At 63.9% G+C, this 57671-nt stretch carries 50 protein-coding genes (2 of these 50 cut by a window edge); 17 read left to right on the top strand and 33 right to left on the bottom strand.

Annotated elements, in window-relative coordinates:
• From PCJ21_RS18620 to PCJ21_RS18585, 8 genes are all read right to left on the bottom strand, one after another.
• Positions 1-1389, bottom strand: the 5' portion of a protein-coding gene (locus PCJ21_RS18620) for an ABC transporter substrate-binding protein (protein WP_269932923.1). Its footprint begins 225 nt before the window's first position; only the first 1389 of its 1614 coding nucleotides appear in the window; the start codon lies at positions 1387-1389; the stop codon falls past the left edge of the window.
• A gap of 68 nt (positions 1390-1457) precedes the next feature.
• A complete protein-coding gene (locus PCJ21_RS18615) occupies positions 1458-2336 on the bottom strand; it encodes an ABC transporter permease (RefSeq protein ID WP_269932922.1) in 879 nt (292 codons plus the stop codon).
• A complete protein-coding gene (locus tag PCJ21_RS18610) occupies positions 2333-3286 on the bottom strand; it encodes an ABC transporter permease (RefSeq protein WP_269932921.1) in 954 nt (317 codons plus the stop codon). Before PCJ21_RS18610 ends, PCJ21_RS18615 begins: the two co-directional genes overlap by 4 nt.
• 3 nt (positions 3287-3289) lie before the next feature.
• Entirely contained in the window at positions 3290-3709 is a 420-nt protein-coding gene (locus PCJ21_RS18605) for a rhodanese-like domain-containing protein (RefSeq protein WP_269932920.1), read from the bottom strand.
• 20 nt (positions 3710-3729) lie between these two features.
• A complete protein-coding gene (locus PCJ21_RS18600) occupies positions 3730-4437 on the bottom strand; it encodes a GntR family transcriptional regulator (RefSeq protein WP_269932919.1) in 708 nt (235 codons plus the stop codon).
• A 539-nt stretch (positions 4438-4976) separates the two neighbouring features.
• Positions 4977-5936: an isoaspartyl peptidase/L-asparaginase family protein gene (locus PCJ21_RS18595; protein WP_269932918.1), complete on the bottom strand. Its 960-nt coding sequence runs from the start codon at positions 5934-5936 to the stop codon at positions 4977-4979.
• Between the two features lie 76 nt (positions 5937-6012).
• Positions 6013-7590 carry an ABC transporter substrate-binding protein gene (locus PCJ21_RS18590; protein WP_269932917.1) on the bottom strand — a complete coding sequence of 526 codons (1578 nt, stop codon included), beginning with the start codon at positions 7588-7590 and terminating at the stop codon, positions 6013-6015.
• 35 nt (positions 7591-7625) lie between these two features.
• Complete coding sequence (locus PCJ21_RS18585; protein ID WP_269932916.1) at positions 7626-8195, bottom strand: MarR family winged helix-turn-helix transcriptional regulator; 570 nt, start codon at positions 8193-8195, stop codon at positions 7626-7628.
• A gap of 172 nt (positions 8196-8367) precedes the next feature.
• Here PCJ21_RS18585 and PCJ21_RS18580 point away from each other — a divergent pair, with 172 nt between their 5' ends.
• From PCJ21_RS18580 to PCJ21_RS18565, 4 genes are all read left to right on the top strand, one after another.
• Entirely contained in the window at positions 8368-9069 is a 702-nt protein-coding gene (locus tag PCJ21_RS18580) for a creatininase family protein (protein ID WP_269932915.1), read from the top strand.
• A gap of 69 nt (positions 9070-9138) precedes the next feature.
• Positions 9139-10113 carry an ABC transporter permease gene (locus tag PCJ21_RS18575; protein ID WP_269932914.1) on the top strand — a complete coding sequence of 325 codons (975 nt, stop codon included), beginning with the start codon at positions 9139-9141 and terminating at the stop codon, positions 10111-10113.
• Positions 10110-11000: an ABC transporter permease gene (locus PCJ21_RS18570; protein WP_269932913.1), complete on the top strand. Its 891-nt coding sequence runs from the start codon at positions 10110-10112 to the stop codon at positions 10998-11000. The genes PCJ21_RS18575 and PCJ21_RS18570 overlap by 4 nt, the downstream gene beginning before the upstream one ends.
• A complete protein-coding gene (locus tag PCJ21_RS18565; protein ID WP_269932912.1) occupies positions 10997-12679 on the top strand; it encodes a dipeptide ABC transporter ATP-binding protein in 1683 nt (560 codons plus the stop codon). Before PCJ21_RS18570 ends, PCJ21_RS18565 begins: the two co-directional genes overlap by 4 nt.
• Positions 12680-12789: 110 nt before the next feature.
• Here PCJ21_RS18565 and PCJ21_RS18560 read toward each other — a convergent pair whose 3' ends face one another.
• The 5 genes from PCJ21_RS18560 to PCJ21_RS18540 form a co-directional block, all read right to left on the bottom strand.
• Positions 12790-14421 carry an FGGY-family carbohydrate kinase gene (locus tag PCJ21_RS18560; RefSeq protein ID WP_269932911.1) on the bottom strand — a complete coding sequence of 544 codons (1632 nt, stop codon included), beginning with the start codon at positions 14419-14421 and terminating at the stop codon, positions 12790-12792.
• A 57-nt stretch (positions 14422-14478) separates the two neighbouring features.
• Complete coding sequence (locus tag PCJ21_RS18555; protein ID WP_269932910.1) at positions 14479-15207, bottom strand: SDR family oxidoreductase; 729 nt, start codon at positions 15205-15207, stop codon at positions 14479-14481.
• Positions 15208-15234: 27 nt separating this feature from the next.
• Positions 15235-16497, bottom strand: a complete 1263-nt coding sequence (locus tag PCJ21_RS18550) for a sugar ABC transporter permease (RefSeq protein WP_269932909.1) — start codon at positions 16495-16497, stop codon at positions 15235-15237.
• Complete coding sequence (locus PCJ21_RS18545) at positions 16494-17315, bottom strand: ATP-binding cassette domain-containing protein (RefSeq protein WP_269932908.1); 822 nt, start codon at positions 17313-17315, stop codon at positions 16494-16496. The genes PCJ21_RS18550 and PCJ21_RS18545 overlap by 4 nt, the downstream gene beginning before the upstream one ends.
• 64 nt (positions 17316-17379) lie before the next feature.
• Entirely contained in the window at positions 17380-18426 is a 1047-nt protein-coding gene (locus PCJ21_RS18540) for an ABC transporter substrate-binding protein (protein ID WP_269932907.1), read from the bottom strand.
• A 278-nt stretch (positions 18427-18704) separates the two neighbouring features.
• On the opposite strand from PCJ21_RS18540, the gene PCJ21_RS18535 reads away from it, so the two are divergent.
• On the top strand, positions 18705-19724 hold the full coding sequence (locus PCJ21_RS18535; protein WP_269932906.1) for a LacI family DNA-binding transcriptional regulator: 1020 nt from the start codon (positions 18705-18707) through the stop codon (positions 19722-19724).
• 45 nt (positions 19725-19769) lie between these two features.
• On the opposite strand, the gene PCJ21_RS18530 is transcribed toward PCJ21_RS18535, so the two are convergent.
• The 3 genes from PCJ21_RS18530 to PCJ21_RS18520 form a co-directional block, all read right to left on the bottom strand.
• Positions 19770-21476 (bottom strand): ABC transporter permease, encoded by a 1707-nt coding sequence (locus PCJ21_RS18530; RefSeq protein WP_269932905.1) that lies wholly within the window; start codon positions 21474-21476, stop codon positions 19770-19772.
• A gap of 23 nt (positions 21477-21499) precedes the next feature.
• Entirely contained in the window at positions 21500-22621 is a 1122-nt protein-coding gene (locus PCJ21_RS18525; protein ID WP_269932904.1) for an ABC transporter ATP-binding protein, read from the bottom strand.
• 75 nt (positions 22622-22696) lie between these two features.
• The gene (locus PCJ21_RS18520; RefSeq protein WP_269932903.1) at positions 22697-23782 is read right to left on the bottom strand and encodes an ABC transporter substrate-binding protein; all 1086 of its coding nucleotides are present in this window, start codon (positions 23780-23782) and stop codon (positions 22697-22699) included.
• Between the two features lie 326 nt (positions 23783-24108).
• Between PCJ21_RS18520 and PCJ21_RS18515 the strand changes: the two genes are divergently transcribed.
• Positions 24109-24429, top strand: a complete 321-nt coding sequence (locus PCJ21_RS18515) for a DUF1330 domain-containing protein (RefSeq protein WP_269932902.1) — start codon at positions 24109-24111, stop codon at positions 24427-24429.
• A gap of 25 nt (positions 24430-24454) precedes the next feature.
• Positions 24455-25870, top strand: a complete 1416-nt coding sequence (locus PCJ21_RS18510; protein WP_269932901.1) for a phenylacetate--CoA ligase family protein — start codon at positions 24455-24457, stop codon at positions 25868-25870.
• A gap of 193 nt (positions 25871-26063) precedes the next feature.
• On the opposite strand, the gene PCJ21_RS18505 is transcribed toward PCJ21_RS18510, so the two are convergent.
• The 11 genes from PCJ21_RS18505 to PCJ21_RS18455 form a co-directional block, all read right to left on the bottom strand.
• Positions 26064-26924 (bottom strand): aspartate dehydrogenase, encoded by an 861-nt coding sequence (locus tag PCJ21_RS18505; RefSeq protein WP_269932900.1) that lies wholly within the window; start codon positions 26922-26924, stop codon positions 26064-26066.
• Between the two features lie 10 nt (positions 26925-26934).
• Complete coding sequence (locus PCJ21_RS18500) at positions 26935-27636, bottom strand: ABC transporter ATP-binding protein (protein WP_269932899.1); 702 nt, start codon at positions 27634-27636, stop codon at positions 26935-26937.
• Positions 27630-28388 carry an ABC transporter ATP-binding protein gene (locus tag PCJ21_RS18495; RefSeq protein WP_269932898.1) on the bottom strand — a complete coding sequence of 253 codons (759 nt, stop codon included), beginning with the start codon at positions 28386-28388 and terminating at the stop codon, positions 27630-27632. Before PCJ21_RS18495 ends, PCJ21_RS18500 begins: the two co-directional genes overlap by 7 nt.
• Positions 28385-29368: a branched-chain amino acid ABC transporter permease gene (locus PCJ21_RS18490; protein ID WP_269932897.1), complete on the bottom strand. Its 984-nt coding sequence runs from the start codon at positions 29366-29368 to the stop codon at positions 28385-28387. Before PCJ21_RS18490 ends, PCJ21_RS18495 begins: the two co-directional genes overlap by 4 nt.
• Positions 29369-29387: 19 nt before the next feature.
• The gene (locus PCJ21_RS18485) at positions 29388-30302 is read right to left on the bottom strand and encodes a branched-chain amino acid ABC transporter permease (RefSeq protein ID WP_269932896.1); all 915 of its coding nucleotides are present in this window, start codon (positions 30300-30302) and stop codon (positions 29388-29390) included.
• Between the two features lie 78 nt (positions 30303-30380).
• A complete protein-coding gene (locus PCJ21_RS18480) occupies positions 30381-31544 on the bottom strand; it encodes an ABC transporter substrate-binding protein (protein WP_269932895.1) in 1164 nt (387 codons plus the stop codon).
• 26 nt (positions 31545-31570) lie between these two features.
• Positions 31571-32545 (bottom strand): MBL fold metallo-hydrolase, encoded by a 975-nt coding sequence (locus tag PCJ21_RS18475; protein WP_269932894.1) that lies wholly within the window; start codon positions 32543-32545, stop codon positions 31571-31573.
• A gap of 10 nt (positions 32546-32555) precedes the next feature.
• Complete coding sequence (locus tag PCJ21_RS18470; protein ID WP_269932893.1) at positions 32556-33725, bottom strand: ABC transporter substrate-binding protein; 1170 nt, start codon at positions 33723-33725, stop codon at positions 32556-32558.
• Between the two features lie 65 nt (positions 33726-33790).
• Complete coding sequence (locus tag PCJ21_RS18465; RefSeq protein WP_269932892.1) at positions 33791-34336, bottom strand: 3-hydroxyanthranilate 3,4-dioxygenase; 546 nt, start codon at positions 34334-34336, stop codon at positions 33791-33793.
• 83 nt (positions 34337-34419) lie between these two features.
• Positions 34420-35379, bottom strand: a complete 960-nt coding sequence (locus PCJ21_RS18460) for a dihydrodipicolinate synthase family protein (RefSeq protein WP_269932891.1) — start codon at positions 35377-35379, stop codon at positions 34420-34422.
• Between the two features lie 32 nt (positions 35380-35411).
• Positions 35412-36845 carry an NAD-dependent succinate-semialdehyde dehydrogenase gene (locus PCJ21_RS18455; RefSeq protein ID WP_269932890.1) on the bottom strand — a complete coding sequence of 478 codons (1434 nt, stop codon included), beginning with the start codon at positions 36843-36845 and terminating at the stop codon, positions 35412-35414.
• Between the two features lie 190 nt (positions 36846-37035).
• Between PCJ21_RS18455 and PCJ21_RS18450 the strand changes: the two genes are divergently transcribed.
• Entirely contained in the window at positions 37036-37947 is a 912-nt protein-coding gene (locus PCJ21_RS18450) for a LysR family transcriptional regulator (RefSeq protein WP_269932889.1), read from the top strand.
• Between the two features lie 3 nt (positions 37948-37950).
• On the opposite strand, the gene PCJ21_RS18445 is transcribed toward PCJ21_RS18450, so the two are convergent.
• The 3 genes from PCJ21_RS18445 to PCJ21_RS18435 are packed head-to-tail and all read right to left on the bottom strand — an operon-like array spanning position 37951 to position 40826.
• Positions 37951-38820 (bottom strand): alpha/beta hydrolase, encoded by an 870-nt coding sequence (locus PCJ21_RS18445; RefSeq protein ID WP_269932888.1) that lies wholly within the window; start codon positions 38818-38820, stop codon positions 37951-37953.
• Between the two features lie 12 nt (positions 38821-38832).
• Positions 38833-39621, bottom strand: coding sequence for an alpha/beta fold hydrolase (locus PCJ21_RS18440; RefSeq protein WP_269932887.1), 789 nt, complete (start codon positions 39619-39621; stop codon positions 38833-38835).
• Positions 39622-39668: 47 nt separating this feature from the next.
• Complete coding sequence (locus PCJ21_RS18435) at positions 39669-40826, bottom strand: FAD-dependent oxidoreductase (protein WP_269932886.1); 1158 nt, start codon at positions 40824-40826, stop codon at positions 39669-39671.
• Positions 40827-41053: 227 nt separating this feature from the next.
• Here PCJ21_RS18435 and PCJ21_RS18430 point away from each other — a divergent pair, with 227 nt between their 5' ends.
• Together PCJ21_RS18430 and PCJ21_RS18425 are read left to right on the top strand one after the other, a co-directional pair.
• Positions 41054-41989 (top strand): LysR family transcriptional regulator, encoded by a 936-nt coding sequence (locus PCJ21_RS18430; protein ID WP_269932885.1) that lies wholly within the window; start codon positions 41054-41056, stop codon positions 41987-41989.
• 302 nt (positions 41990-42291) lie between these two features.
• The gene (locus PCJ21_RS18425; protein ID WP_269932884.1) at positions 42292-43464 is read left to right on the top strand and encodes an ABC transporter substrate-binding protein; all 1173 of its coding nucleotides are present in this window, start codon (positions 42292-42294) and stop codon (positions 43462-43464) included.
• Between the two features lie 236 nt (positions 43465-43700).
• On the opposite strand, the gene PCJ21_RS18420 is transcribed toward PCJ21_RS18425, so the two are convergent.
• Complete coding sequence (locus tag PCJ21_RS18420) at positions 43701-44612, bottom strand: LysR substrate-binding domain-containing protein (protein ID WP_269932883.1); 912 nt, start codon at positions 44610-44612, stop codon at positions 43701-43703.
• A gap of 161 nt (positions 44613-44773) precedes the next feature.
• On the opposite strand from PCJ21_RS18420, the gene PCJ21_RS18415 reads away from it, so the two are divergent.
• From PCJ21_RS18415 to PCJ21_RS18400, 4 genes are all read left to right on the top strand, one after another.
• A complete protein-coding gene (locus PCJ21_RS18415) occupies positions 44774-46381 on the top strand; it encodes an ABC transporter substrate-binding protein (protein ID WP_269932882.1) in 1608 nt (535 codons plus the stop codon).
• Positions 46382-46455: 74 nt separating this feature from the next.
• Entirely contained in the window at positions 46456-47559 is a 1104-nt protein-coding gene (locus PCJ21_RS18410; RefSeq protein ID WP_269932881.1) for an NAD(P)/FAD-dependent oxidoreductase, read from the top strand.
• A gap of 101 nt (positions 47560-47660) precedes the next feature.
• Positions 47661-48011, top strand: a complete 351-nt coding sequence (locus tag PCJ21_RS18405; RefSeq protein ID WP_269932880.1) for a RidA family protein — start codon at positions 47661-47663, stop codon at positions 48009-48011.
• Between the two features lie 70 nt (positions 48012-48081).
• Positions 48082-49167 carry an alpha-hydroxy acid oxidase gene (locus PCJ21_RS18400; RefSeq protein ID WP_269932879.1) on the top strand — a complete coding sequence of 362 codons (1086 nt, stop codon included), beginning with the start codon at positions 48082-48084 and terminating at the stop codon, positions 49165-49167.
• 43 nt (positions 49168-49210) lie between these two features.
• Here PCJ21_RS18400 and PCJ21_RS18395 read toward each other — a convergent pair whose 3' ends face one another.
• A complete protein-coding gene (locus tag PCJ21_RS18395; protein ID WP_269932878.1) occupies positions 49211-51220 on the bottom strand; it encodes a serine/threonine-protein kinase in 2010 nt (669 codons plus the stop codon).
• 280 nt (positions 51221-51500) lie between these two features.
• Between PCJ21_RS18395 and PCJ21_RS18390 the strand changes: the two genes are divergently transcribed.
• Positions 51501-54212, top strand: a complete 2712-nt coding sequence (locus tag PCJ21_RS18390; RefSeq protein WP_269932877.1) for a caspase family protein — start codon at positions 51501-51503, stop codon at positions 54210-54212.
• A gap of 12 nt (positions 54213-54224) precedes the next feature.
• Positions 54225-54491, top strand: coding sequence for a hypothetical protein (locus PCJ21_RS18385; protein ID WP_269932876.1), 267 nt, complete (start codon positions 54225-54227; stop codon positions 54489-54491).
• Between the two features lie 14 nt (positions 54492-54505).
• Here PCJ21_RS18385 and PCJ21_RS18380 read toward each other — a convergent pair whose 3' ends face one another.
• Positions 54506-57385, bottom strand: a complete 2880-nt coding sequence (locus PCJ21_RS18380) for a type VI secretion system ATPase TssH (protein ID WP_269932975.1) — start codon at positions 57383-57385, stop codon at positions 54506-54508.
• Between the two features lie 253 nt (positions 57386-57638).
• Here PCJ21_RS18380 and tssA point away from each other — a divergent pair, with 253 nt between their 5' ends.
• Positions 57639-57671, top strand: partial view of a type VI secretion system protein TssA gene (gene tssA / locus PCJ21_RS18375; RefSeq protein WP_269932875.1) — the start only. 1119 nt of this gene lie beyond the right edge of the window; 33 of the gene's 1152 nt are visible here — the first part of the coding sequence; it begins with the start codon at positions 57639-57641; its stop codon lies beyond the right edge, outside the window.

Below are 57671 nucleotides of genomic sequence, written 5' to 3'. Positions count from 1 at the left end.
ATCGTCGATCCCGGTGTAGTTGCGGTTGCCTTCTTTCAGGAAGTGGGTGGTGAAATACTCATTTGCCTCTGCAAACGGGCTCATCATCAGGAACATGCCCTGGAAGTTGCCTTCCTTGCCCAGCGCCTGTCCGGCCACCATGTCGACCATCTTGATCTCGGCCTTGACGCCGATTTCGGCGAGGTCCTGCTGAATCCATTCGGCTTCTCGAACAAACTCCTCGCCGTAGTTCAGCACCGTAAGCTCGAAGGTCAGGCCGTCGGCGAAGCCGGCTTCGGCGAGCAACGCCTTGGCCTTTTCGTGGTCTGGCGTGCCGTAGAGCGCGATGCGTTCTTCTTGCGGCAGTGTTTGGGCGACCAGGGCCGCGCCAACGACGCCGCCAATGCCACCACCACCGCGGACGACCTCGCCAAGGCCCTGGCGGTCGATGGCAAGGTTGATTGCCTGGCGCACGCGCAGATCCGAGAACGGCTTGAAGGTCGGGTTGAGATACAGCTCGCTCTGGGTGTTCGCTACCGTCTGGATATCCTTCATATCCGGAACCGCCTGCTTCAGCCCTTCCATCTGGGTCAGGTTGAGCGGACCGAACCAGATATCGATCTGGCCGGAGCGGAAGGCCATGATGCGGGCGTTCAGGTCCTTGATCGGCAGGATCTCGACTTCATCGAGATAGGGAAGCTGCTCGCCCGCATCGCTCTTGCCGAAATACTTCGGGTTACGAACATAGCGCGTCGCCACGCCGGCCTCGTTCTGGGTCAGGATCCACGGTCCGGTGCCGATGACCACGGTGTTGCGATCATAACCACCGTCAAAGGCTTCTCGCGGAAGGATCCACATGTTCTGGTGGGCAAGGGCCTGCAGCAAGACGACATTGGGCCGCTTCATGGTCATCACGACCGTGTGGTCATCAGGTGCGGTGATGGTGTCCACAGCGGCCAGCTGCCCCTTCTGAACGCCGCCCTTGCGGATCGCTTCGTAGGTAGCCACCACATCCGCCGCAACGAAAGGCCGGCCCGCGACGGGCGCAATGTCCTGCCAAACCACGTCCGGGCGCAGGTGGAACGTGTATTTGAGACCGTCCTCCGAAACTTCCCAGCTCTCGGCCAGGGCGGGCTTGGGAACGAATTGGCCGTAGGCGATGTCCGGCCCGGTCTTCCACTCGATGAGCCGGTTCAATGCCAGGCCCAGCCGTGAATGCACGCCGAATTCCGTACTCGCCAGCGGGTCGAAATTCGGTGCTTCGCCGTGGACATTGATCGTCACCTTGCCGCCATGGCGCGGCGCCTCCTGGGCAACTGCCATCCCCGGCAAGGCTAACGAAGCAGACAGCGCGAGCGCAGGGGTGATGCGTCCCAGTACATTTCCGTAGTGCAGCATTCGTTCGAGCATGGTGTTCCCTCTTGTTTTGATTGTTGACTGGTTTCCGGGTTTGGAAGTCCGCGCCTATCCCGGAACATTCATTGCTGGTGACGGGGGTCGAGCACGTCCCGCAACGCGTCACCAATGAGGTTCAATGCCAGCACGCTGATGGTCAGCATCAGCCCGGGAAAGACAATCAACCAGGGTGCGGTGCCAATGAACCGGGTTCCATGGGACAACATCGTTCCCAAGGACGGATGCGGGGGCGGCGTCCCGACACCAAGGAAACTGAGAGCTGCCTCGGTCATGATCGCCACGCCGAAGGCCAGTGACCCCAGCACCAGCATCGTCGGCATGAGATTGGGTGCGCCGTGCGTTAGCATGATCCTGAGCGGCGACGCGCCGATGACCTGCGCCGCGGCAATGAAATCCTGACCGCGAACCTTGAGCATTTCGGAGCGAACGACACGAACGAAGCGCGGTATCTGGGCAAGTGTCACGGCAATGACGACGTTGCGGACGCTTGGACCCAGCATCGCCGCGATGAACAGCGACAGGACCAGCGACGGCAAGGTGTCAAGCGCCTCGACCACACGCTGGATGATCGTATCGACCCAGCCACCGAAATAGCCCGAGATCATCCCAATCAGGCCGCCGACGATCATGGTGAAGGTCACCACCATCAACCCGACGAACAGCGAGATGCGCGTACCATGCAACACACGTGAAAAGACGTCGCGACCGATGTCGTCAGTGCCAAACCAGTGCAACAGGGACGGCGCTTTCAGTACGGCGCGCCTGTCCTGGTGCAGCGGGTCGAATTGCGCGATCCATGGCGCAAGAACCGCGAGCAACAGCACGAAGGTCAGGATGATTAGAGCGCTGCAGCCCACGGGGTCACGCAACAGGGCGCGCAGTATAGCGAGCGCACGGCTGCTGCGCCGAGGCATCTCGGCGGCTTCGACAGCAAGAGTCATGAGCGCGCCTCCCGGACACGCGGATCGACCATGCCATAGGACAGATCAACCAGCAGATTGACGATGATGGTGATGAGGCCATAGGTCAGCACTGCAGCCTGCAGGACCGGGTAGTCCCGGGTTGCGACGGCTTCAAACAGCAGGCTCCCAAGGCCTGGAATGTTGAAGATACGCTCGATGATGACAGTGCCGGAAAGCAGATGCCCGAATTGCGTCCCCAACAGCGTGATGACCGGGATCAGCGCATTCTTGAGGCCATGTCCGACATAGATGCCGTAGGACGAAACCCCGCGCGCTCTGGCTGCCCGAATGAAGTCGGCCCCGATCACCTCCAGCATGGCGGAGCGGGTCAGTCGCGACAGCGCTGCCGCAACCCCGAGCGACAGGGTGACCGCCGGAAAGATGACCTGCTGCAAGTTGACGAGCGGTGCGTTGGAGAAACTGCGATAGGGCAGCGGGATGAAGTAGCCGATGGCGGCGAGGCCAGTCAGCGTCAAAAGCCCCAGCCATAGTTGCGGAATGGCGAGAAACACGGTCGAGGTGACCCGCAGCACCATGTCTCCGGGTGTGCCTCGCCACAAAGCGGCGCCAACCCCTGCCCCGATACCCAGGACCGCCCCCAGCACGATGGCCAGGATTGACAGCTGCATGGTCGGCACGAGCGCGGCCCCGATCTGCGCGGCCACCGGTCGGCCGGTCCAAAGCGAGTTGCCCAGATCCCCAACCAGCACGCCCTTCGCCCAGTGCCCGAACTGCGTGGCAATCGGCTGATCCAGCCCGAGCTGCGCCCGCTTCTGCTCCAGCAGCTCCGGCGTCACCGCGCCGGCTTCGGACAATTGCTGGTTTACAATGTCGCCAGGCACGAAACGAATTGCCACGAAAACAAGCAGTGCCACGGTGGCAAGAACCAGCAGGCCAAGAACAGCACGACGCAAGGCGAAAGTAAGCATGGCTCAGGACTTCCGCTGCCAGCGCGACGTCGCTGCCACATCATCGACGGGAAGGCCCGCTTCCTGCCAGCCTCCGAATCCGCGATCCAGATGCCAGACCTTGCCGTAGCCCATCTCGATGAGCGCGAGCGCTGCCAGGACCGAGCGCCCACCTCCGGCGCAGTAGACGACATATTCCGCGTCCTCCGTGAAGAAGCGTCGATGGTAGCCCATGGCCGGATCAGCCCAGAACTCCAGCATCCCTCGCGGAACATGGTGGGAGCCGGGAATTGCTCCGCTGTCGATCAATTCCTGAAGTTCTCGGATATCGATCAGCGTTAGCGCATCGCCACGCGCCTTCCGTTCTGCCAACGCGGCCGGTGAAAGCGTGGGCACCTGCGACCGCAAGCTGTCCACCCAGGCCATGGTGTTTCGTATCGCCATTTGTCCTCCCTCCCCCACGGTCAGCCTCGGACCCGGTCCGAATGCAGGCTGCCTTGGGCGGTCAAAGCCCTGCGCAACCCTTCGAGAGGGTCGCTTTCACGCGCCAGGTGCACCTTCGTCTCCCACGTCCCAAGATGCTCGCACATGCGCTGCTCAGCGGCGGAGACATCGTTGCTCGCCAAGGCGTCAACCACCGAAACATGCTCGCTGTAGGACATGCGCGCGTCGCTCGGCGTCTGGTGGCGCATCGTGAAAAGCGTGGTCAGGACAGTCAGGTCACGAAGCTTGGCTGCGAGGATGCTGTTGCCCAGGCACTCGGCAAGGCAAACGTGGAAATCACCCAGGAGGTAGCTGCGGCGGCCTACGTCGCTGCCCTCGACCGCCTCCTTCTGGAGCCGGAGATGCTCACGCAGCCGCTCCAGCGGAGCCGCCTCGAGAGTCCGATTGCGACGGGCCAGACTGCGTAGCAGCCCGGTCTCGATGATCTCGCGCGCCTCATAGAGTTCGCGCGCCTTGTTGACGTCGACTTCGGTAAAGAACCAGCCCCTACGCGGGCTGACGACAACAATGCCTCGCGCCGCCAGATCGACCATCGCCTCGCGAACGATCGTGCGGCTGCATTCGAACAAGGACGCGATTTCCTTCTCGCCCAACCGCGCACCCGGCTCAAACTTCTGGCTGAGGGCCGCGTCAATTATTCGATCGCTGATATTCGCCGCCAGGCTCAAGATGTCCTCCAATCTTGTATGCAAGATATGAATGCAAGATTCCTCGATGACTTGCAACCGAAAAGTTGCGGCTCCAACCATGGCCATGGTCGGAGGAAGCACATGGCTGCGCACCCGGTCGCAGGCTTGGGAAAAGAGGCTTCGACAGGGCATATCAGACGGCCCGGCGAGCGCTTCCGCCTTGGCCGGATCGACACGCGGCGGACGCTCTGGCTGGATTTCGGTTGAAATGAGATGGCAACTCGGCCGAACGGCGCGCGAGCCTTCCCGGCCGCAGCAGCGGGATCCGGCCGTCGCTTAAAGAGCGGATGCCACGTCTGGGGCAACGCACTTGGCAGCGCCCGGCAATCTTATGTCGTGATTGGTCTGCGGCTCTTCGTGCAGCAGATGTACCGGCACGGCAAGGTGCGACATGACCATGCCTCGCGGCTTGCCGCGAGGCAGTTGGTTTCAACAGGGGCCTGCTACGGTCGCTCGAATGCGAGCAACATGGGATTGTGTCAGGCTATCAGGCCGATCGCATGATCGGCCTGCCGTCATCAAGCCGGAAACGCGTCCAGCTGGAAAACCTCGTCATGGGTGGCGACAAAGATGTCACCGTCGGTGGTTACCCAGCCGCGGAACATGCCGTCGGTATTGTACGGCGCCGCGATCGAGCCGTCGGCTGCCACGGCGACAAGCCCGGCACCGATCTGATGCGGCTTCAGGTCTTGATGAATGACCTTGCCCGATGCTGCCTCGAGGGTCTCGTTCAGGTAGGCCATGCGGCTTGCGATTTCGTGCCCGACGACATGGCGGATGAAGAACTCACCCTTGCCGGTGCCGGATACGGCGCAAACACCGTCGCGCGCATAGGTTCCCGCGCCGATAATAGGGGAATCGCCCACGCGCCCATCGGGTTTGTTGTTGTAGCCACCCGTCGATGTAGCGGCGGCCAGGTGGCCGGATGCGTCCAGGGCAACTGCGCCGACGGTGCCGTGTTTTTCGGATTCCTTTGCGGCAGCGGCAGTGCCGCTGGCTTCATGGGCCTTCATCGCAGCGAGTGCCTTAACGCGACGCTCGGTCGTGAAATAAGCCTGCGGTTCGACGGCAAGTCCATTTTTTTCGGCGAACTGGTCGGCTGCGCCGCCAGTGAGCAGCACGGCATCGCCTTTCTCCATGAGCGCGCGCGCAGCCTTGACGGGGTTGCGGATCGCTTGGGCCGCACTGACGGCACCTGCCGCCAATGTCGCGCCGTCCATGATCGAGGCATCAAGCTCGTGAACGCCGTTTTCGTTCAATGCGGCACCATGCCCTGCATTGAAATGCGCGCTATCTTCCATGACCACAACCGCCGCCTGGACAGCATCCAGAGCGGAGCCTCCAGCACTCAGCACGGTCCAGCCAGCCTTGAGCGAGCGCGCCAGATCCACACGCGCGGCCGTCCATTCGGCTTCGCTCAGGTCAAGCTGGGCCATCACTCCACAGCCGCCATGAATGGCAAGGGCAACCTTGGCCATGTTTCAGTCCTTTCAACCGGTTTCAGAATTGGAAAGGCCGGGCGCTGAGCCCGGCCTTTTGAGGTATCGTGCCGGATTACTTTGCCGGGCGGATGTTCATCGCCAGGGTGTCTTCATCGGCGCGCGGCGTCAGGGTCACCTTGTCCTTCTTGAGCGCCCAGGCGCTGAGCAGCGTCGCCAGCGGCAGGTCGGGACGGTCCGTTGCAGCCAGTGCATTGGCCTTTTCCAGCAGGGCGCGACGGGCATCCGCGTCCATCTCGGCGGCGGCGTCCTCAATCAGCTTGTCCATTTCCGGGTTTGCGTAGCCGCGAACGTTGAACGCGCCGAGCGACTTGGCGGGCTCATTGGAGTGCATCAGCGACGACAGCATGTAGTTTGCCTCGCCGGTCAACGTGCCCCAGCTTGCCATGTAGAGCGAATATTCGCCGCGGGTCTTGGCCGGATTGAAGACGGCAGCCGGCACACCACTGACATCGGCGGTGATGCCGATGGTTGCCAGCATCTGCGCAACCGTCGGCCCAAGTTCCGACGGCATCCGATCGTTGGCATAGTTCAGCGTGATCTTGAAACCATCCGGGTAGCCCGCTTCCGCCAGCAGTTCCTTGGCGCGCTTGACATCGAACTTGGGCGCTTCAAGCGCCTTGTCGAAGCCGAAGATATTGGCGGTCACGAGCTGCGTCGGAACGACAGCCAGGCCTTCCAGCGCGAACTCGACGATGGTCTCACGATCCAGCGCCAGATCGAACGCTTCACGAACGCGCGGATCAAGCATCGGGTTCTTGTCGAGCTTGGCGCCGTCCTTGGCAAAGACCTGCGGGCTGTCCTCGCGGAAATCGAACTCCAGGTAGCTGATGAAGATGCTCTCGTTCTTCACCACCGCCAGCGAGGAATCCTGTTCGAGAACCGGAACGTCCGCTGCAGGAACCTTGGAAATGATGTCGACCTGACCGGCCTTCAACTGGGCGACGCGCGCCGCGTCATTCGGAATTTCCTTGCGGATGACGCGATCCCAAGGCTCGGCACCACCCCAATATCCGTCAAAGCGCTCAAGGACGAGGTCCTGGGTCGGCGCCCATGAGACAAACTTGTAGGGGCCGGTTCCGATCGTTGCCTTGCCGCTGTTGAACCCTTCGGCAGCGGTTTCCTGCGTCGAATAGTTGGCGGCCGCCGTGTGCGAGGTGATGAACAGGCGAATGAAGTCATTCGGCAGATTGGGAGCCGGCTTTTCGGTCTTCACGCGGACCGTGTGAGCATCGACAACTTCCACCGACTTGACGCTGCGCACGAAGATGGTCGCCGGATTGGGACCTGTGACGTGGGGAATGCGCTCGATCGAGAATTTCACGTCCTCGGCGGTGAAGTCGGATCCATCATGGAATTTCACGCCCTGTCGGAGCTTGAATTCCCAGGTCGTCTGGTCCAGCGCTTCCCAGCTCAGCGCCAGCGACGGTTCAAGTTCGAGATTGTTGCCCGAGCGGATCAGCGTGTCGAAGATATGCTTGGTGGCTTCCGCATTGGCAGACGTTGCCGTGAAATGCGGGTCCATGGAAGCCGGCCCAGCCTTGATTGCCATCACCAGGTCGGCGGCAAGCGCCTGACCGGCCGTGAGCAGCAGCGCTGTACCAAGCATCAGCGCGCGTATTTGTTTCTGCATAGCTATGTAGTTCCCTTTTTTGATTCCGCGGTTTTCTACTCTTCGATCGCAGGCGCGTCGGAGAAGATCGTTTCCGGCCAATCGCGGGACGCGATGACCATTTTGGCGAGAATATCGGACAGCATCATGCGTTCGGCCGGGCTCAGCGTCTCGAGCATCATGCGTTCACGCTTGATCATCGGCGCCATCTTGGCCTCGACGACGGCTCGCCCCGTGTCGGTGAGGCACAGCACCACGCGACGAAGATCGCCGAGGTCTTCTTCGCGCCGGATCAGCTTGAGCCGGGTCAGCTTCTTGGTGGCGCGGCTCAGCGTGTTCTTGGGGAACCCGGAACCGGCGACGACTTCGGATAGCGTCGTGCGATCTCTCAGAAACAGCGAGTAGAGCACCACGAATTCCGGCCGCAACAGGTCATGGTCGGCGCCGATCATGCCGTAGACCGGATTGTTGTAGTGCAGGGCGAGATAGTTGATGCGGAACGACAGCCAGCACGGGTTGGACCACAGCTTGGCGTGCAGGATGTCGCTCTCGTCGATCCTTTCATTCACCGCTTCCGCACGCCCGGCGCGGCCTTCGAAAAGCGCGATCCTGACCAGATCGTCCATTCGCCCCTCCAGCGATTAAGTTCCATTTAGAACAAAATACCGGCACAATAGGCGATGTCAAACACGTTTTTTGTTCCACTTGGAACTTGTGTGCGGTGGGCTTTCGAGGTTACAGGTTTTGGAAATCATCTCCGCAAGAGACGAAAGCGAACAGGTCGGGAAGGAATTTCGGATGCATATCAATGCGATGAACTGGATTCAGGTCGAAGAGCGCATCAAGACGGACGATCGCTGCATTCTGCCGATCGGCAGCGTCGAGCAGCATGCGCGCCTGAGCCTCGGCACGGATATGATCCTCGCGGAAAAGATTTCGCTGGATGCAGCCGCACCGTCAGGCGTGCCGGTCTTTCCGGTCGTGCCTTACGGCCTGGCCTCCAGTTTCGCCGACTTCCCCGGCACCGTGTCCTTTAGCCTCCGCACCTATGTCGGCGTCATTGAAGACATCCTCGACAGCCTCCACCACTCCGGCTTCCGGCGCATCCTTGTTGTCAACGGACATGGCGGCAACACGCCGGCGGCAACTGTCATCTCCGAATGGCTGAACCGCAATCGGCAGGCCAGCGTGAAGATGCACGACTGGTGGCGCGCTCCCAAGACGATGGCCAAGGTGCTTGAAATCGACAACCGCGCCTCGCACGCGTCCTGGATGGAGAATTTTCCGTGGACCCGCCTGCAAGGCGTCGCACAGCCGGCGCACGTCCAGGAGCGCGTCGATTTCGACGGCCTGTCACGCGTCGATGCAGGGCGCAAGCGCGAGCGTCTCGGCGAGGGTAATTACCACGGCCTGTACGAACGGCCCGACGCCGACATGCTGGCGATCTGGGACGTGGCGGTCAAGGAAACCCGCGCGCTGCTAGAGAATGACTGGCACTGATCGGGCAACGACGGGATGCACAAATAACCCCGACAGCATGCTGGCGGGATGCGAGCGGGAACAGGGCTGATGATTGCATTTATTGTTCGGCGGATATGGCAGGCAATGCTGGTCATGCTGGTCATGTCGATGCTGGTATTCTTAGGCGTCTTCGTCATCGGCAACCCGGTGGACGTGCTGATTTCTCCCGATGCGACGCAGGAGATCCGCCAGCGGGTCATTGCGCAATACGGGCTCGATCTTCCGGTTTGGCAGCAATATCTGCATTTCATGAACAGCCTGCTTCATGGCGACCTGGGCCGCTCCTTCGTCTACAACATGCCGGTTTCCGAGCTCATCGCATCCCGCCTTCCGGCGACGATGGAACTGGCCGTGATAGCGATCCTGCTGGCCAGCGTCGTTGGCATACCTCTCGGCGTGTACGCCGGATACAAGCCCGACAGCTGGCTTTCCAAGGCGATCATGGCCTTGTCCATACTTGGCTTTTCCGTACCGACATTCTGGATCGGGCTGATGCTGATCATGGTCTTTGCCGTGCAGCTCGGCATCATGCCGGCCGGAGGACGCGGCGAAACAGTTACGCTGTTCGGTGTCCCCTGGAGCTTTCTCACGCCCACCGGCTTGCATCATCTGGCGCTACCGGCCATCAACCTTTCCTTGTTCAAAATGTCGATGATGATCCGGCTCGCGGCCTCCGGCACGCGGGAGGTCATGCTGACCGATACCATCAAGTTCGCCCGTGCCGCCGGGATCGATGAACACACCATCCTGCGCAAGCATGTCCTGCGCCTGATCTCCATCCCGCTGGTGACCGTCTTCGGGCTGGAGCTGGGTTCGACCATCGCCTTCGCAGTGGTAACCGAGACGATCTATTCGTGGCCCGGCCTCGGCAAGCTGATCATCGACAGCATCACCTCGCTCGATCGCCCGGTCATGGTCGCTTATCTCATGCTGGTGTCGCTTTTGTTCATCACGATCAATCTCGCCGTCGATCTTGCCTACGCAGTGCTTGATCCGCGCATGCGCAAAGGAGGTGGAAAATGACCGCGACCTTGTCGAAGCCTCGGACGTCGTTTGGCTTTTGGGCCGAATTTTGCCGGCATCCGGCGGCGGTGGCAGCCGCGGTTGCTGTCGTTGCCATCATCGTGCTCGCGGTCTTTGCACCGCTCATCGCGCCTCAGGATCCATACGACCTTTCGAACCTGGTGTTGCGCGATGCCCGAAAGGCTCCGGGCTATGTTGGGCAGGGCGGGTACATCCATATCCTTGGAACGGACAGCCAAGGCAGGGACCTGTTTTCCGCCATCCTTTACGGGCTGCGGATTTCGCTCCAGATGGGACTTGTGGCCGGTGCCATCGCCTTCACGATCGGTGCCCTCGTGGGATCGACGGCAGCCTATGTCGGCGGCCGCTTTGAAGCATTCGTCATGCGCTTGGTCGACCTGCAGCTGTCATTCCCGGCGATTCTTCTCGCCTTCGTCGTGGCCGCCCTTCTCGGGCAGGGCAAAAGCCAGCTGATCGTTGCGCTGGTGTTCTCGCAATACGCCTATTTCGTCCGCACGGCGCACGGTGCCGCTTCAGCCGAACGGCACAAGGACTATGTGGAAGCGGCGCTCTCGGTTCCGATGAGCGGCTGGTTCGTCGTAACTCGCCACATCCTGCCCAACGCGCTGCCTCCGTTGATCGTCGTTGCAACCGTGCAGGTGGCAAGCGCGATCTCGCTCGAAGCCACCCTGTCGTTTCTCGGTGTCGGCCTGCCGCCCACGGAACCTTCGCTGGGCATGCTGATTTCGACCGGCTTCCAATATCTTCTGTCGGGTCGGTACTGGATCTCGATCTACCCCGGCGTGGCCCTGATCGTGTTGATCATGGCAATCAACATCGTTGGCGACCAAGTGCGTGACCAGCTCAATCCAAGGCTGAAGAAATGACGACCCCCCTGCTCGAAGTCACCGATCTTCACACCCATTTCGAAGCGCGCAGCGGCACGGTAAAGTCCGTCGATGGCATTTCGCTCCATCTGGAGCGCGGTGAAATCCTCGGCCTCGTCGGTGAATCCGGCTCGGGAAAATCAATCACCGGCTTCTCGCTGATTGGCCTGATAGACAAGCCGGGGCGCATCGTTCAGGGCTCCATCAAGCTGGAAGGACGCGAACTCGTCGGTCTCAACGAGACTGAACTGCGCAAGATCCGCGGCCGGGAAATCTCGATGGTCTTTCAGGACCCGATGATGACACTCAACCCGGTTCTGTCAGTTCTCGACCAAATGACAATGGCTCTGAGGGCGCATGAGAACTTGTCCAATGCGGATGCACGTGTGCGCTGTGTCGAAGCGCTGCGGCAGGTACGTATCGTCGACCCGGAACAGAAAGTGGACTTTTATCCGCACCAGTTTTCGGGCGGCATGCGCCAGCGCGTGGCAATTGCCATTGCCTTGCTGCACAAGCCCAAGGTGGTCATTGCCGACGAGCCGACGACCGCGCTCGATGTTTCGGTCCAGGCCGAGATCCTTGTCGAAGTCAAGGCGCTGGTCGCCGAGCTTGGCATCTCGATGATCTGGATCAGCCACGATCTCGCTACCGTGGCGTCTATCTCGAAACGCATAGCGGTGATGAAATCCGGAAAGATCGTGGAAACCGGTCCGGCGGGCGATGTGCTGCGTGCTCCCGCCCATCCCTATACGCAACTGCTGCTGGACGCATTGCCGTCGCGCGCCAAGCCGGGCCAACTTCTGGGCGCACGGGCACGCGAAACTGACGCTTCGGATGAAAGCGACGTCACCGTCGCGGTCGAGCCTGATCCCGACTTCGTAACCGTGAAAGGTGCGATCAAGCGCTTCGAATGGAAGACCGGCTTTTGGGGGCGCATCGGCGAGAGGCTGGGCGTCGTCAAGCAGAAAAAGGCGGTTCTCGCAGTCAACGACGTCAGTCTTTCCATTGCCAGGGGTGAAGCCCTCGGGCTGGTCGGAGAATCGGGGTCGGGAAAATCCACGCTGGGACGCATGGTATGCGGCATCTATCGTCCATCCGAGGGTGAAATCAGGCTCGCTGGTGCGCCGGTCATGTTGGAAAATCAGCTGGGACGGAAGCTGACGACCAAGGTGCAGATGATATTTCAGGACCCTTTCGCATCGCTCGACCCCCGTCGCACCATCGGTCAATCCATTGCCGAAGGCCCAATCGCCCATGGACTGACAACCCGGGCTGGCGCACGCAGCTATGTCGCAAAATGGCTTGAGGCCGTGAGTTTGGATCCCGCGGTTGCCGATCGCTATCCGCACCAATTCTCCGGAGGACAACGTCAGCGCGTTGCAATCGCCCGCGCGCTTGCAATGCGCCCCGATGTGATCGTCTGTGACGAGCCTGTCGCCTCGTTGGACGTATCAATCCAGGCACAGATATTGAACCTGCTTCTGACCCTGCGCAAAGAACTTGGCCTTACACTGCTTTTTATCAGCCACGACCTGTCGGTCGTACGCCACCTGTGTGATCGCGTTGCGGTGATGTATCGCGGCAGGATCGTGGAAGAAGGAACGGCCGAGGAAATCTTCAGAACGCCGAAGGATGCCTATACAAAGATGCTCCTCGAGGCCATTCCAAGGCTGGCTTGACACAAGCACGCGTGACGAACCGTTTTATGGACGCAACCCGCCCTGAGGCCGATCGGCTCGTGGAGCGGGTTGCCGTCGATCTTGTCCACTACTGAGCTTACGCGGTTCTCTTAGCGGATTTCCCGCGCCACCGCCTGGAGCTTCTGGAAAGCGGCGTAGCGGCGGGCATGCTGCTCCGCCGTCTTGCCATCGGCCGGCGCATAGGTGCTGGCCGTGCGCGAAAGGCTGGCCATCGCGGCGCCGATGTCGGCAAAGACCCCTGCAGCCACGCTTCCCAGAATCGCCGCCCCCAGGAGAACCGGCTCCTCGGCCTGCGTTGCCAGCACCGGCTTCCCGGTCGCATCGGCCAGCAGCTGGCGAACGAGATCGAGCTGTCCGGCGCCGCCGCTGATGACGATCTTGTCGATCGGCGCGCCCGACGACGCCTGTACGTCGATGATCTGGCGCAGCCCATAGCCGATGCCGCACAGTCCCGCGATGTAGAGCGCGACGAGGTTGTCGACGTCGTTTTCCATGCCGAGGCCGGCGATGACGGCGCGGGCATGCGGGTCGGCGAACGGCGCTCGATTGCCGAGAAATTCCGGAACGACGTGAAGCCCGCCGGCCAGGTCCACCGTCTGCGACAGCTTGCGGACCTTCTTCGCGGCGAGTTCGGCGAGCAGGACCGGAAGCGATACGCCTCGAGTGTTGGCCAGTTCCTGCGCCCTGCCGGCCGCCGGATGGAAAGACAGCAGCTGTTCGATGGCAGCACCGGCGGCCGATTGACCACCTTCGTTGAGCCACATGCCCGAGACCATCGCCGAATAGTACGGTCCCCAGACACCGGGGACGAACACCGGCTCGGCGGTCGACGTCATCGTGCAGGACGACGTTCCAAAGACGTATCCGAGGTTGCTTTCGGGCGGGCCGTCTACACCGACGGTGCCGATGCCGCCGGCATGGGCGTCGATCATCCCTGCGCCGACAGGGGTTCCCGGAACCAGGCCAAGTTCTTCGGCCGCGCGCGCGCTCAAGCCGTTGCCGACCGCCGAGCCGGGGTCGACCACGTCCTGGCCGATGCGGGCAAACGCTTCGTCGGCGAGCACGCCAAGGCCGATCTGGCGGAAATAGCTCGGGTCCCAGCGCTTCTCATGCGCCAGATAGGTCCACTTGCACGTCACCGTGCAGGTCGAGCGGGCCAGATCGCCCGTCGCGCGCCAGGTGAGGAAGTCGGCAAGGTCGAAGAACTGCCATGCGGCGTCGAAGACCGCGCGACGGTTCTCGCGCAGCCACAGCAGCTTGGGCGTTTCCATCTCCGGCGAGATGCGGCCGCCGACATAGCGCAGGACGTCGTGGCCCTGGGCATTGATCCGTTCGGCCTGCGCGACCGCGCGGTGATCCATCCAGACGATGATGTCGCGCTGCGGATCTTCCGACGGCCCGACCGGCAGCGGGCTGCCGTCCTTGCCAAGCACGACCAGCGAGCAGGTCGCATCGAAACCGACGCTGGCGACAGCGTTCGGATCGACGCCGGCCCTGGCGACCGCTTCGCGAACCGAGGCGCAAACGGCCGCCCAGATCTCGGTGCTCGACTGTTCGACGATCGAGCCAGCCTCGCGATAGAGCGTGATGTCGCGCTTGGCCGATGCCAGCATGGTGCCGGTCAGGTCGAACAGGCCGGCCCTGGCGCTGCCCGTCCCGACATCGACGCCGATGAGATAGCGTTCGCCGCCCGTGGGGCGCGCGGAGGAAGTGTTGGTCATTGTCTACCGCCTGCAATCAGAACTGGATCGGCGAAGGGAAGTCCTGCGTCGAGCGCACTAGAGATCGACGCTGTTAGGCAGGATCACCAGGTCGCGGATGGTCACGTTGCGCGGACGCGTCAGCATGAACAGCACCGCATCGGCCACCTCCTTCGGCTGCATCAGGCTGCCATTGGCCAACGCCTCCTCCATCTTCTCCTTCGGCCAGTCGTCGAGGAGCGCTGTGACGACGGGACCGGGCAGCACCGCACCGACGCGCACGCCATGCTGCGCCACCTGGCGGCGCGTGCTGTGGACGAAGGCCTGAACGGCAAACTTGGACGCCGTATAGATCGGCTCCCAGATGACCGGCACGACACCGGCGATCGAGCTGGTGAAGAGGATGTCGCCGGACTTCTGCGCGATCATGTGGGGCAGCACCGCATGGACCGAGCGGAAGGCTGCGTTGATGTTGAGGTTGAGCATCCGGTCCCAGGCGTCCGGATCGCCATCCGCTACCGGACCGCCAATGTACGCGCCGGCATTGGCGTGGAAGACGTCGAGCCCGCCGGCAATCTCGATGATGCGCGGCAGCATGCCGGACACCTCGGCCGGCTTGAGCAGGTCGACGACAAGCGGCAGGGCGTTCGGGCCCAAGTCCTTGCAGAGCTGCTCGAGCCTGTCCTGCGCCCGGTCGATGAGGACGACCTTGGCCCCTTCGGCCAGAAGCGTGCGCGCGCATTCGAGCCCGATGCCGGAGGCGGCGCCGGTGATGGCGACGACCTTGCCCTTCATGAGATCAGCCATTGTAGAACTCCATTTCGAAATATTGCGTCAGGCACGGCCGTGGCTGACGCGCGAGCGCCGTGCGAGCGAGTCGACGATGACTGCGATTGCCAGGACGCCGCCGGTGATCATGTAGCGAAGCGACGAACTCAGGTTCAGAAGCGTCAGGCCGTTCGAAATCGCCTGGATGACGATGATGCCGAGCAAGGCCGAATAGGCGCTGCCGCGTCCGCCGAACAGGCTGGTGCCGCCGATGACGGCTGCCGCGATCGCGTTCAGGTTGACGTCGCCGGTACCGGCCTGCTGGCTTGAGGAGGCCAGCCGCGCGGCGGACAGAACGCCACCCAGCGCGGCAAGCGTCGAGCACAGCACGAAGGCGCTCATGTAGATCCGCCGCACGTTGATGCCCGAGCGACGCGCCGCTTCCTTGTTGCCGCCGACGGCGAACATCGAGCGGCCCCACTTGGTGCGCGTCAGCCCATAGTTGAGCATCACCGCAAGCGCGACGAACAGGCCAAACATCCACGGCACGCCACGACCGAGGTTGAGATAAAAGACCGCGAGTTCAAGCGCCACCGTCAGCACGATGGCTTTCAGGATCAGTGCCCCGAGCGGCTGGGCCGAAAGATTGGCGGCCTGGCGCTGCCCCATGGTGCGCATGCCCTTGGCGATCATCACGGCACCCGGCAGCAGCGCGAGACCGTAGGAAAGCCAGTCCGGCATGATCAGGATCTGACCGAAGCGGACGAGCGGCGAGGCATAAGGCAGGTTGATCGAGCCCGTCGGCCCGAGGATGTAGAGCTGCAGGCCGAGCAATGCGAGCAGGCCGGCGAGGGTCGCGATGAAGCTCGGCATGCCGAGGCGATTGTAGAGGTTGGCGTAGAGCAAGCCGACGCAGGCGCCGACGACAAGCGCTGCGATGATCGCGCCGGCAACCGGCCAGCCCTGGTTGACCCACAGCACGCCGACCATCGCCGAGGCCAGGCCGCTCATCGAGCCGACCGAAAGGTCGATCTCGCCGAGCACCAGGACGCAGATGATCCCGAGCGAAATGACGCCGACGGTGGCGCAATCGAAGAGCAGGTTCACCAGGTTGTTGGGCGCGAGGAAGACCGGATTGAGCGCCGAGAAGACGACCGAGATGACGATCAGGCCCACCGCCACCGGCAACATGCCGAGGTCGCCGGAGCGCACGCGGTCGGCAAACCCGCGCAGCATGCCGAAGACGCCCTCGTCGCGCCGCACGCGTTCGTCGCTGCGATCGAGCTTCGGTTCGCCCTGAGCGAGATTGTTGGAAAGGTTCTGGCTCATGCTGCCCCCTCGCTTGCTTCGCTGACCAGGCCGGCCTTGCGGTCGAGACGCCTGGAAACGGAATTTTCGGTGGCGCCGGTGATTGCGGCGACGAGTTCCTGGTTGGAGGCATCCGGCAAGAACACGCCGTTGTTGCGTCCGAGCCGCAACACGACGATGCGGTCGGCCACGGCGCGCACGTCCTCCATGTTGTGGCTGATGATGATGACGCCGAGCCCGCGCTCGCGGACACGCTCGATCAGGTTGAGCACTTCGGCGGTCTGCGCCACGCCGAGCGCCGCCGTCGGCTCGTCGAGCATGATCACCTTGGGATTGAGCAGAAGCGAGCGCGCGATGGCCACCGTCTGGCGCTGGCCGCCCGACAGGGATGCGATCGGCTCGCGCACCGAGGGAATGCGCGCGGCGAGCTCGCGCAGCAGCCTCCACGCGCGCACTTCCATCGCCACCTCGTCCAGCTGCCACGGCGACATCTCATGGCCGAGGAAAAGATTGGCGACGACGTCGAGGTTTTCGCACAGGGCGAGATCCTGGAACACCGTGGCGATGCCGAGGCCCAGCGCCGTGCCGGGGCTGTCGAGCGTCACCCCCTGCCCGCAGAATTCAATGCTGCCCGAGCTCGGCTGGTGCACTCCGGCAAGGACCTTGACCAGCGTCGACTTGCCGGCGCCGTTGTCGCCGACCAGAGCCACGACCTCGCCGGCCTTGACGTCGAGCTCGATGTCGGTGAGCGCGGACACGGCGCCGAAATTCTTGGAGATGCCGCGCAGCCGCAGCACCGTCTCTCCCTTGGCGGGAATGTTCTGGGTATCAGCAGTCATTGCCCTGACCTCTCGACGGTAGGCGTCCGGCCGCGACGAGCGCGGCCGGACCTTGTTTGCATGCTCAGTTGATGATGCCGAGTTTGCGGCAACCTTCAACATACTCGCCGGTGCAGACTTCTTCCGGCTTGTTGATGCCCTTGTCGAAGATCTCGGCCTTGATGTTCTCGGAGGTGACGACCGCCGGCACGAACAGCTGCGACGGCGTGTCGTAGAGCTTGTTCGGCGCTTCGGGGGTCTCGCCCTTGAGCAGCTTCACCGCGACATTGGCGGCAGCGGCAGCCACGATCTCGGAAGGCTTGGAGATGGTGTTGTACTGGTCGCCCGAGATGATCAGCTGCAGCGCGGCGATCGTCGCGTCATTGCCGGTCACCGGGGGAACCGGCTTGACGCCGGCCGCTTTCAGCGCGGCGATCGCACCACCGCCGGTGCCGTCATTGGCGGCGACGATGCCCTTGATCTGGTCACCGAAGCGGGTGATCTGGCCAGCGGCCCATTCCTGAGCCTTCGGCGGCGCCCAGTCCGGCGTGTCGAATTCAGCGAGCGTCTTGTAGGGTGATGCGTCGAGGGCGGAATCGATGCCGTCGCGGATCAGGCCGGCGGCAGCGTCGGTCGGCGAGCCGTTGATCTGGAGCACGCCGGCGCCATCCGGAACGCCCGAAGCCTTCAGGTGGTCGACCAGCGACTGGGCGATGGCACGGCCGATGCCTTCGTTGTCGAAGGAGACGTAGTAGTCAGCCGGCTTGCTGGGGATCGGACGGTCATAGGCGATGACCTTGACGTCCTGCGAGTGCGCGATCTCGACCAGTGCTGCGGCTGCCGCGGAATCGACAGGGTCAAGGACGATGACCTTGGCGCCCTGGGCGATCACGGAGTTGAACTGCTGCTGCTGCAACGCCACGTCGGCATTGGCGTTCTGGTAGATGACCGTGCAGTTGGGGCAGAGCTTTTCCATCTCGGCCTTGAAGCCGGGATAGTCATGCTGTTCGTAGCGGGTCGAAGCCTGGTCCGGCATCAGGAACGCAACGGTGGCAGCATCCTGCGCCATCGCAGCGCTGCCAAGCGTCACGGCCAAGCCGGCCGAGGCAAGCAAATAAGCAATCGTCTTCATATGTTTCCTCCACCAAGGATTTTCTGGGCCGGCGGCTCAGGCTTCCAAAAGGGGAGTGCGGAAATCAGGCGACGCGACGCCATTTGATGACGCGCGGGATCGAGCGTTGCGGCCTGGGCCACCGCGTCGATCGTCTCGGTTCCTGATCCGACTCCTCCCTGAGTCAGCTTCGCTTTGCTGGCGACTTCATCGATTGCGCAAGCTTGCTCAATCGATGAAGCAGAATTGCCCCTTCTCGCGGTTGATGTCAAGGTGGCTCCGAAGTGGAGGCCTTATTCGTGAAGCGAAGCACGCAGACAAAACGAACGACGATCTACGATCTCGCCGAACTGGCCGGCACGTCGGCGAGCGCGGTAAGCGCTGTGCTGAACGGAAACTGGAAGAAGCGGCGCATCAGCAGCCAGTTGGCGGAGAGGATCACGCTGCTCGCCCAGGAACAGGGTTACGCCCTGAACATGCAGGCCAGCGTGCTGCGCCGGGAGCGCTCGAAGATCATCGGCATGATCGTGCCCAAATATGACAACCGCTACTTCGGCTCGATCGTCGAGCGTTTCGAGGCCATGGCGCGCGACCGCGAACTGTTTCCCATCGTCACCTGCACCCGCCGCGATCCGGCCCTGGAAATAGAGGCGGCGCGGGCCATGCTGTCCTATCAGGTCGACTGCCTGATCGCGACCGGTGCCACCGACCCGGACAGGATCGTCGATCTGTGCGCGGCGGCGGGCGTTCGCACCGTCAACCTCGACCTGCCGGGATCGAAGGCGCCGTCGGTGATCTCGGACAATTATGGCGGAGCGCTCGAACTGACGCGCCGGGTGCTCGCAAACAGCGAGAAGAAATTCGGCGAAATGACCCCGCTGCTTTTTGTCGGCGGGCGCGGAAACGACCACAACACGTCCGAGCGCGTGCGCGGTTTCCGAACGGCGCACGCCGAGGCCGGCATCGAAGTCGACGAGCGGCTGATCCTGACGTGCGGCTACGCGCCGGAGAAATCGGAACAGGCCATGAAGCATCTGGCCGAAACTGTCGGCACGCTGCCGCGCGGCATGTTCGTCAACTCGACGATTTCGCTCGAAGGGGTGATGCGCTGGCTGCGCGGCTCGGGCCAGTATCCCGACAACATGCCCCTGCTCGGCTGTTTCGACTGGGATCCCTTCGTGGCGATGCTCGGCGACCACATCGAAATGGTGCGGCAAGACGTGCCGGCCATGCTCGACGCCGTGTTCGAGATCATCGATTCCGGTGGATCCGAGCTGAAGACCGTCCAGATTCCGCCGATCGTCGAGAAGCTTGGATAGCGGGGACTGCGACTTCACTCGCCGCGAAAGTGTTGTTGCCGGTCCTCACATCGCGCGTTCTGACTTGCGGGTGATCAGTATCTGCAGCGGAACCACGATGCACAAAAGCGCAGCGACGAGCAGGGTGGAAAGTGCGGCGGCGCCCGGGAGATCCGGCACATCCCACAACGTCCACATCACTGTCGACATGACCATGTTGGAGTTGGTCATCAACAGCAGCGGGATCGTCAGGTCACGCGCACTGTGCGCCAGCACCCAGATCCAGCCATTCAGCGCTTGCGGCCATATCAGCGGAATGATGACGCGGGTGAGCGTCGTCCACCAGCTGGCACCGCTGACCATGGCGGCGTCGGCCAGTTCCTTGTGCAACTGGACCAGGGCGCTGGACAGCGTGCGCGTGGCAAAAGCCAGATAGATCGTCATGTGGCCGAGGATGAGGATCGCCACGGAACCGTAGAGCGGGGTGCGCAGGTACAGCAACAGGATTGCCATAGCCATGACGATGGGCGGTATGGCGATCGGCGAGAACGAAAGCACGTCGAGCGACCGTGCGATCCAGCCGCGACCGCGTTGTGAAAACCACGCCACCACCGCTGCCAGGCACATGGTCGCGGTGCTGCTGACGAACACCAGGATCACCGTGTTCAGGATCGCGCCTTGCACCGCGCCGCGCGCAAGCACCTCGCGATAGGTGTCCAGCGACACGCGCGACAGGGCGTCCAGGCTCGGCAGCTCATAGAAACGCAGGAAGCTCGTCCACAAAAGCACGAGAAGCGGCAGGATCATCAGCAGTACGAGCAATGCCGTGCCGATCATCGCCGGTATGGACCAGCGCCCGAGCTCCGTCTGGCGCGGCCTAAAGCTCTTGCCGGAGACGACACGGTACTTTTCGCCTGCCCCCACCACGCGGAAGTAAAGCAGCATCAACAGCACCGCGACCACCAGAAGCAGCAGGCCGAATGCTGCCGACAGGCCGTAATTGGGCACGCCGACATCAGGAGATGACAGCAAGTAGATGCGCGTGCTCAGCACCGGGATGCGGGCGGTCAGCCCGACGATCAGCGGCAGCTCGAAGGTCTGCACCACCGCGATGAAAACATAGATGCCGACCGACAGGAGTCCGGGCGTGAGCAGTGGCAGCGTGATGCGGCGGGCAACCGACAACCAGTTGCCGCCGTGGACGTAGCCGGCATTTTCGAGCTGCGGATCCATGTTGCGGAACAGACCGCCGATCATGACGAAGGCAGTCGGGGTCACGCTGATGCCGGTGATGAAGATCAGCGCCCACATCGAATAGATGGTCAGCGGGCCGTCGGTGCCGGCAAGCGTGCGCCAAAGCGCGTTCAGAATACCGCTGCCGGGATTGATCAGCAAAATCCAGCCGAAGCCCAAAATGACAGGCGGCACCGCCATCCAGGTAAACAGGGCGACACGGATTGCCGTGCGGCCCGGCATGTCCGTGCGTTCGACCAGCCAGGCAAGCACGGTGGCGATCACCAGGCCGAACACCACGCTTCCCAGTGCATAGACCGCCGTGTTGAACAGCAGGACCAGCACCTGCGGATCTGTCACAATGGTCGCGAAATTGGAGAGCGTGAACTCCCAGGTCTCGAACGGCAGCGAGTTCTCCGGCAGCAGGGCTGTCCGGAACAGCATCAGCAGAGGGCCGATGACCAGCGCCGCCACGATCAGCAGCACCACGGTTTGCGCGATCCAGGGCTGGCCGGCATCGCTGGCGCGACGACGCGGCATCGTTGTTGTCTCGCTTGCCATGGTCAACGCTCGGCGGGCACGATGACGCACCTGTCGAAGGGCACCGAAAAACGCATCTCGGAACCCGTCATGACCGTGTCGTAGGAATTGAGAACGATGCGCAAGGGCGTATCGCGAACGGTAAGCTGTGCCTCGACGGTATCGCCAAGGAAGCTCCTGGCGCTCAGGACACCGCCAATGGCGTTGGCGCATTCTTCGGTCGCGGTCCTGTCCGGCACCGGGCTGAATGCCTGTGGACGAATGATGCACAGACCTTCGCTGCCGGCCTCGACGTCGGAAGCGACCGAGCTGCAGATCTCGCCGATCGCGGTCTGGAAGCGCAGCAAGTTCTGGCCGCCGACGCGCTCGACCGATGTGACCCGGCCGGGCAACGTGTTGCTGCGGCCGACGAAATTGGCAGCAAAGGCGGTTCTCGGGCGGAAGTAGATTTCTTCCGGGGCGCCGATCTGCACGATCGAGCCACCATGGAGTACCGCGACCTGGTCGGCCATGCCCATGGCTTCGACCTGGTCGTGGGTGACGAAAACGGTGGTGATGCCGAGCGACTTGACGAGATTGCGCAGGTCCTCGCGCATCGTGTCGCGCAGCCGCGCATCGAGATTGCTCAACGGCTCGTCAAGAAGAAGCAGGCGCGGTTCATGGACGATGGCGCGCGCGAGTGCCACGCGCTGTTGCTGTCCGCCACTGAGGTGGGGCGCCAGGCGCTGGGCAAAGTCGGCCAGTTTCACACGTTCCAGCGCAAGCATGACGCGCTTGCGAACCTCTTCACGCGGCGCCTTGTGGCGGCCATGCACGAGCGGGAAGGCGACATTGTCGAACACCGTCATGTGCGGCCAGATGGCGTAGGATTGGAACACCATGCCCAGCATACGCTGGCTGGTCGGCACGTAGATCGACTTGTCCGAGTTGAAGACCGTCTTGTCGCCGATCCGGATTTTGCCGCCGGTCGGCGTCTCCAGCCCGGCGATCGACTGCAGCATCGTCGTCTTGCCGCACCCGCTCGGCCCCAGAAGTGCAAAGAAGTCGCCTTGCTTGACCGTGCAGTTGACCCCGCGCAGGGCGTGAACCGGCTGGCCGCCGCCGCGCGCGGCATAGGTCTTTTCAAGGTTTTCGATGACAAGCATGGGAGCGTCCAAAACTCAAAAATGCAGCATGTCCCGCCCAGCGGGGCGGGACATGCACAAGCCAAAATGGCGGCGTCAGTTGCCGGCGGAGGTCAGCAGCTTTGTCAGCGAAGCGCGCAGCGCTTCCTGTGCCGCGATTTCCTTCAGCGAGGTCGGGGTAGCGATCTTCGCTCCGGACTTGGCCTGCGCTTCCTTGACGAAGTTCGCGGCGGCCGAACCCTCGTCGCTGATGCGCGGCATCGCTTCGAATTCCGACGCCACCTTCGTGCCTTCGGTTGCAAGCCACGCCATGAACAAGCGGGCGGCGTTCGGGTGCGGCGCGTTCTCGGGGATGTAGATCAGCCCCTGGTAGATCATGATGTAGTCGGAGAAGAGCTTGAAATCGACCGGCTGCCCCTTCTTCTTGGCGGCCTGGGCGGCGTGGTAGGTGATGATGCCGAGAGGCGCCTGCCCGACCGAAAGCGCCTGCATGACCACCGGGCTGCCGCGTTGCAGGATCGGTTTGTTCTCGACCAGCTTGCGGGCATAGTCGAGCATCTGGTCCTGGCCGATGACATAGGCGATCGTCGGCAGCGGGTTGAGGAAGAACGCGTTGAGCGCAAGCTTGCCGTTCCACTTGGGATCGGACAGTTCAGCGGTCGTGGAGGGAACCTCCTCGGCCTTGATCATGTTGGTGTTCCAGCCGACGCCGTAGATCGCATCCAGCAGGTTGAAGGTGGCACCGCGCAGATCCGGAATGACGTCGTTCACCACGCGCTCGATGCCAGGCAATTCCTTGCCAAACACTTCGACCCAGGGGAATTCCTTGACCAGACCGCGGCTGCGCAGCGCTTCGACGTCCTCGGCGCTGCCGAGGCCGATAATGTCGACGGAACCCTGGTTGGCGCCGGCTTCGGCAATCACGCGGGCGTTGGTCTGCGGCGCGCCCTGCGGCGTCCATTCCAGCTTGACCGACAGGCCGAAGCGCTCGTTGAAGGCTTTCTCGAGCGCCGCATGGGCTTCGGGCGAACTCGGGTTGGTGATCCGGACGATGACGTTGCCTTCGGCCTTCGCCTTCTCGACGATCGTATCGAAACCGTCAGCTGCCGCCGACTGGCCAGCTGCCGTCAAAATTCCGGCGAGCACCGCAGCCCCAACGGCGGCGCGCTTGAGAAATGTCATGTTCTGTCTCCTCCAGAATACTGACCACCGCCTTGCCGGATGCTGTCCCGACAAGTGCGTATAGTGGCACTTGTCTACGCGCCTCCACGCGGCGACCAGCCAAAACCGACGGCATCATTCACAGGAACTGCGCCACGGACATAGTCCGAACGGACGGTACGTCGATTTTGCCCTGCTATGTCGGGATTGCGGCAGCCGGGGCCGCACCATAGTCCGTTCGGACGGTTACTTGCCCGGCTGCAATCAACTGTATGGCCGCGATGGCCCCGGACCCATCGCTAGTTGCCTGGCCGGTCCGGCGGTCGACACCAGTGGGAGAGATGCCCTTGGCAGCGTTCCTCGTCTTCGAGATTTCCATTCAGAATCAGGAGGAATACGACAGCTACCGCTCCGCGGCGCGACCTATTCTCGACCAGCATGGCGGGCGTTTCCTGATTCGCAGCGTCACTGGCAAGGAAGGTCGGATCGAGACCCTCGAGGGCGATTGGGCCCCCGAACGGTTCTTCGTGATCGAGTTCCCAAGCTGGGATCAGGCGCGCAGTTTCTATTATTCCGAAGCGTATCAACACAGCGTGCGAGCCCGCTTCGCATCCTCGGTCAGCAAGGCGATCCTCGTCGAGGGCGAGCCTTGGACCTATGCGCGCTGAGAGCAATACAGAAGATCACCTGCCAATGACCCTGAGCATTCCGTACTATTGCAAATCCGTCGACTGGGACCAGTTCATGGCGGATTTTCCGCCGCCGCCGCATTTCAGCGCCACCACCGGCCGCCTGGCGGCGGACGCCATGCACGCGCTGCAGGAAAAGCGCTTCCTCGACCGCGTCGCCGATGCCTGGCAGGTGCCGTTCTACCAGCGGCTGTGGGGTGCCGCCGGGCTTGAACCGGGCGACGTGACCAGGCTCGAGCACATCGACCGGATTCCGACCTTCAACAGCGACGATCTCAAGGGCGCGCTGGCGTCGGCCCCGCCCTTCGGCGACCACTACAAGTTCACCCGCGCCGATTTCGGCAAATTCCCGCTCAAGATCCAGACCAGCGGCGGCACCACCGGCATGCCGCGCCCGACACTGTTCGACCCGATCGCCTGGGAAGTACAGGCGGTGCAGGCAGCTCGCGCCTTCTACGAACAGGGCGCGCGGCCGGGCGACGTCGTCCAGATCACCTACACCAACTCGCTCGCCAATTCGGCCTGGAACGCCTTCACCGGCCTGTTCAACTGGCTCGGCTGCGTGCCCGTGACCACCGGCACCGGCATCGTCACGCCCAGCGAGCGCAAGCTCGAATACGCCAGGGAATGGGGTGTGGACTGGTGGTTCGCGCGCGGCGAATATCTCGGCCGCCTCGCCCAGGTCGCCGAGGAGATGAAGTTCGACCTGCACCAGCTGAAGACCCGCTTCCTGCATTCCTATCTCGGGCCGGATGTCGAGGGACATTTCCGCCAGAAGCTCGAGGAGGCCTGGGGCTGCCCGGTCTATGACAACTACGGCAGCCACGAGATCGGCCTGATCGCCTTCGAGGGCCGCGAGCGCAACGGCAAGCACATCAGCGAGGACACCGTCTACGTCCAGATCCTCGACACCGACACCGGCGTGCCGGTGCCCTATGGCACGCGCGGCAATGTCGTGGCGACCAGCCTGCACAGGTCGGTGCCGCCGCTCATCCGCTACGACCTCCGCGACCTGATGATCATGACCGACCGGGAGGAATCCGAGTCCGGCCTGATCACGCGCAAGCTCTCCACCTTCCTCGGCCGTGCCGACGAAATGGTGAAGCTGCGCGGCACCAACGTCTATCCGCTGGCCTGCCAGAACGCGGTGACCAAGGACGACCGCACGACTGGCGATTACATCTGCGTGGCCTATCATGTCGGCGAGGGCCTCGGCCGCCGCGAGGAGATGACGGTGCGGATCGAACGCAAGTCGGCGCAGGTCGATGCGGCGGCGCTCGAGGCGGACATGCGGCGCGAGTTGTTCAAGGATCTCGGCGTCAAGGTCGACATCGAAATCGTCGAGGCGGGGTCGCTGGTCGAACATACCAGGCTGGGCCGGGACAAGGTCCGGCGCCTGCTCGATCTACGAAAGAGCTGAGTGCCGCGCGCCGGACCGAGCTAACGGTCCACGATCTTGCAAGGCACGAGGCGAAGCTTCAATAGGCAGGAGCGTCGTGCGTCCCCTTGGACGTACGGCGCTCCATAGCCGAACCCTTCCCGGTCCTACCTCGGCGGCAGGTCGGTGCAGGCTCCATGAAGGCTCGGGGGCCGTCCATTTGACCGCGTGCCGGTCAGCGCACCAGCGTTGCCACGCTGTTTTCGATGACGCGAACGAGGCTGAGCGCGGTCATTTCCGACGATTTCGGGTTGGTCTTCAGGGGCTCGTTTTCGAGCCTGAGGTCCAGCTTGCCGAATGCGCCGGAGGCGCTGATCTCATGAACGTTGCGGCTGACATCCGGGTCGGCCACCAGCACAACCCGTGTGCGGTCGAGGCCAATCCCAGACAATGCGGTGATGACGGCGACATTGGCGTTCTGCGGGAAGCTTGCTGCCGCTTCGCGCGCCGAGCCGACAAAGAACTCGGTGCGCTGGGTGAGTTTGTCGAGGTCGATCAACTCGCCTGCCTTGGTGCCCCGCCAGGCGAGGGGTGGTTTGACGATAGTATGGCGGACTTCGTCGAGCGGCAGCACCGAGGCTGCGGCGAGCGCGCCGAGGTCGCCGAGCGCGCCTGAGGGAACAAGGATGCGGCTTCCGGTCTCGTCGGCCGCTGCGAGCAGCAGGCCGAACAACGCCTCGTCGGTGAACGCACTGGTCGAAGAGACGACGAAGCTGCCGGCGTGGCGCAGCGCCGCCTCGCCCCACACGGCCACCGCTGGGCGTCCAGCCGCCTCGATCACCATGTCCAGATCAAGCCCGGCAAGTTCGTCTGGCCCGGAGATCAGGCACGCGCCTTGCGGCAGGCCGGCGCGCTCGCGACTGGCATCGCGCACGGCCACGGCGACGATTTCGACCGCATCAGGCTGTCGCTCGGCCAGCAGTTCGCCGACCCGCGAGGCAATCGCTCCCCAGCCGACGAGGCAGAGCCGGAGGCGGCGTCGAGACGTGCCGGGCCCTTGCTGTGACGCAACTCCAGACGGAAAACCGCTTCGCATTTTTCCTGCCTTAGAGCCCGACATAGCGCTGCACCAGCTCGGCGTTGTTGGTCAGGTCCGTGCCGGTGCCCGACCAGACGGTACGGCCCTTTTCGAGGATGTAATGGCGGTCGGCCAGGCGCTTCAGCACGTTGAGGTTCTTGTCGATCAGAAGGATCGACTGCCCTTCCGCCTTCAGAGCCTCGATGCAGCGCCAGATCTCGGCGCGGATGACAGGTGCCAGCCCCTCGGTCGCCTCGTCAAGGATGAGCAGCTTGGGATTGGTCATCAGCGCCCGGCCGACAACGAGCATCTGCTGCTCGCCACCCGACAGCGTGCCCGCCGCCTGCCCGGCCCGCTCCTTCAGCCTAGGAAACAGCGCATAGACGCGCTCCAGCGTCCACGGGTTCTTGCGGCCGAGGCGGTTGGCAGCGGTGGCGACGAGGTTTTCGCGCACGGTGAGCGTGGCAAAGGTTTGCCGGCCCTCGGGCACCAGGCCGACGCCAAGCCGGGCGACCGTCTCGGGGGTCGCGCCGCGCACGTCGCGGCCGGTGAAGCGCACCTCGCCCGACATCGGCCGCACCAGCCCCATGATCGACTTGACGGTGGTGGTCTTGCCCATGCCGTTGCGGCCGAGCAACGTGACGACCTCGCCGTCGCCGATCTCCAGCTCGACGTCGAAGAGCACCTGGCTGCGGCCATAGCCCGATTGCAGTTTGGCGACGCTCAGCATTGCTCGTCTCCTTCGCCCAGATAGGCGGTGCGGACTTCCGGATTGTCCCTGATCTCGTCGACGCTGCCGGTGGCAATGACACGACCGTAGACCAGCACCGAGATGCGATCGGCCAACGCGAACACCGCCTCCATGTCGTGCTCGACCAGCAGCATCGAGACATGGCTCCTGAGACCGCGCAGGATCTCGATCATCTGCTGGCTCTCGACATGGCCGAGCCCGGCCATCGGCTCGTCGAGCAGCAGCAGACGTGGCTTGGTCGCCAGTGCGACCGCAAGTTCCAGCTGCTTCTGCTCGCCATGGGACAGGTTGGCAACCAGCTCGTCGGCGCGGCCCTCAAGGCCGACTGTCGCGAGAAAGTGTGTCGCCTCCTCGGCCAGCACCGTCTCTCGGCGCACGTCGCCCCAGAAGCGGAAGCTGTGGCCCTGCCGGATCTGGACGGCGATGGCAACGTTGTCGCGCACCGTGTAATCGGGCAGCAGGCAGGTGATCTGGAAAGTGCGCGCCAGACCGAGCGACACGCGCTTTGCCGTCGGCAGGCCGTCGACTGCCTTGCCGTCGATCTCCACGGTTCCTTCATTGGGCTTGAGCTCGCCCATCAGTTGCGAGATCAGCGTCGTCTTGCCGGCGCCGTTCGGGCCGATCAGCGCGTGGATCTCGCCCGGATTGACGGTGATGTCGACATGGTCGGTGGCAAGCAGTCCGCCGAAGCGCTTGACCAGCCCGCGGACATTGAGGATCGGCCGGCTCATGCGCGCCTCCCGAGAAGACGCGCGCCCAGCGCCTGCACGCCGCCCTGAGTGTAGAGCACGACGAACAGCAGGATCAGGCCGAGGCCGAGCTGCCAGTTCTCGGTCCACGAGGCAAGCAGCGTTTCCAGCACGATGAACACGGCAGCACCAATGAGCGGCCCGAACAGCGTGCCGACGCCGCCGAGGATGACCATCACCATCAGCTCGCCCGACTTGGTCCAGTGCAGCATGTCGGGGCTGGCGAAACGAAGGAAATTGGCCATCAGCGCGCCGGCCAGGCCGCAGCCCATGCCTGAAATGACGAAGGCCATCAGCTTGTAGCGATAGGCCGGCAGGCCGATCGCCGCCATGCGCCGCTCGCTCTGGCGCAGGCCGACGACGACATTGCCGAAGCGCGAGTTGACGATGCGCCACAGCACGAAGAAGAACAGCACCGCGAAGGCAAGGCAGACATAATAAACGGTCTGCTTGTCGCGCATGTTGAGCCCCGGCAGTTCGTTGGCGCGGCGGATGATCAGGCCGTCGTCGCCGCCATAGGTCTTGAGCGAGACGAACAGGAAGAACAGCATCTGGGCAAAGGCCAGCGTGATCATGATGAACTGCACGCCGCCGGTGCGCAGCGACAGCGCGCCGATGAGCGCCGCCATCAGGCCGGAGACCACCAGCGCCACTGGGACGGTGATCAACAGCTGGTTGGTGCCAGGGATGAAGCCAAACAAAGGCTCGCCCTGCGAATAGTGCTGGTAGAGGATGCCAACGACATAACCGCCGATCCCGAAGAAGGCGGCGTGGCCGAAGCTGACCATGCCGCCATAGCCGAGCACGAAGTTGAGGCTGGCGGCGGCAATGCCGTAGATCAGCACGCGGGTTGCGAGCGACGTCAGCGCGGCATAGCCGGTGGCGTCGGCGACCGTCGGCAATGCGATCAGCGCAATCAGCACGCTGGCAAGCAAGACGGGTCGCTTGAGTGTCTTTTCCATGGGCCAGTCAGCGCCTAGTTCAGGAATTTCGGATGAACAGGCCCTTCGGCCTGATGAGGAGGACGATCGCCATCAACAGGTAGATGCCCATCGACGAGATGCCCGCGCCGAGCGCGTCGGCCTCCGGGCCAACCATGACCCGGCGCAGCAGGCCCGGCAGGTAGGCGCGCAGGCCGGTGTCGACGACACCGAGGATGAGGCTGGCGAAGAAGGCGCCGCGGATCGAACCGACGCCGCCGATGACGACGACGACGAAGGTGGTGATCAGGATCTGCTCGCCCATGCCGACCTGCACGGCGAGGATCGGCCCGGCCATGAAGCCGGCGAGACCGGCCAGCAGCGCGCCGAGGCCGAAGACGAGCGTGTAGAGCAGACGGATGTCGACGCCGAGCGCGCGTACCATCTCGCGGTTGGTCGAGCCGGCGCGGACCAGCATGCCGATGCGGGTCTTGTTGATCAGCAGATAGAGCCCGAGCGCCACCAGCAGGCCGACGGCAATGATGGCCAGGCGATAGACCGGATAGACCAGCCCGGGCAGAAGCTCGACCGAGCCATCGAGCATTTCGGGCATCGACACGAACAGCGGCTGGCGCCCGAACAGGATGGTGATGGTCTGGTTGAAGATCAGGATCAGGCCGAAGGTCGCCAGCACCTGGTCGAGATGGTCGCGCTGGTAAAGCCTGCGCACGACGAGGAATTCGATCGCGGCACCGGTGACGGCTGCGGCCGCAAGCGCTGCCGGAATGCCGAGCCAGAACGAGCCGGTCTCAGCAGCCGCCCATGTGCCGGCATAGGCGCCGATCATGTAGATCGAGCCATGCGCCAGGTTGATGACGCCCATGATGCCGAAGATCAGCGTCAGGCCGGCCGCCAGCAAAAAGAGCATGACGCCGAATTGCACGCCATTCAGCATTTGTTCGAGGAAGAGCGTCATTGCCTGTCGTTTCGATTGGAATAACGGGGAAACTGGCGGACGGCAGCGCTGCCACCCGCCGTCGCGAGCCGACAGAGGCTACATCTTGCACTCGGCAGCGTAGGCGTCGCCATGGTCCTTGAGGACCTCGCCGACGGTCTTCAGCATCGGCTTGCCGTCATCGCCCTTCTCGACCTTCAGCGCGTACCAGTTCTGCACCGGATGCTGGTTCGGGCCGAAGGCGAACTTGCCGCGCACGGATTCGAAGTCGGCCTTGCGCAGTGCTGCGCGGAAGGCGTCGGCGTCGTCGAGGCTGCCGCCGGTGGCCTTCAGCGCCGAGGCATAGGCAAGGGCTGCGTCGTAACCCTGGCTGGCGTAGTAGGTGACCGGGCGGTTGTAGGCCTTGTTCCAGGCTTCCATGAACTTCTTGTTGGCGGCGTTGTCGAAGTCCGAATTCCAGTGGCTGGTCACGTTGAGCCCGATGGCGGCATCGCCAACCGCGGCAAGGGTGACGCCATCCATCGACGGCTCGGCCACGACCATCGGGATTTCCTTCATCAGCCCCGACTGCTCGTACTGGCGCAGGAAGGTGATGCCGAGGCCGCCGGGATGGAACTGGAACACCACGTCGGGCTTGGCGGCGCGAACCTGCGCGAGCTCGGCGGCGAAATCGGTCTGGTCAAGGCGGGTGTAGATCTCGCCGGCGATCTCGCCCTTGAAGTAGCGCTTGAAGCCGGCGATGGCGTCCTTGCCGGCCTGGTAGTTCGGGGCCAAAACGAAGGCCTTCTTGTAGCCGAGATTGGTGGCGTTCTGGCCGGCACTCTCGTGCAGGCTGTCATTCTGCCAGGAGACGACGAAATAGTTCGGGTTGCACTCCTTGCCGGCCATGTTCGACGGCGCGGCGTTGGGACTGACATAGAAGGCGTCGTTGTCGACGATATCGGGAACCGTGGCGCCGGCGACATTGGAGAAGACGATGCCGGTGAACAGCTTGATGCCTTCCTCGCCCATGAAGCGCTCGGCGATCTGCTTGCCCTGCCCCGGCTTCAGTCCGTCATCCTCGACCACGAGCTCGACCGGCACGCCGCCCAGCTTGCCCTCCTCCAGCGCCAGCATGAAGCCATCGCGGATGTCCTGGCCGAGATAGCCGGCCGGGCCTGACAGCGTGGTGATCATGCCGATCTTGACCGGATCGGCGGCGAAAGCCGGAACCACCGCAAATGCCGCAACCGATGCAGCCAGAATGCTCTTTCTCAAATTCATCGTCAGTTCTCCTCTGTCGGCGCGTTTCAGCGCTCGTTGTTGATTGCCGGGCTTGTTGCAGGCCGGCCCGTTGCCTCGATGTCGAGAGGCACGAACCGGAACGAAACCGCCTCTGCCGTCAGCCGGCCGAAGACAGGAGCGGGAAAATGATAAGGGGCGAGCACGGTGCCGGCGGCAGCCGCCGCGCCGAGCAGGCCTATCCGCGTCGAGCGCGCCAGGACCGGGTCCTCGCAGAAGTTGCAAACGATGCTGTCGTCGCCGAGCTGCAGCGGATGGTGGACCGCGTCGGCCAGGAACAGCACCTCGCCCTCTTCAGTGTCGAGCGACACGACCACCATGCCAGGCGAATGTCCCGGCGCCGGCTTCAGCCGCAGCCCCGTCGCGACCTCGGCATCCGAAGCGACAGCCTCGAAGCCGACGGTACGGATGATGGGCAACACGCTATCTGCGAAGGCGCCATGCAGCGTGTTGCCGTCGGCCGAGGCCTCGTGAACCCCGGTCCAGTGGGCAAGCTCGGTCGCGGCGACGACGTAGCGCGCATTGGGAAAGGTCGGCCGCCAGGTTTCGCCTTCCCGCCTTGTGTTCCAGCCGACATGATCGGCGTGCAGATGCGTGTTGATGACGATGTCGACGCGTTCGGGCGAAATGCCGAGCGCAGACAAAGTCTGGAGGAACTGGGTTTCGCGTCGATGCCAGGCCGGCCGGTGCGGCCTCTCCTTGCCATCGCCGATGCCGCCGTCGATCAGCGCCACATAATCTGGCGTCTCGATGACGTAGCAGTTGAAGCTGAGCGCCACCGTCTCGCCGTCAGGGTCGACGGTGCCCTCAGGCGAGCGCCGTGCAGCGACTTCCAGGTCCGCGCGGGAAAGCCCCGCAAAGATCGCCTTTGCCGGCCAGGCGACATTGGCCATGTCGGGAATGCACGTCACCACCACCGGACCAGCGTGAAGCTGCTCCAGTTCGATGCCGAGTTCGGCGATGTGTGCCCGCGTGACCCTCACCGCATCCGCCTCACATCCGGCATTCGCCGGCGAACGGATCGCCGTGGTCGCTCAAAAGCTTCTTGCGGGTCTTCAGGACAAGCTTGCCGGCGTCGTCGCGCACCACCTGCATGGCGTACCAGTCCTGCACAGGGTGCTGGTTCGCACCAAAGCTGAAAGAGCCACGTGTGGTCTTGAACTCGGTCTTCAACATGGCCTGACGGAAGGCTTCGATGTCTTTGACATCGCCTTCGGTCAGCTTGAGCGCCGAGGCGATGGCGAGTGCCGTATCGTAGCCCTGCGCCGCATACATGGTCGGGGTGCGCTTGTAGGTCTCCTCGAACTTCGCCACGAACGTGCGGTTGGTGTCGTTGTCGAGGTCCGTGTTCCATGCGCCGGAGACGTTCAGACCCTCGGCGGCGTCGCCCACAGCCTTGAGGATCGCGTGATCCATCGACGGTTCGGCGATGACCATCGGCACAGCGCCGAGCAGGCCTGACTGCTGGTACTGGCGCAGGAAGGCGATGCCGAGGCCGCCGGGCTGGAACTGGAACACGACGTCGGGATTTGCTGCCTTGATCTGCGCCATCTCGGCGGCGAAATCGGTCTGGTCGAGACGCGTGTAGATCTCGCCTGCGATCTCACCTTTGAAATAGCGCTTGAAGCCGGCGATGGCGTCCTTGCCGGCCTGGTAGTTTGGCGCCAGCACGAAGGCCTTCTTGTAGCCGAGGTCACTCGCGTTCTGGCCGGCACTCCCCTGCATCGTGTCGGTCAGCCACGACAGGACGAAGTAGTTGGGATTGCAGCCCTTGCCGGCGAATTCAGAGGGCCCGGCATTAGGGCTTACGAAGATCGCGTCCGCATCGACGATCTCCGGAACCGCGGCGCCGGCCACGTTGGAGAAGACGATGCCGGTGAACAGCCTGACGCCGTCGTCGTTGAGAAAACGATCGGCGATCTGGCGGCCGTTGCCGGGCTTCAGGCCGTCATCTTCCACCAGCATCTTGACGGGAACGCCGCCGAGCTTGCCGCCTTCCAAGTCGACGGCGAGCTGGAAGCCGTCGCGCACGTCCTGACCGAGATAGCCTGCAGGTCCCGTAAGGGTCGTGATCATGCCGATCTTGACCGGATCCTGGGCCAGCGCGCTCGAAGCGAACAGCGAAGCAGCCGAAAGGGCCAGAATGGAAGATTTCAATTTCATGCGTTGGACGTCCTGGGTGGGCGGTTCGTCGCGTGGCAACGGACCGTATCTGCGGTGAGTTTGGCCTAGAGCTTCACCCAGCCTTCCGGCGGGGTCTTGCCCGGATGGAGCGAGCCGCAGTTCGGGCAGGTGCGCGCCTTCTCGTCGGCGTAGAACGCCTGGTAGATCGGCGGCAGGTCGCGGACGATGCTCTTCAGCGTGACTTCGACGCGCTTGACCAGCGCGTTGCAGTCGAAGCAGTACCATTCGAAGGCGTCGAGCAGACCGTCGTTGCGCTTCGGCTCGACGACGAGGCCGATGGAGCCCTCCTGCGGGCGCTGCGGCGAGTGGCGCACATGCGGCGGCAAAAGGAAGATCTCGCCCTCGCGGATCGGCACGTCGTAGAAATTGCCGTTGTCCACCACCTTGAGCATCATGTCGCCCTTGAGCTGGTAGAAGAACTCCTCGACCGGATCGTCATGATAGTCGGTGCGCTTGTTGGGGCCGCCGACGACAGTCACCATCAGGTCGGCGTCTTCCCAGATCTGCTGGTTGCCGACAGGCGGCTTGAGCAGGTGGGCGTGCTCGTCGATCCACTTCGAGAAGCTGAAGGCCGAAAGGCGTCTGGTCATTGTCGTTCCTCCTTTGGGTCGGCGCGCGAGCGTCGGATTGGTCAGGCCCCAGTCTTCAGGCCCCAGTCTTCAGGCCGAAGTCTTCAAGCTGAGGTCTTCAGCCCGCAGGCCTCGAAGGCGGCGCGGGTGGCGCGCTTCTCTTCCTCGGTCAGTTCCAGCAGTGGCGGGCGCACGCGTCCACCCGCCTGCCCCAAAAGCTCCTGCCAGTACTTCTGGTGTGAGTGCGGCTTCTCGGCCGGGCGCGTATTCTTGAGCGCTGCGCGCACCGGGTCGAGGCTGGCGCGGATGCGGCGTGCTTCCTCGGCTTTGCCTGAAAAGGCAAGGTCGGTGTATTCGCGCATGCGCTTGTCGTGCTTGGTCTGGATCAGATAGGGCGGCGACGAGCAGAGGTAGAGCTGCCAGTTGAGCTCGAGGATGTTGTCCAGCCATTCCTCCTCGGAGGCCGTGCTGACGAGGATGCGGTCGCCGGCAAGTTCCGTCAGTTCCTTGTACATCGGGCGCGGCACCGAATACTTGATGGCGACGACGTTCTCGATGTCGGCGAGCTTGTTGCACAGCCCGGGGCTCATCAGGTAGCCGCTGTCGGGATGGCTCCACAGGGCGATTCCGATATCCACCTTGTCGGCGATGGTGCGGTAGTAGTTGAGCAGCGTCTCGTCCTGCTCCTTGAAGAAATGCAGGATCGGGGCGTGCACGACGATGTAGTCGGCGCCGCACTTCTGGGCATGTTTTGCCAGATCGATCACCACGTCCATGTTCTGGTCGGAGCAGGACATGATGGTCTGGGCGCGACCGGCGCAGGCATCAACGGCGAGGTCGAAGCTGCGCTTGCGCTCGTCGAGCGACATCGAGAAGAACTCGCCCTGCTTGCCGGCGATGAAGAAGCCGTCAATGCCGAGGTCGCCGATCCAGTGGTCGATATTGCTGCGGAAACCGTCTTCGTCGATCGAAAGGTCATCCTTGAACGGCATCAGGCCGGCGGCCCAGATGCCCTTCATCGTCGCCCTCGAATGGGCCTTGGCGGTCTTCTTGTCGTATTTCATCGAATTGCGAACCTTTACGAGGCGAACTTCGGCTAGATTGCCATGCGGTGCGAGACGTTCTTGGCCACCATGTAGTGCAGGATGCCTTCCGCCCCGCCCTCACGGCCAAAACCACTCTCCTTGACGCCGCCAAACGGCGTCTCGGCAACCGAGGCCTCAAGCGTGTTGATGGAAACGTTGCCGGCTTCGAGATCGTCGGTGATCTGGTCGACATTGGCAGCAGAATTGGTGAAGGCGTAGGCGGCGAGCCCGAAAGGCACGCCATTGGCCTTTTCGATTGCCTCCTCTAGCGAGGAGACGGGATTGATCACCGCCAGCGGGCCGAACGGCTCCTCGCGCATGACGCGTGCATCGTCAGGCAGATCGGCGAGGATCGTCGGGGGATAGAAATAGCCGCTGTTGCGCGGGCGTTCGCCGCCGAGCAGAAGCTTGGCACCCTTCGAGACAGCGTCCGCGACCAGCATTTCCATTGCCTCGACGCGGCGATGGTTGGCCACCGGGCCCATCTCGATGCCTTCTTCCAGGCCGTTGCCGACCCTCACGGCGCGGGCACGCTCGACGAAGGCCTCGGTGAACGACTTGTAGACCTTCTCGTGGACGAAGAAGCGCGTCGGCGAGGTGCAGACCTGGCCGGAATTGCGCACCTTGCGGATGGCCGAGGCGATGCCGGCCTTCACCGGGTCGGCGTCGTCGCAGACGATCACAGGGGCGTGGCCGCCGAGTTCCATCAGCGTCGGCTTCACATAGCGGGAAGCGAGGCCGGTCAGCGTCCTGCCGACCGCAGTCGAGCCGGTGAAGGCGATCAGGCGAACCTGCTCCTGCGGGATGAGGTACTCGGAAATCTGCGCCGGAATGCCGAAGACGAGGTTTAGAACACCGGCCGGAAGGCCTGCGTCGTGGAAGGCACGAGCAATATGCAGACAACCAGCTGGTGTCTCTTCCGCCGCCTTGATGATGATCGAGCAACCAGCGGCGAGCGCACCGGCGATCTTGCGCGCCGGCTGGCTCATCGGGAAATTCCACGGCGAAAACGCCGCCACCGTGCCGATCGGCTGGTGATGAACGATGTAGCGGATGCCGGGTTCGCTCGGGATGACACGGCCATAGGTACGCTGCGCCTCGCCGGCGTCCCACTCAAAGAACTCGGCACCGCGAATGACTTCGAGGCGCGCCTGCTGGAACGGCTTGCCGTGTTCGCGGGTGATGTCCTTGGCGATCTCGTCGATGCGCTCGCGCAGAAGCGCTGCCGCCTTGCGCAGAACCTCGGCGCGGCGGGCGGGCGAGGTCTTGCGCCAGACGGCAAAGCCGCGCTCGGCCGCTTCGAGAGCCGCATCGAGATCTCCGGTGGATGCCACCGGAACCGCGCCGATCACGCTCTCGTCGGCCGGGTTGATGACAGGCAGCGTTTCCGCCGTCCGCCGCCAGGCGCCGCCGATGTAAAGCTGGAGATCGGGGTAGTTGGACATCGGGCGCCTCGGCTTCGCAATTGACATCAATTTCGACAGTGCCGGGCAGCAGCCCGTGCCGTCGTGGGCACAACATCGACGGAAACCGATATATCGACAAGATGGATTTATCTGATAAATTAAGACTGTTTTCTGTATAAATCACGCTCATCGAAGCCTTGCCGCTCGGCCCTGCGCCACGGAGACCGCCGTGAAGATCACCATCAAGCAAATCCAGCAGTTCCTGGCAGTCGCCGAGCTCGGCAGTTTTTCGCGCGCTTCCAAGCGCCTCGGAACCGCACAGCCTGCCCTGTCGCAGGCAATCCGCGACCTCGAGGCGGAATTGTCAGTGCGTTTGTTCGACCGCACCACCCGCCGGGTCGAACTGACCGATGCGGGGCGCGAATTCCAGAACTCGGCGACAAAGGTTGTCGAGGAGCTGGAGCACGCGGTGGAAGGCGTGCACATGCTGGCCGAGCGGCGGCGCGGTCGCCTGCGCATCGCCGCACCGCCGCTGCTCGCTTCCGTCGTGCTGCCACAGGCGATCGCCGAGTTCCAGAAGAGCTATCCCGGGATCTCCGTGCAGCTCGCCGACGTCGGTACGGAGCAGATCGTGGAAAGCGTGCGCAGCGGCCAGGCCGATTGCGGCCTCGGCACCTTCTCGCCGGCGGAAGACGGCATCGAGCGGCTGTCGCTGGTGCGTGACAGCCTGATGCTGTTCTGCGACCACCGCAGTCCGTTTTATGGCGCGGACACTGTCAAATGGGCCGCCTTGGCGGAACAGCCGCTCATCACGCTGACGCGCGACAGCGGCATCCGCCTGCTGGTCGAAGTCGGCTTCGAGATGGCGCAGATGCCGTTCAAGCCGGCCTTCGAGGTAACGCAGGTGACGACGGCCATCGCGCTGGTCGAGGCAGGCCTCGGCATCGCCGTGCTGCCCACCTACGCGCTGGCGGCGGCGCGCTTCAGGAAAGTCGCCGGCAAGCCGCTGGCCGAGCCGACCATCTCGCGCGAGGTGTCGCTGATCCACGCCACCGGTCGTTCGGTCTCGCCCGCCGTCTCGGCCTTTGCCGCCGTCGTGCGCCGCTACGCGCAGCAGCTGACGCCGCGCGACGGCAATTGACGCTCAGCCCTTGATCAGCCTGACCAGAGCCTTGGACAGGGCCGTATCCTCGGAAGCGAGGTCGAGCAGCACGTCGAAGTGGTTGCGGCCAGGGATTTCCATAAGCTCCGAGGCAAAGCCCGCCTCGCGCCACATCAGGTCATACTCAGTCGATTGCCGCCGGAAGCCATCGGGCTCGCCATCGGCATAGGCGACAACGATCGGGCAGCCAACCCTTGGCAGGTTCGCGGCCGGGCTCAGCCGTTCGACGGCCGCATCATCCAGCTTGATCCAGTTCTGCACGAACGATCTTGCAATCGGCGCGAGATGGAACAGGCCGCTGATCGGCAGCGCGCCCTTGATGACATCTTCCGGCACGCCAGCATCATCGTGCCAGCCGCCTGAGAGCACCGCCCCCGTCAGGTGCCCGCCAGCCGAACTGCCGCCGACATGGATGCGTTCGGGATCGATGCCGAACTCGCGACCGTTGTTCCACAGGAAGCCGATCGCCGCCCTGACCTCGCGGACGATCTCGTCGAGCGAGACCTCGGGCGCCAGACGGTAGTCGACGACGGCGGTGGCGATGCCTTGCTTGGCCAGCATGGCCGCCATGAAGGCAGAGTCATGCTTGGATAGCATGCGCCAGTATCCGCCATGGATGAACACGAACACCGGCCTCAACTCGCCTGAGGTGCCATAAATGTCGATCGTCTGGCCGCTCTCTTCGTCATAGACAACATCGAGATGCGTGGCGTGACCCCGCATCTCCTCCGAGCGGCTGCGATAGTCGCGCATCGCGGTGTCGAAGACCTCAGGCGTAACGGAAGCCCGTGCACCGTAGTCGCGGTCGAGGATTTCACGCGGCCAGTTGGCTTCTTCGGCAAGCACGCTCATGCGTTACTCCTGTCAGGCGACGAAGGCACGGATGGTGTCGGCCACCACCTTGGGCTGCTCGAGCGTCGGGAAGTGCGTCCGGCCCGGCAGCTTGTTTGGCTTGTACCAGTCGTTGCCGGCAGCGAAGTCGAGCTGCGCCTGAGCATACTCAGGCTCGAAGGGTTGCGAATAGATATGGGTGATCGGACGCTTCTCTTTCAGCGCCGCCATGCGCTGCATCGGGTTGCCCCACTTGCGATAGGCCTTGCCGATCTCGCGGCCCGAACGCGCCCACATCTCGAAGCTGTACTTGGCCATCTCGTTGTTGACGTGATTGACGATGTCCTGGTTTTCGGTGTCGCCGATCCAGTAGTTGAAGAAATCGCCGCGGCCATTCTCCCAGTTGGTGCGATCCTGGATGTGGTCGATCATGCGGAAGAAGTCTTCGTTCGGCGTGGTCTGGATCCAGTCGATCACGACCGAGCGCGGGATGCGCGCCGTGCCCAGCCTGTCGGTGACCTCGATGTTGGCCCAGCCGCCATGCGAGGTCGAGACCGGCACGACCTTGTCGATGTTCAGTCTATCGAGGAAGGCGACGACGTCGGAGGCATGGTCGTCGACGGTGAAGTCGCCGTCATGCTCGCGATGGTCGCCATGGCCGCGCCAGTCCAGGCGGATAACCCGGTGGGTTTTCGCAAGCTCGGGCGCAAGCGTCTTGAACAGGCGGTGGTCCTGGCACCAGCCCGACAGAAGCAGCAGCACCTCGCCCTCGCCGGTCTCGTCATAAGAAAGCGTGTTGGCGCCGATCTGGATGGATTTCATTTGATGTCTCCGAATTCTGGGGCGCGCCGCACCCTGATGGTCCATGTTCAGGCGAGCGGCTCGGTCGCGGTCGGCGCATGGCGTGCCGTCTTCATGCGCTCGGCCCCGATCTCGCGGCTCTTGCCGGTGATCTTCATCACCTGCGAACGGACGTCGTCGGGCCAGAGATTCATGTCGCCGAGGCGCTCGGCCGTGTCCTGGGTGTGCTCGGTGATCGGCCGCTCGCGCTCTTCCCAGGCGGCCAGTGCCTGTTCGATGTCGGCGGCGTCGGCTACGGCGGCGGCAAGGCCCAGGCCGTTCATCAGCGCGCAACCGCCGCCCTGCCCGAGATAGGGCGGCATGGCGTGCGCGGCATCGCCCAGGATCGCCGTGCGACCCTTGCTCCATTTCTTGAGCTTGACCACCTCGAAGGCGTCCCAGCGGCCGGCATCGCCGAAGCGCGAGACGAGATGGGCGAGATGCGGGAAGGATTCGGTCCACAGCGCGCGGTCGGCCGGAACCTTCAGCGCGACGGTGTCGTCGGCGGCACAGCACAGCGCGACATAGAGGTCGGTGGCGCTGGCCGGCGTGTAGAGGATGCGACGGGTGCCGGTGAAATATTCGATGTAGCGGTCGCGATCCTCCACCGGCACGTCGGCGTCATCGCGGGAAATCAGCATGCGGATCGCGCCGTAGCCGAGATGCTTGCGGTACATCATCAGGTCGAGCGAGTCGCGCACCTTCGAATTGATGCCGTCGGCACCGACCACGAGGTCGGCCTGGCGCCTGCTGCCGTCGGCGAGCAGCAGCTCTCCTTCAGGCGTCGCGCCCACCGCCTCCGAATTGGTCATGATCTCGACGCCACTCCGGCGGCAGGTATCGACAAGCGAATTGATCAACTGCTCGCGCAGGATGGTGATCAGCCGGGCGTCGCGGGCACCGTTGATGGGGATTTCCTCCATCGTGCTGTTGTCGTGGTCGCGGGTATGGAACTGCGGCCCGACATGGGCGCCGACGACGGCCTGGTCGTAAGCGCCGATAGCCTGGAGCACGCGCAGGCCGTTGCTCCAGATATAGATGCCGGCGCCGAAGGTACGGAGGTTCGGCGCACGTTCATGCACCGTCACCGACCAGCCGCGCTGGGCCAACGCCGCCGCGGTCGTAAGGCCGCCAATCCCCGCGCCGGCAATCTCCGCGCGGCGCCCGTTTCCAGTCTTCTCGATCATGTCAGGATTGTCCTCCCCGTGCGGCATCCCTGCCGACGCCTGAAGCCGGCCCCGAATGGCGGAAGCCGGCCAAAAATACCTCCACACGCCGGCCCGCCCCAGGGCAGCCAACGCCTTTGGGGCAAAAGTTCCAGCGAATAGACATGCAGACAAGTGAATTCTCTGGAAATCTCTATGAGGATTTGGAATATCAATGCCCGGACAATCCTTTGGGAGGATGATGCGCGATGAAGCTGCTGACGAGCCGTTTGACCATCCGGCACCTGCGCATGGTCGTGGCCATCGTGGAGGAAGGTAACCTTGTTCGCGCGGCCAAGCGGCTGAACATGACCCAGTCGGCCGTCACCAAGGCGCTGCAGGAGATCGAGGCGCTGACCAAGGCAAGGCTGTTCGACCGCACCAATCGCGGCGTCGTGCCAACGATGTTCGGTGACACGCTGGCCGAACACGCGCGCCTCGTCATCACCCAGCTGGCGCACGCCGAGGAGCATCTCGCCGACCTGCGCGACGGCACCGGTGGCCGCGTTGCCATCGGAACGCTGCTGTCAGCCTCGGCCGAATTGCTGCCGACGGCCATCGCCCGCCTGCGCAAGGAGCGGCCCAAGCTGGTGGTCAAGATCGTCGAGGGCACCAACGACGTCTTGATCCCGGCCTTGCGTGCCGGCGAACTCGACATGGTGGTCGGGCGGCTGTCCGAGCAGCGCGACCGGCTGAACGTCGTCCAAGAAGTGCTGATGGACGATATCGCCTGCGTCGTCGCGCGCCGCGGTCACCCGCTGGCGGAGCGCAGCGAACTCAACCTCGCCGACCTGATCGGCTGGGAGTGGATCCTGCCGCCGCAGGAAACCAGCCTGCGCCGCCAGATTGACATCGCCTTTCGCGAGGAAGGGCTGGAACCGCCTTCGCATGCGGTCGATTCCGTATCGCTGCTGACCAACAGGGCGCTGTTGATCGACGCCGACTATCTCGGCGTATTCCCCGCCCAGGTCGCACGCCGCGAGGCCGCCGCCGGCGCCATCGTGATATTGCCGGTGACCTTGCGCGCCACGGCCATGCCAATGGGCATCACCACACGGACGAATGCCCGCCTGTCGCCAGCAGCCGAAGTGCTTGTGGAGACGCTGCGCCGTACAGCCGCCGACCTCGCGCGTCATGACGTATAAGTAATCGCTACACGATTGATATTCCTGCCCGTCATGCCTGGATGACGAGTTTTCCATTTACCGGAATGCTGGTTGGGCCAAGCTTGGCCGGTTGAACAACGCTGCGGAGGAGCGGCTGTTGCGGTCTCCATCCGAAACGAAGCCTGGTGAGCTGACGCCCCGGCCTCGGGAACGTGCGTGGCCGCCTGTCCTGCTGCCCCTCCCTTTGAAGCATCTGCAACGGCTCAGCACATCCCGCGATCAAGAATTGCGGCAGCTGAGCGTGAGCGGCTGGGGAATTTTGGGGAAGAGGAACAAATCTGATGCATTTCAAGGGAATTTTGTCGGCCGCCGTCATGGCACTGTCCGTCAGCGCGGCTTATGCCGAAGACCCGCTCAAGATCGGCATGATCACCACGCTTTCGGGGCCGGCCGGCTATCTCGGCCAGGACATCCGCGACGGCTTCCAGCTCGCCATCGAGCAGAACAAGGGCAAGCTTGGCGGCAAGGATGTGGAACTGGTCGTCGAGGACGATGGCCTCAAGCCGGGCAACGCCAAGCAGATTGCTGAAAAGATGCTGTCCGACCAGGACATCAAGCTGTTCACCGGCATGGTCTTCGCCAACGTCGCATTCGCCGCGCTGCCCGATATCCTGGATGGCGACGCGATCTATGTCAGCGCCAACACCGCATCCGCCACCTTCGCCGGCAAGGACTGCCACCCCAACTACTTCGTCAGCTCCTGGCAGGACGACAGCCAGGGCGAAAGCGCGGGTGCGCTAGCCCAGTCGCTCGGCTACAAGAAGGCCTTCCTGATCGCGCCGAACTACCAGGCCGGCAAGGAAACGATGGGCGCCTTCAAGCGCTTCTACAAGGGCGAGGTTGTCGGCGAGACCTATACCGGCCTCGACCAGACCGACTTCGCCGCCGAGATGGCGCAGATCCGCGCCGCCAAGCCCGATGTCGTCTACGAGTTCGAGCCGGGCGGGCTCGGCATCGCCTTCATGCGCCAGTACCAGCAGGCCGGCCTGCTCAAGGACATCCCGATGGTCGTCCATCCGGCGTCTCTCGACCAGGTCATCGTCGGCGCGGTGGGCGACGCCGCGCTTGGCGTGAAGGTCACCAGCCACTGGAACGACGACCTCGACAATCCGGTCAACAAGAGCTTCGTTGCGGCGTGGAAGGCCAAGTTCGGCGATCGCCCGATCACTTATTATGCCGCGCAGGGTTATGACGCGGCATTGCTGATCGGCACCGGCCTCGAAAAGTCAGGCGTCGACGACCTGCCGGCCTTCCGCAAGGCACTGCTGACCCAGGAAATCCCTTCGGTGCGCGGCTCGTTCAAGTTCGGCCCCAACCAGCACCCGGTGCAGGATTGGTATTCGCTCAAGGCCGAGAAGGGCGCCGACGGCAAGATGGTGCTCAAGACCGAAGGCAAGGTGCTGACGGCCCACAGCGACAGCTACGCCGTCGAATGCAAGATGCCGGCTGACTAGCGCATCGGCCCGAAAATCGGACCCGATTTTCGGAAAGCACGATGCGCCAACTCAGGAAGTTAGAGCGTCCTTTGTGCGTCCATTCGGACGCACGGCGCTCTAAGTAGGGCAAGCGCAGCGGATTGGGCATCACGAGCGCCCGATCCGGCTGCGTGTTTGAGACGAATCCAACCCCGCAAGCGAGAAACCGACCGCATTTGCGGCCGGCTTCCTCGCCTGGTGGATGACTGCGCGCATCACGTCGGCCGGTTTCCGGCCCGCTGATCGAAGGGCGCAACGGCTGCGCGAATGAAGTCGGCAAGCTTTTGCGCCGCCAGCGACGGCGGACGGGAGTTGGGCGTCAGCAACCAGACGTCCATCGAGGTTTGCGGCAGCAGGGGCCGGCGAACCAGGCGGTTCTCGGGATAATCGAGCCCGACAAACGGCGGCACGATCGACACGCCGACGCCATTGGCGACAAACCCGCAGGCCGTCTCCGACAGCGGCACCTCGATTCGGTTGCGTTTCTGCACGCCCTTCACCTGAAACGCCCTGTCGATCGTCATCAGCGAACAGTCGTCGCGCGGCAGCGAAATGAACGGCTCGTTGCGCAGCTCGTCTATCTCGATGGCCTGGCGCTTGGCCAGCGGATGCTCGGCCGGCAGGATGCAGATCATCTCGAAACGCATGATGATTTCGGCATCGACATGCGGATGGTCTATGGGCAGCACGCTGAGGCCGATATCGATCTGCTGCGCCGCCACCAGTTCGGCGATGCGCGGCGACGCCCGGCTTTGCAAGGTGAAGTGCAGATCGGGCTGATCGACGAGAAACGGCGACAGAGCATGCGCAAGATACCGCGTCGCCAGCGCCGCAGGCGCTGCGACACTGACCTCGCCCCACTCCCGATTGCGCACGGCATTGGCCAGCCGCGCTATCCGTTCGGTGCCGGAAAACATCCGCTCCACCTCGACTGCGAGCAGCCTGGCTTCCAGCGTCGGCACGATTCTGGCGCCATTGCGAACGAAAAGCTGGAAGCCGCAGGTTTCGGCGAAGGCCCGGAGCAACTTGCTGACCGCCGGCTGGGAGATCTTCAATTTCTCGCCGGCACGCGTCACCGAGCCGGTCTCGATGGTTGCGTGAAACGCCTCGAGTTGCCTGATGTTCATCGGCGTTCCATCCCGTCGGCAGCTGCACATGAGATTTGGTTATAACGTATGGAGAATAAGGTATTTGACAATCATGTTGTCAAGCCTTCCCCTGACGATCAGGCGATGCCGGGATGGACATCCGGACGAGCGCTGCCGTCAAAAATGGGGAACGTGTTCACATGAAATCAGTATTAGGACTTGGCGTTGCGGCGCTGCTTGCCGCGGCGCCCGCTTATGCGGCCAACCTTTCGGTCTGCATCGAGGGCTCTCCCGAGACCTTCAACCCCCAGCTGACCTCCAACGGCACAACCTCGTTCGTTCTCGGCCAGATCTATGACGGCCTGGTGTCGGTGACCGCCGGCACCTCGGAGATCAGGCCAAGCCTGGCCGAAAGCTGGAGCATCTCCGACGACGCCAGGACCTACACCTTCAAGCTGCGCCAAGGCGTCAAATGGCAGTCCGACGCCGGTTTCACGCCTACGCGCGAATTCAACGCCGACGACGTCGTCTTCACCTTTCAGCGCATGATCGACCCGGCGCATCCCTATGCAAAGGTCAGCGGCGGCACCTACGTCACCTTCAACACCAAGCTGGCTGACACGCTGGAAAGCGTGAAGAAGGTCGACGACCACACAGTGTCGTTCACGCTCAAGGCGCCGCTCGCGCCCTTCCTCGGCATCATGGCGCACCAGTCGCTGGCCATCACGTCGGCCGAATATGCCGATGCTCTCCTGAAGGCCGGAACGCCCGAACTGCTCGACCGCCAGCCGATCGGCACCGGCCCCTTCGCGCTGCAGGACTACCAGACCGACGCGGTGGTTCGCATGCGGCCCTTTGCCGACACCTGGGGTGCTGCCATCGGCGACGCCTCCCGCACGCCGAAGGTGGATTCCGTCATCATGGCAATCAGCGCCGACGCTTCGGTGCGGCTGCAGCGCGCCTTTGCCGGCGAATGCATGATCTCGCTATTCCCCAACCTCGCCGACCGCGAGGCGATCGAAAAGAGCGACGTGCTCGATCTCGTCTACACGCCGGTCGCTTCGACCGGTTTCATCACCTTCAACTTCAAGGAAGACAAGTTCCAGAACAAGAAGGTGCGCGAAGCACTTGCCCACGCCATCAACATGAAGCCGCTGGTCGACATCGTCTACGACGGCACTGGCAAGGTCACCGGCTCGCTCATTCCGCCGGCCCTGTGGGGACATGACGACCAGATCGGCGCCTACGACTACGATCCCGAGAAGGCGAAAGCGCTGCTGAAGGAAGCCGGCTATCCCGAGGGTTTCGAAACCCAGATCTGGGCGGTCCCCGTCTCGCGGCCATATATGCCGCACGGCCGCCGCGCCGCTGAACTGATCCAGTCCGACTGGGCTGCGATCGGCGTCAAGGCCGAGATCGTTTCCTACGAATGGAGCGAATACATCACCCGGGCCCGCGCAGGCGAGGCACAGGTCGGCATGTTCGGCGGCATCTACGATTTCCCCGATCCGAGCCAGATTCCCAACAACTACTTCACTTGCGATTCAAACGGCAAGCCAAGCCCGTCCAACATCGGTGCCTGGTGCAACCCCGAGTTCATCGCGATCATGAACAAGGCCGGCACCATCACTGACCAGGCCGAACGCGAGAAGCTCTACAAGCAGGCGCAGCAGGTGTTTCACGACGAGGTACCGGCCGTCATCCTCGGCGGCGCCGACAGCCTGACCGCTGTCAGCAAGAAGGTGAAGGGCTTCAACCAGGCGATTTTCGGAACGAGCCGGCTTTCCGGCGTCACGGTCGAAGAATAACGGGCCTAAGCGGGCTCGATCAAATCCGAGCTGGCGTGCCGGACGGTACGCCAGCTCCAACCAGGAAGAACTGAATGCGTGTCTTGATCATCGGCGCCGGAATCCTTGGCGCCAGCACAGCCTACCACCTCGCGCAGCAGGGGATCGACGTCGAGATCGTCGACGAAGAGCACCAGGGCAAGGCGACCATGGCGGGCGCCGGCATCGTCTGTCCGTGGGCCACCAAGGTCGAGGAGCCGGAATGGTATCGCCTGTATGCCGCCGGCGCGCGCTACTATGACGAACTGATCGAAGGACTGATGTCGCGCGGCGAGACGGCGCTTGGCTATGCCAAGGTCGGGGCATTGGTGGTCGCCGACGACAAGGCCGAGTTTGCCGCCGCAGAGGAGCGCATCCTGCGCCGCCTCAAGGATGCGCCCGAGGCTGGCGACATCCGCCGCCTGACGCCCGCCCAGGCACGCGAGATGTTTCCGCCGTTGCGCGACGACCTGGAAGCGATCTTCATTCCCGGCGGCTCGCGCGTCGACGCCCGCCTGCTGGCCGCAGCGATGGTCAGGGCGGCAGTGGCGATGGGCGCCACCTCGCGCAGCGACCACGTCACCTTGTCGATGCAGGACGGCCGCGCCATCTGCCACGACAGCAACGGCAAGCGCATCGAAGCCGACGAGATTGTCGTCACCGCGGGCGCATGGGCCTCGCAGATCCTGAACCCGCTGGGAATGGTTCATCCGGTCGCTCCGCAGAAGGGCCAGATCGTCCATCTGCGCTTGCCCGGTGTCGCCACCGCCAAGTGGCCGTCGCTGTTGCCGATGGGCAGCCACTACATGCTGGCCTTCGACGACTCCCGCGTTGTCATCGGCGCGACGCGCGAGGACAATTCCGGCTTCGACTACCGCGTCACGGCGGCGGGCGAGCTCGAAGTGCTTGCCGCCGGTCTCGCCATCGCGCCGGGCCTCGCCAGCGCGACCCATATCGAGACCCGTATCGGCTTCCGTCCGGCTGGCCCCAATTACAGGCCAATCCTTGGCCGCGCCCCGAATATGCAAGGCTTGCTCATCGGCAACGGCCTGGGCGCCGCCGGCCTGACGATCGGCCCCTTCGCCGGCAGGTGCCTCGCCGATCTGGTCACCGGCAAGCCGACCGAACTACCCCTCACCAGCTACGCGCCGAACGCGTAGGGACGCCATTCCTGGCGAACTGCCAAGCCGCTCTGGTCAGCGGTCTGGCGCCGCCGTGACCAAGGTGGCGCGGCGCTTCTTCATTCAGAAAGGACGATTTCATGATCAAACGTCACCGCAAGCACCGCATCATGCACGGCGCGGTCGAGCACAATGGCGTGCTCTATCTCGGCGGCCACGCGGCATCTGATATCTCGCTGGGGATGAAGGAACAGACGCAGCAGGTCTGCGCCAAGCTCGACGACCTCCTCGCCGAACTCGGCTCGGACAAGACCAGGATCCTCTCGGCGCGCATCTATCTCAGCGACATGACGCGCAAGGAAGAGATGAACGAGGCGTGGCTCGAGTGGATCGACGGCGACGACCTGCCCTCGCGCGCCACCATCGGCGGCGCCGACCTCGGCGACCCCAAGCGGCTGATCGAAGTCGTGGTCATCGCGGCCAAGGCGTGATCGATCCTGCCGTTGTCGGACGACGGCAGCGGCAGCAACCCATCGCAGGACAGTTGGAAGGCCGGCCCTCATGAGCAACAACCGCATCGACGACCGCTACGCGACCTCAGAAAAATACGCCACGCTGCGCGGCATCCACAACGATGCCCAACGTCATCTCTCCGAGGTCGACTGGAACTATTTGTGGTGCGGGACCGGCGACGAGGTCACGCTTCGCGACAACACGGCCGCCTTCGACAGGCGTCGCTTCGCCACCTCGCTGTTTTCGGGCATCAGCAATCCCGACACGCGCACCAGCGTGCTGGGTTTCGACCTGAGCTTTCCGGCGTTCGTCGCGCCTTTTGGCGGGGGTGAGGCAGTGTTCCATCCCGAGGGCCATCTCGCCATCGCACGCGCCGCCGAAGCCGTCGGCATCCAGCAGATGGTGCCGGTCGCGGCTGCGCATTCCCTCGAGGAGATCGCCGCGGTTTCGTCCGTTGCCTCCACGTTCCAGATGACCTTCGTCGGTGACGAGGGCGCGGTTGTCGAAATGATGGAGCGCGCCAAAGCCGCCGGCTACAAATACATCTGCGTCAGCTATTCGCCGATCCGCCAATGGCGCGAACGCATGATGGAGGACCGCTTCACGGTGCGCGGCGAGACCGGCCCCTCCAATTTCGGTCCCGGTAAATCCGACCCGGCCGGCCTTACGGAGTTGCTCGACTTCACCCAACCGCGATGGAACTGGCAGCAGGCCGCGAGCGCGATCGCCAAGGCTCCGTTGCCGTGCATCGTCAAGGGCATCGGCAGCGTCCGCGACGCCAAGGCAGCGCTCGACGCGGGCGCGGCCGCCCTTTACGTTTCCAACTATGGCGCCCGCACCATCGACCGCGTGCCGGCGGCGCTCGACGTACTGCCCGCCGTCCGCGACGCCGTCGGCGCCGATGTTCCGATCATCTTCGATTCAGGCATTCGGCGCGGCAGCGACATCGCCACGGCAATAGCCCTCGGGGCCAACGCCGTCGCGCTGGGCCGCCTGATTGCGCTCGGCCTGGCCGCCGACGGCGAATATGGCGTGCGCCGGACGCTCGAGCTTCTGAAGCGAGAGTTCTGGACGACGCTGGGCCATCTCGGATGCTCCTCGGTCAAGGAACTGACCAGGGACTCGATCCTGTAGGCTCACCTGAAGCCGAGGTCTGGCCGCCGTCCGCCCCTGCACGCTACTTCCCGAACTGGAAATATCCAAGCGCGACGGCCGCCCGCTGCGCCTCGGCCTCGGTGCGTATCCGGGGAAACAGGTCGATCGCCAGCTCTGGATCCTTGATGTCGGCTGACCGCAGTCCGCCGTCGCTCGCCAGCGCCACGATGAGATGAGGTTCCGGCGCTATCGCTTCCTGGTCGCTGAGCGGAAAGAGCTTCATGCTGAACGTCGCATTCGAACCCGAACGCTTCAGCAGGTTGGCAAAGTTGTAGACGACGCCGTCCTTGCCGATCAGCAGCAGGTTGATGTCGCGGCCACCCGCCCCGGTTAGCGTGCCCTGAAGCGAGTCCCCTACCTTCAACTGGTTCTTGTTCAGCTGCAGGGTCAGCCCATTGACGTCGGGGCGCATGGCGTCAAGGAAATCCGCCACCGGGCATTGGTCCCGCTCGATGATGTGAGGGGTCAGCGCCAGCTTGCCGGCGAATGAACTGGAAAAGTCGCGCGCCAGCTTGTCCATCGGCGCCTTTGACGTGGCAAAGCCGTCGACGGCGGGGTTGACCGCCGAGGGATCCTTCACCGCGGCGTAGAAGCAGGGACCGCCGTCAAACGACTTGAACCACGCTGCCGCGCTGGCAGGCACAGGTTTGGTTTCAACCGCGACCTGCTTGACGGGCGCGGAAGGTCTGGCCGTTTCGGGCTCTATCGGCGGCGGCAGCTTGTTGTCGCCAGGTGCGGCGGTCGGCCTGTTTTCTGCCTGCGGCTGCGGTGCCGGCGCATCGCCCTTGACCTTGCCATTCGCCGTCTGTTCGAGCACCGGCGTGTCCGTCGTGCCAGGTGGGACCGCCGCGCCGCCAGGCCACAAGCCATCCAGAAGGCCGGCAAGATAGGCGCCTCCCGCCACAACTGCGGCGACCAGCAAAAGCCCGCCGATCAGCCCGGTCCTGCCGCGACGCGGAGCAGCGAACGCCGCCGGACTTGGCTGCGGCGCGGGCGCCGGCCTGGCCGGCTTGGGCGCGTTGCGCCAGGGTGCGTCGCGCGGCAACAGCGACTCCGGCGGCGGCGGTTGTGGCTTTCCCGGCGTCGTCCCGCTGGATGTGCGCCAGCTCGGCTCCGGCGCACGAGCAACCGGTTCGTGATCTGCAGCGACCGCAACCGTACCCGGCTTGGTTCCGCCGCCGGTTTGCCTGAGCCATTCGACGATCTCGTCGGCGCTTTGCGGTCGGTCTGCTGGATCGGGCTGCAGCATCGCCTCCAGCAGCGGCAACAGCTCGGGATCCACACCTGCCAGATCCGGCACCGTTCGCCGCTTCTCGATGACCTCGACGGGCGAGCCGCCCATGTCGAGCTGCTTGCCGCGCAGCGCGGCCGCCAGCACCAGGCCCAGCGAATAGATGTCGGAACGCTCGGTCACCTCGCCGCCGAACAGGCCGAGCTGCTCCGGTGAGACGAAGCTGTACTTGCCGGCGAAACTGCCGCCCAGCAGCGTGCCGCCGCCGACATTGGCCGAACGCGCGATGCCGAAGTCGATGATCTTGGTCTTTTCGACACTGCCGCCGGGCAGGACGATGTTGTCGGGCGACAGGTCCCGATGGATGACACCCGCCTCATGCGCAAGCGCAAGTCCCGAAGCCACCCGCGCCAGCATCTTGCGGGCGTCTCGCGTGTTGAGTGCCCCCTGGCGCATGCGCTCGGCCAGCGACTGGCCGTCGACGAACTCCATGGCGAGGTACGGCCGGCCGATCGTCGGGTCGATGGTGAAGACGTGGTAGCGCACGATGGCGTCGTGCGACAGGTGGTTGAGGATCGACGCTTCCTTGCGGAACAGCGCCAGGATCCCCTGGTCGCGGGCGAGCTCGCGCAGCACCACCTTGATGGCCACCGGATCGCCGGTCTGGATGTTGTGGCCGCGATAGACCTCGCCCATCCCGCCGGTGGCAATGTGCTCGTCGATTTCGTAGATGCCGTTGAGCTGCGTCCCCTGGCGGACGCCGGTGTCGGGTGCGATGCGGGTCTTGTCGTCCGACGTCATGGCCGGCGCGTCCCGTCAGTGCATGCGTTGGCAACGTCCATCGCTCACGCCTCGCCAGCGGCTCCAGACCCCGAAGCGGCAGCTAGGCCTTCGGGGCTAGATCACCGTCGGAACGAGCTTCGCCGTTGACAGCCGGATTGGCAAGTAGGATGCTGACGTTACGTAAGAATGCAAGCCGTGCATAGCCGTGTAAAGTCTGCGATCTCGCAAGGGGAGCAGCCAAGTGGTGTGCGAGCGTTGCCTGCCCCATAGTATGTATCGCGTGTTTCGGACGGCGAACATGCTGGCGGTTTGCGGCCTGGCGTTGCTTCTTCTCCTCACCGCCTCATTTGCCGCCGAGCGCGTCACCGGACGCCGCGCCGCACTGGTTATTGGCAACTCCACCTACGAGCATCTCGCAACCCTGCCGAACGCCGTCAATGACGCCGACCGCGTCCGCGAGGTGCTTGAGCGCGCCAATTTCGAGGTCACGCTCGGCCGCGACCTCGACAAGAAGGGCCTGGAGGAAACCGTCCTCGGCTTCCTGCGCACGCTCAACGACGGCGATGTGGCGCTGTTCTACTACAGCGGGCACGCAGTGCAGGTCGGCGGCAACAACTACATGCTGCCGGTCGACGCCAGCATGGCCTCGTCCTACGACCTTGAGGTCGAGGCCTACAGCATGTCGAGCCTGCTCGAATACATGCGCGAGACGTCGTCCCTGCAGATCGCCATCCTTGATGCCTGCCGCGATAATCCCTTCGCCAACAATGCCTATTTCGTCGGCCAGAAGAAGCTCGCGGTCGAAGGCAAGAAAGGGCTCGCCTCGGTCACGCCGCAGGATGGCACGCTGATCGTCTACTCGACCGCCCCCGACCAGGTGGCGCTCGACGGCAACAACGGCATGAGCCCGTTCACCGGCGCCTTCACCGACTACGCGCTGAAGCCGAATGTCGAGATCCGCAAGCTGCTCGGCGACATCCGCGCAGAAGTGATCAAGCGCACCGACGGCCGCCAGACGCCATGGGACGCTTCCAGCCTGACCTCGTCCTTCTTCTTCGTCACGCGCCAGAACCTGCTGATCATCGAGGACATGCGCGAGGTGCGCGTGCCGCCGAGGATGGAGGCGGTTGCCCTGCGCATCTCGCCGCCGATCACCAGCGGCGACACGCCGCTCAGCGTCAGCTTCACCAAGCTGCCCGATGCCGGCACCCTGTGGCTCGGCGACAGGCAGATCAACCTCGACAGCAAGATTGCCGCTGACGAGGTGTCGGCGGTGATGATGAAGCCGACAGGCGACATGAAGGACGAGGAGATTCGCTACGCCGTGACGACCGAGGGCGGCCGCACCGCGAGCGGCATCGTCAAGGTCGTCATCGACGCCAGCGCCCCCGCCCCGAAGACGGTGAAGCCCTCGTTGACCATCGCGCAAGGCGAGGTCGACGAACAGGCGCCGAAGCCGATCCTGGTTGCCATGGCGTCCGACGTCGGCACCGGTTTCTCGCCGATGCCGCAGGAGATCGTCCGCTCGACCAGCGCGCCCAAGGGCTGGCTGAAGCTCGAGAGCCGCGACCCGCAGACCCAGGTCGCGGTCGGCGACCAGGTGGTCTCGGAAGGCGACCTCATCAAGGCCGAGGACATCGGCAAACTGCGCATCCGGCCTTCGCTGAAAGTCGTTGCCGACAGCGGCATGCCGGAACTGAAGCCGATCGCCGAAGCGCTCAAGCCGCAGCAATCGGCGACCTCGACCGGCGCGACCGCGACAACCACCCCGGCGCCTGCACCCAAGGCCGAGCCGGTCGCACCCGTGCGCACCGTCGTGCTGGTGCCGGCGGTCAAGACCAGGACACCCGCGCCGATCACCATCAACGTCGCCGTCTCGGTCAACGAGTGCGATACGCTCGCCGCCGAGCCGCTCGACGTGCAGGCGGTCGCCGACGGCAAGCTGCCCAACGACATCGACGTGCCGAAGGCGCTCACCGCCTGCAAGGCCGCCGTCGACCAGCACCCTGATGTCGCCCGTTTCAAATACCAGTATGCCCGCGCGCTCTATGCCGACGGCGAGTTCGACGCCGCGCTGCAAGAACTCAACGAAGCCAGCGACGCCGGCCATGTGCGGGCAAGCTATCTGCTGGGGCGGCTCTACCAGTTCGGCGCCGCGGTGAAGCGCGACCCGGCCAAGGCGATCCCGCTGTTCGAAGCCGGCGCCAAGCGCGGCGATCCCTATTCGCAATATGCGCTCGGCAAGGCGTTGGTGAATGGAACAGGGGCCGATGCAGACGTAGGGCGTGGGATGGGGCTCGCAGAACGCGCCGCCGAATCTGGGCACACTTATGCAATGAACCTGCTGGGCACCGAGTACTATCTGGGACGCCATGTGAAGAAGGACTTCGGCCGGGCGCTCAAGTTCTTCCAGGAGTCCGCAAATCGGCAAGACGTCTATGGGATGGTGAATCTTGGCGTTCTGTATCGAGACGGCGCGGGCGTAGACAAGGATCTGGCCCGAGCTACCGAGTTGTTCGAAAAGGCAAGAGGCAAGGGCCACCCTTATGCAGGTCGGCTACTCGGGTTCATGGCCGTCCAGACCGGCAACGCAAACACTGACACACTGCTGAGTTGGTATCGCGAAAGTGCCGAACGCGGTGATGCCTGGGGCGCCTACTTCGCCGCGGAACTGCTTCAGGACAATCCATCCCTGCAAGCTGACGACGGGGAGGTCGTGCGACTTCTGGCATTGTCCGCTTCGCAGGACACTAGGGAAGTGTCACCGAAAGCCAAGGCGGCCCTCGCTAAGATCGACGCGGTTAGCGTCGGCAAGGAAGTGCAACTGGCACTCCAGCGGGCGGGCCAAGACGTTGGTGAGGTCGACGGCAAGCTGGGCAGCCGGACGCGCGATGCCGCCAATGCCGTCCTCGGCACGGACGCGCCGCGCGAACCGCGCGAGTTGCTCATCGGCCTGCTGCACAAGGAATGGATCGATTCTCGACCTCGACTGGACATGCTGGGCTCATAAGGGGAGACGTCAATGCGTTCGCATACTCTCAGGCTACTGCTGGTCAGCGTCCTTCTGCCGCTCGCAGGGTGCGGCTCGCTGCAGAAGGTGGAAGAGCAGGTCGTCCAGCCCGTTCAGGTCAAGAAGGCGCCGGCAAAAAAGACCCCGGCCGCTCCACGCAAGAAGGTCGTTGCTCCAGTGGCCGCCAAGCCCGTTGTCCACACGCCGAGCGGCGACGACAGCGGCGGCGGTGGCGGTGGAGGAAGTGGTGGCGGCGGGGGCGATCCCGGCGGTTGGTAGGTCCGACCTCACCCTCACCCAAATTCGTAGGTGAACCCCTCGCCTGACGCGCCGACCGTGACGCGCGTCAGCTTCTGACCGTCGAGCGCGCGGTTGAGCACGCCACGGCTCAGTTCCGGCAGCAAGGTGTTGGTCAGGATCGCGTCGATCATGCGGCCGCCGGATTCGATCTCGGTGCAGCGCGCCTTGATCAGTTCCATCACGCCGTCGCCGATCACCAGTTCCGCGCCATGGCTGGCGGCGAGCCGGCGCGCGATCTTTGCGAATTGATGGCGGGTGATCGCCTCGATCATGTCGCCCGACAGCGGATAATAGGGGATCGTCACCACCCGCCCCAGAAACGCGGCGGGGAAGACCTTGAGCAGCGGCGCCCGGAGTGCGGTGTCGAGATCCTCGACCTTCTCGCGCAGCTCGCCGTTCCTGGTCTTCTGCATGATCATCTCGGAGCCGACATTGGAGGTGAGCAGGATCAGTGAATTCTTGAAGTCGATGCGCCGCCCTTCGCTGTCGTCCATCATGCCTTTGTCGAACACCTGGAAGAATATCTCGTGCACGTCGGGATGCGCCTTCTCGACCTCGTCGAGCAGGATCACCGAATAGGGCCGGCGCCTGACGGCCTCGGTCAGGATGCCGCCCTTGCCGTAGCCGACATAGCCGGGGGGCGCGCCCTTGAGCGTGGAGACCGTGTGCGCCTCCTGGAACTCCGACATGTTGATCGAGATCAGGTTCTGCTCGCCGCCATAGAGCATCTCGGCCAGCGCCAGCGCCGTCTCGGTCTTGCCGACGCCCGAGGGGCCGCAGAGCAGGAACACGCCGACCGGTTTTTCCGGCGCGCCCAGCCCGGCGCGGCTGGTCTGCACGCGCTTGGCAATCATCTCCATGGCGTGGTCCTGGCCAACGACGCGCTCGGCCAGCGTCTGCGCTAGGCGAAGCGCCTTCTCGGTTTGGCTCGACAGCATGCGGCCTGTGGGAATGCCGGTCCAGTCCTGAACGACAGCCGCAACGGCGTTGCGGTCGACCGACAAAAGGACCAGCGGCGCCTCTCCCTGCGCCTCAGCAAGCTGGGACGAGAGTTCCTTCAGGCGGGCAAGGTCGGCGGCAGCGTCGGATGAAGCAGAAGCGCCTTCAGGAACGTCACCCGCACCCCGGGATTCCTGCGCCTGCCCGGCACGGTCGTCAGCGGCCGTCGTGTCCGACGCGGCGGCTTCGAGAACCATCTGGCCATCGCCTTCGGGCTGGTCTGCAACGCCGACACCGGACGCCGCCGGCCCCGCTTCCTCTCCCCCTTGTGGGGAGGGGTTAGGGCTGGGGGTACTTTCCGAGGCGCTTGCATCCACCGGATCAAGCGCCACCCCCTGCCCGCGCAACCTGGCGCGAAGTTCCAGGATTTCGGCGGCCAATGCCTTTTCCGAGTCCCAGCGCGCCTGCGCCTCCGTCAGTGCCGTCTCGGTCTCGGCCAGTCCTGCCTCCACCCTCGCCTTCCGTTCATCGACATCGATGCCGATGGCCGCCTCGCGGCCGATGATGCCCTGTTCGACCTCCAGCGCCTGCTTGCGCCGCATCAGGTCTTCCACCGCTCCCGGACGCGCATGCTGCGAGACAGCGACCCGCGCGCAGGCCGTGTCGAGCAGGCTGACTGCCTTGTCGGGCAGCTGGCGCGCGGGGATGTAGCGGTGCGACAGCTTCACCGCCGTCTCGATGGCCTCGTCGAGGATCTGCACCTGGTGGTGCTTCTCCAGAACGCCGGCCACGCCGCGCAGCATCAGTATGGCTGCTGCCTCGTCCGGCTCGTCGATCTTGACCACCTGGAAACGGCGGGTCAGCGCAGGATCCTTCTCGATGTGCTGCTTGTATTCCGCCCAGGTGGTGGCGGCGATGGTGCGCAGCTCGCCGCGCGCCAGCGCCGGCTTGAGCAGGTTGGCGGCGTCGCCCGTGCCGGCCGCACCGCCCGCGCCGATCAGCGTATGCGCCTCGTCGATGAACAGGATGATCGGCACCTCGGAGGACTGCACCTCGTCGATCACCGCCTTCAGCCGCTTCTCGAACTCGCCCTTGACGCTCGCCCCCGCCTGCATCAACCCGACATCGAGCATGCGCACGCTGACGCCCTTCAGCATCGGCGGCACGTCGTCCTCGGCGATGCGCAACGCAAAGCCCTCGACCACCGCCGTCTTGCCAACGCCGGCCTCGCCGGTGAGGATCGGGTTGTTCTGCCGCCTTCGCATCAGGATGTCGACGATCTGGCGGATTTCCGGATCGCGGCCGACTACGGCGTCGATCTTGCCGTCGCGCGCGCGCTGGGTCAGGTCGGTGGCATATTTCGCCAGCGCCGAGTCTCCGCCCGCTCCGGCGCGGCGCGACGTATCCGTGACCTCAGCTGCCGCCGCCGGCTCGGACGTCTCGATCGATCCTTCCATCACCTCGCCGAAACGGCCGATCACCGTGTCGGCGTCGATCTTGTCGAACTCGGAACTGATCTTCGACACCAGCCCCTCGAGCACTGGCGTCTTCAGGCAGGCGAGGATGACGTGCGCGCTGCGCACCTCCTCGGTGCCGAATTCCAGCGTCGCCAGGCTCCACGCCTCCTGGATGGCGTGGAAGATGTGGTCGGAAAACTCCTCGATGGAGGTCGCCCCATAGGGCAGCTTGTCGACCGCCCTGGTCATGTCGGCGGCGATGCGCGCGGCATCGACGCCGGCATCGCGCAGGATCATCTGCACGTCGGAGCGATCCGACAGCACGAGCTGCTCGATGAAGTGAACCAGTTCGACATAGGGATTGCCGCGCAGCTTGGCCGTATCCGCCGCAGCCTTGAAGGCGCGCAGGCAGGTCGGGTTCAGCTTGCCGACGAGTTCCTTGCGCTTGAAGCCCTGCGATGCCCTGCGCTGCTGCATGCCCCTTGCTTCCATGGGACTGCTCCAATGGCCGGACTGCCTGCTCATAAGGTGCCACACGTCAGGCAATTTTACAAAGCGTTGCCGGCTCCTGGGGACCGGCGGGTAGAACCCGGACAATTGTCGCGAACGCAGTCATCAACACTTAAGGCTAGACGCGCGCAACTTTGAGCATGGTGGGAAGTGTGCTAAACCTAGAGCGAGTGGAAATACCGACGACTTCCAACCTTCGAGTACTGGCGTGGGGGGATGCGTGGTTGACCTTTCTCTCTGGCTTGGCCCGCTG

Source organism: Aminobacter sp. HY435, assembly GCF_027568395.1.
Lineage (GTDB): Bacteria > Pseudomonadota > Alphaproteobacteria > Rhizobiales > Rhizobiaceae > Aminobacter.
Note: the sequence above shows the minus strand (reverse complement) of the source record. Positions and strands in the feature narration are given on the sequence as shown.

Bases quoted from the DNA above. Each gene is read 5' to 3' on its own strand.
- PCJ21_RS18615 (WP_269932922.1), bottom strand. From the start codon at position 2,336: ATGACTCTTGCTGTCGAAGCCGCCGAGATGCCTCGGCGCAGCAGCCGT.
- PCJ21_RS18610 (WP_269932921.1), bottom strand. From the start codon at position 3,286: ATGCTTACTTTCGCCTTGCGTCGTGCTGTTCTTGGCCTGCTGGTTCTT.
- PCJ21_RS18605 (WP_269932920.1), bottom strand. From the start codon at position 3,709: ATGGCGATACGAAACACCATGGCCTGGGTGGACAGCTTGCGGTCGCAG.
- PCJ21_RS18595 (WP_269932918.1), bottom strand. From the start codon at position 5,936: ATGGCCAAGGTTGCCCTTGCCATTCATGGCGGCTGTGGAGTGATGGCC.
- PCJ21_RS18590 (WP_269932917.1), bottom strand. From the start codon at position 7,590: ATGCAGAAACAAATACGCGCGCTGATGCTTGGTACAGCGCTGCTGCTC.
- PCJ21_RS18585 (WP_269932916.1), bottom strand. From the start codon at position 8,195: ATGGACGATCTGGTCAGGATCGCGCTTTTCGAAGGCCGCGCCGGGCGT.
- PCJ21_RS18580 (WP_269932915.1), top strand. From the start codon at position 8,368: ATGCATATCAATGCGATGAACTGGATTCAGGTCGAAGAGCGCATCAAG.
- PCJ21_RS18575 (WP_269932914.1), top strand. From the start codon at position 9,139: ATGATTGCATTTATTGTTCGGCGGATATGGCAGGCAATGCTGGTCATG.
- PCJ21_RS18570 (WP_269932913.1), top strand. From the start codon at position 10,110: ATGACCGCGACCTTGTCGAAGCCTCGGACGTCGTTTGGCTTTTGGGCC.
- PCJ21_RS18565 (WP_269932912.1), top strand. From the start codon at position 10,997: ATGACGACCCCCCTGCTCGAAGTCACCGATCTTCACACCCATTTCGAA.
- PCJ21_RS18560 (WP_269932911.1), bottom strand. From the start codon at position 14,421: ATGACCAACACTTCCTCCGCGCGCCCCACGGGCGGCGAACGCTATCTC.
- PCJ21_RS18555 (WP_269932910.1), bottom strand. From the start codon at position 15,207: ATGGCTGATCTCATGAAGGGCAAGGTCGTCGCCATCACCGGCGCCGCC.
- PCJ21_RS18550 (WP_269932909.1), bottom strand. From the start codon at position 16,497: ATGAGCCAGAACCTTTCCAACAATCTCGCTCAGGGCGAACCGAAGCTC.
- PCJ21_RS18545 (WP_269932908.1), bottom strand. From the start codon at position 17,315: ATGACTGCTGATACCCAGAACATTCCCGCCAAGGGAGAGACGGTGCTG.
- PCJ21_RS18540 (WP_269932907.1), bottom strand. From the start codon at position 18,426: ATGAAGACGATTGCTTATTTGCTTGCCTCGGCCGGCTTGGCCGTGACG.
- PCJ21_RS18530 (WP_269932905.1), bottom strand. From the start codon at position 21,476: ATGCCGCGTCGTCGCGCCAGCGATGCCGGCCAGCCCTGGATCGCGCAA.
- PCJ21_RS18525 (WP_269932904.1), bottom strand. From the start codon at position 22,621: ATGCTTGTCATCGAAAACCTTGAAAAGACCTATGCCGCGCGCGGCGGC.
- PCJ21_RS18520 (WP_269932903.1), bottom strand. From the start codon at position 23,782: ATGACATTTCTCAAGCGCGCCGCCGTTGGGGCTGCGGTGCTCGCCGGA.
- PCJ21_RS18510 (WP_269932901.1), top strand. From the start codon at position 24,455: ATGACCCTGAGCATTCCGTACTATTGCAAATCCGTCGACTGGGACCAG.
- PCJ21_RS18505 (WP_269932900.1), bottom strand. From the start codon at position 26,924: ATGCGAAGCGGTTTTCCGTCTGGAGTTGCGTCACAGCAAGGGCCCGGC.
- PCJ21_RS18500 (WP_269932899.1), bottom strand. From the start codon at position 27,636: ATGCTGAGCGTCGCCAAACTGCAATCGGGCTATGGCCGCAGCCAGGTG.
- PCJ21_RS18495 (WP_269932898.1), bottom strand. From the start codon at position 28,388: ATGAGCCGGCCGATCCTCAATGTCCGCGGGCTGGTCAAGCGCTTCGGC.
- PCJ21_RS18490 (WP_269932897.1), bottom strand. From the start codon at position 29,368: ATGGAAAAGACACTCAAGCGACCCGTCTTGCTTGCCAGCGTGCTGATT.
- PCJ21_RS18485 (WP_269932896.1), bottom strand. From the start codon at position 30,302: ATGACGCTCTTCCTCGAACAAATGCTGAATGGCGTGCAATTCGGCGTC.
- PCJ21_RS18480 (WP_269932895.1), bottom strand. From the start codon at position 31,544: ATGAATTTGAGAAAGAGCATTCTGGCTGCATCGGTTGCGGCATTTGCG.
- PCJ21_RS18470 (WP_269932893.1), bottom strand. From the start codon at position 33,725: ATGAAATTGAAATCTTCCATTCTGGCCCTTTCGGCTGCTTCGCTGTTC.
- PCJ21_RS18465 (WP_269932892.1), bottom strand. From the start codon at position 34,336: ATGACCAGACGCCTTTCGGCCTTCAGCTTCTCGAAGTGGATCGACGAG.
- PCJ21_RS18460 (WP_269932891.1), bottom strand. From the start codon at position 35,379: ATGAAATACGACAAGAAGACCGCCAAGGCCCATTCGAGGGCGACGATG.
- PCJ21_RS18455 (WP_269932890.1), bottom strand. From the start codon at position 36,845: ATGTCCAACTACCCCGATCTCCAGCTTTACATCGGCGGCGCCTGGCGG.
- PCJ21_RS18445 (WP_269932888.1), bottom strand. From the start codon at position 38,820: ATGAGCGTGCTTGCCGAAGAAGCCAACTGGCCGCGTGAAATCCTCGAC.
- PCJ21_RS18440 (WP_269932887.1), bottom strand. From the start codon at position 39,621: ATGAAATCCATCCAGATCGGCGCCAACACGCTTTCTTATGACGAGACC.
- PCJ21_RS18435 (WP_269932886.1), bottom strand. From the start codon at position 40,826: ATGATCGAGAAGACTGGAAACGGGCGCCGCGCGGAGATTGCCGGCGCG.
- PCJ21_RS18430 (WP_269932885.1), top strand. From the start codon at position 41,054: ATGAAGCTGCTGACGAGCCGTTTGACCATCCGGCACCTGCGCATGGTC.
- PCJ21_RS18425 (WP_269932884.1), top strand. From the start codon at position 42,292: ATGCATTTCAAGGGAATTTTGTCGGCCGCCGTCATGGCACTGTCCGTC.
- PCJ21_RS18420 (WP_269932883.1), bottom strand. From the start codon at position 44,612: ATGAACATCAGGCAACTCGAGGCGTTTCACGCAACCATCGAGACCGGC.
- PCJ21_RS18415 (WP_269932882.1), top strand. From the start codon at position 44,774: ATGAAATCAGTATTAGGACTTGGCGTTGCGGCGCTGCTTGCCGCGGCG.
- PCJ21_RS18410 (WP_269932881.1), top strand. From the start codon at position 46,456: ATGCGTGTCTTGATCATCGGCGCCGGAATCCTTGGCGCCAGCACAGCC.
- PCJ21_RS18405 (WP_269932880.1), top strand. From the start codon at position 47,661: ATGATCAAACGTCACCGCAAGCACCGCATCATGCACGGCGCGGTCGAG.
- PCJ21_RS18400 (WP_269932879.1), top strand. From the start codon at position 48,082: ATGAGCAACAACCGCATCGACGACCGCTACGCGACCTCAGAAAAATAC.
- PCJ21_RS18395 (WP_269932878.1), bottom strand. From the start codon at position 51,220: ATGACGTCGGACGACAAGACCCGCATCGCACCCGACACCGGCGTCCGC.
- PCJ21_RS18390 (WP_269932877.1), top strand. From the start codon at position 51,501: ATGCTGGCGGTTTGCGGCCTGGCGTTGCTTCTTCTCCTCACCGCCTCA.
- PCJ21_RS18385 (WP_269932876.1), top strand. From the start codon at position 54,225: ATGCGTTCGCATACTCTCAGGCTACTGCTGGTCAGCGTCCTTCTGCCG.
- PCJ21_RS18380 (WP_269932975.1), bottom strand. From the start codon at position 57,385: ATGCAGCAGCGCAGGGCATCGCAGGGCTTCAAGCGCAAGGAACTCGTC.